We start from the raw sequence: 56,185 nt of genomic DNA on the forward strand, positions 1-56,185 counted from the left end.
CTGACAGTCCCAGTGCTTGGCAAAATAACGCTTCTTGCATTTGTGTTTCTCCTTTGGGATTGGATGTCAACACAATTTTCTAGCCCGTGGTGCGCCACCCGAAACGGAAGAGAGCCCCCTTTCTTTGCACTTGTGCTGGCCGGATACATCGCCGCGTGCCACCGCATGTTGCCGCTGGAGGCGATAGCGGGCATGAACGGCTTTGTACTCTTCTTCGTCCTGCATGCTGTACCGGTTTGGTGCCAGCACGCCGCTGGCGCAGTTGCTGGACGGTAGCGCGTTTTTCACCTACCTGCTGTGCGGGCTGGTTATCGTGGCGGGCACGGTGGGGTTCAGCCGCACGTGTGCTTCGGCTGGAACGACGCGGCGTTTGGGGCCATTGTGGTGGAAGTGGTGGTGACGACATCGCTGAGCATTGCGCTTTCGCAGCTGGACACGGCGGGCATGCACGGCATGGGGCATGCGGCGCGGTGCTGGCGCGCTCGCACATGCTGGTGGGGGGGCACGGCGGCCATGCGCTGCGGCGTGCCGCTGGACCCGTTTGCCTTGCAGGTGCAGGTGCTGGTGGCAGCCCTGCCCAGCGCCAGCAACGTGACGCTGCTGGCCGAGCGCTTCGGGGCCGACAACGGGCGTATCGCCCGCACCATTCTGGTGACCACGGCGGCGGCGTTTGTGACGTTTGTGACGTTTGTGACGTTTTCGGCGGCGGTGCAGCGGCGGGTGTAGCCCGGTCCATGTTCAGAGACTTTTAAGGCTTTCGGGCTTATTTAGCCTGCACACAAAGCTACTATAAATGTAGCACTTACGCCAGCCAGCAACGCGCCCAGGCTACGGCTTAGATCTGCGCTTCTCAGGACAGCACGCAGTTGCGCCCGGCTTGTTTGGCGCGGTACAAGGCCTTGTCGGCACAGGCGATCAGCGCGCCACTGTCGGCCCCGTGCAGCGGGTAGACCGCAATGCCTGCAGAAAACGTCACGTGCAAGCTGGCGTCGCCGAACGGGATGGGGGTTGCAGCAAACTCCAGCCGCCACGCGTCCACCTTCTGCCGCGCCTGGTCAAGCGACATTTTGGGCAGCACGATGAGGAATTCCTCGCCACCAAAGCGGCAAATCGTGTCGCTCTGGCGCGCACCTTTGCACAGCAAGGCCGACAGAGTTTTCAGCACCTGGTCACCCGCCATGTGTCCATAGGTGTCGTTGATGCGCTTGAAGCTGTCCAGGTCCAGCAGCGCCAGCGCCAGCGCATGGCCTTCGCGCATGGCGCGGGACAGGTCACGGACCAGGGTTTCGTCCAGGTAGCGGCGGTTGAACAGGCCGGTGAGCGGGTCGCGGATAGCTTGCTCTTGCAGCAGGGCTTGCAAGGTGGAAATCTTGGCCAACTGTGCTTCCAGCAGGCGTTGGTGCTTGTCGGTTTGCTGTAATGACCGCAGCAAGATGGCCCCCAGCAGCACCGACACCAGCAAAAAACTGCCCGCCATCACCACAGTGCGGTAGAGCTCCAGGTTCCAGCCCGCCAGGTAATCGCGCTGGGCCATAGTGACGATCACCACCATCGGGGCCTGTTGCAGCCGGTGAAATGTGGACATGCGCTCCAGCCCGTCCGCACTGGCCGTAGTGAAATAGGAGGCGGTGCGGGCCCCCGACTGGAATAACTGCCGAAACTCTTTGGACACGCTGCTGCTACCCAACTGTCCTGCTGGCTTATCGGCAATCGCGGGCACGCGCGTAACCAGGCCAATATCGTCATCGCGCAAGATCAGCGAGCCGTTGGGCCCCAGGTCAAACTGCGCCAGGAGCTGTGAAAAATGGCGGATCGCAATTGGAGCAGCCACCACACCGGCAAAACGGCCATCGGGGTAGTTGTAGCGCCGCGCAAATGAAATCACGTATTGCCGGGACACCCGCCCCACCAGCGGCTTGGAGATATGGAGCCCGGATTTTGTATGGTCGCGTAGCGCCACAAAATAGTCTCGGTCAGCCCAACTATTGCCTTCGGCCTTGTTCAGCCCCCGACCCAGCACCACCAAGCCATCGGCCTGTGCCACTCGCAGGGCTTCCACCTGGGGCAGACGGTGCTCCAGCCGGGCCAAAAAAACCTGCATGGCCGCTTCGTCAATCCCTTTGCCCGTAAGTTGCCGCTCTAGTTCATCGGCCACGGTGTGCAAGGCCAGATTCACCTTCTCGATGTCGCTGGACACTGCGTGGTCCAGTGCACTGGCGATGTTTTGGGTTTGGGCCTCGGCCCGCTGCTCGGCATTCTGGCGGCTGCGATAGAGCAAATGACCCGACTGCACCAGCACCAGCAGGTTGGCACACACCAACCCCACCACCAGTACCAAGCGGAACCGCCGGGACGATGCTATGGGGTTGCTGAGGGGGGTAAGGCCCGGGTCTTGGGAAGGAATCGACAGGGCCATATCTTTTCGCAGGTTCTCCCCACGGTCGTGGGTATCGATTGCTGCCGATCTTAGTCTTATCCGGAAATTACGTTACAAATTTTCACGAACCGGGGGAGGCAAAAAATCAAAACTTTTAGGGCCCCAGCGCTGTCAGCCCTTACGGCTGAAGTACTGGATAAGTAGCCCCTACAGGCGGCATGGCGACAGGCTTCAGAGCGTGCGGCGCAGGGCTTCGAAGAACAGTGTGGACTGCCCCCGCACCTGGTGCTGCACGAGGTCAGCGAAGGTCTGGGCCTGCACGATGCCACCGTGACCCTGGTGCGCCAGCGCCTGCTGCTGAGCCCGGAGATCGAGGCGGTGTACTCCATCGGCGGGGCCAATGCTGCCATTCTGGAGGCATTTGCGCAGGCCCAGCGCCGCTGCCGGGTGTTCATTGCCCACGACCTGGTGCACGATATGCGCCAGGCCTGCATGCAGGTCATGGCAGCCCAGGGCGCGGCACCGGGGCTGCCGCTGCGGCTCTCTGCCGTCCAGGTGGTTACGCCCTGCAATCTGCCAGAGGCCAACCCCTTAACATTTTTAGGTTGATACATCGAAAGAGAGGCCCCGTCGTTCAACCAGAACGAGGGCCCACCAAAAACACCGCAGAGCGGGCTCCGCCAAGCGGCTGGTGTTGCCCCCCGGAAAAGGGGGTTGGTGGAAAGCGCTTGCGCTGTAACCCGGGGGTTAGCCTAGCCCTGCAAAGATATTTTGCACATCGTCATTCGCGTCGATGGCGGCCAGAAAGGCTTCGACCTCTTCCAGCTGCTCGGCGCTCAGGCTGGTGGGGTCTACCGGGTTCTTGGCCTTGTAGCCCAGCTTGGCCGACAGCACGGTGAAGCCCTGTGCGGGCAGTGCCCGGCTGACCAGATCCAGGTCGGCGGGGTCGGTCAGGAAGGTGGTGCTGCCGTCTTCCTCGCCAGGCTCGAAGTCTTGCGCACCGGCTTCGATGGCGGCCAGCTCGGCATCCGATCCCTTGGCGGCGGGTTCGGCTTCGATCATGCCCACATGGTCAAAGTCCCAGGCTACCGAGCCGGAGGTGCCCAGCTGGCCCTTGCGGAACAGCACGCGCATTTCAGGGGCGGTGCGGTTGACGTTGTCGGTCAGGCATTCGACCATCAGCGGCACGCGGTGCGGGGCATAGCCTTCGTAGATGACATGCTCGAAGTTGATGGCTTCGCCGGTCAGGCCTGCGCCTTTTTTGATGGCGCGGTCTAGCGTGTCCTTGGGCATAGACACCTTGCGGGCCTGCTCGACCAGCAGCCGCAAGCGGGCGTTGGCGGCCGGGTCGGCACCGCTGCGCGCGGCGATCATGATGTCTTTGGACAATTTGCCAAATACGCGGCCCCTGGCATTGGCTGCCAGTTCCTTGCCTTTTGCTTTCCACTGCGCGCCCATGGTGCGAATCCTTGCTGTTGTAGCGCTGCGTGCGCTGGGTTGTATACGGGGTGCTGGTTATACACCCAACCGCAGGGCATTTTGCTAAAGATACGAATGTTTTAGGCCTCTAGCGCACATTCCACATGCGCTAGCAGCTACTAATTACATAGCAACACAACAATGCAGCAAGCACTAGTCGGCTTTGATATTCGCCACCTTGATGACCTTGCCGTACTTGGCAAACTCGGTCTGGGTAAACGTGCCCAGCTCTTGGGCTGAGCCGTAGGCGGGCTTCACGGCCAGGGCCTTGAGCTTGCTGTCCACCTCGGGCATCGCCATCACCCGGCCCAGGTCGGCGCTGAGGCGGGCCACGATGTCGGCCGGAGTTTTGGCGGGCACGTACAGCGCGTACCAGCCCTGCACCTCGAAGCCGGGGTAGCCCGCCTCGGCAAAGGTCGGCACATTGGGCAGCTCGGGCAAACGGGAGGGAGACGAGACGGCGATGGCGCGGATCTTGTCGCCCTTGATCATCGGCATGGCACCGGTGGTGGTGTCAAAAATCACCGACAGCCGCCCGCCGATCAAGTCCATCGTGTGGGCATTGCCGCCCTTGTAAGGCACATGCGTCATGGTGGCCCCTGCAGCCTGGGTAAACAGCTCGCCCGCCAGGTGCAACGGCGAACCATTGCCGGCCGAGCCGTACATCACGTCGCCAGGGCGCTTTTTGGCATCGTCCACCAGCGACTTCAGGCTGGTGTAGGGCGACTCCTTGTTCACCGTGGCCACGATGGGGGCCACGCCGATCAAGCCGATGGGGGCGAAGTCTTTCAACGCGTCGTAACCGGGGTTGGCGATCAGGTGCGGGCTGACGGCGTTGCTGGCCAGCGACCCCAACAGGATGGTGTAGCCGTCGGGTGCGGCCTTGGCTGCAAGCGCCGCGCCGATGGTGGTGCCCGCACCGGGGCGGTTGTCCACCACCACCGGCTGGCCCAGCGTGTCGGCCAGCTTTTGGCCGATCAGGCGGCCCACGGCATCGTTGGCACCGCCAGCGGGGTACGGCACGATCAGCGTCACCGGCTTGTGGGGGTAGGCCTGGGCTTGCGCCAGAACGGGCAGGCAGGCGGCTGCGGCCAGGGCCACGGCGGTGAGCACGGTGCGGCGGGAAGGGATGGTGGTTGCGAACATGGGCGGTGTCTCCGGTGTGTTGTTGGATGTGTTGGGTGTGTTGCCTGTTGCAAACAGCCATCTTGCAACATGCTTCAAATTCTTTCACAATCTACCAAATACAATCAAGATAAATTTCTACAATTCGCCTATTCATTGGTGAATACCCTAGCAAAATCTACCATGACCAACCCGCAAGCCCTCGCCATCGTCACCATGTTGCCCAGCCAGCGGCGCGACCGCATCGTTGACTTTCTGCGCCGCCACGGTGCGGTGACCTTGCAGCAGCTGGCCCAGGCGATGGACGCGTCGGTGTCCACCCTGCGCCGCGACCTGGACGCATTGGAGGCCGACGGCGTGCTCGACCGCACCCACGGCGGCGCGCTGTTGCGCCAGCAGCACTACAGCACTTTCGAGCCCGACCCGGTGGCCGCCGCCGAGCTGTCGCCGCGTGAAAAGCGTGCCATTGGCTACGCTGCCGCCGCCGAGCTGCAGCCCGGCCAGAGCGTGATCTTTGACAGCGGCAGCACCGTGATCGAAGCCGCCCGCGCGGTGCTGGAGCGGCACATCCCGCTGGTGGCCGTGACCAACGACCTGGCCATCGCCCAGTTGCTGGGCAGCAGCCCGCAAATCCGCGTGCACGTGCTGGGCGGCATGCTGCGCAGCGGCAGCAACACGCTGATGGGCGACGAGGTGCTGAGCGGTGCCCGCCAGATCCGCGCCGATGTGCTGCTGATGGGCGCGCATGCCATCACCGACGGCGTGCTGTCCGAGACCGACCCCGAAGTCGCCGCCGTCAAGCGCGCGCTGATGCAGGCCGCCCACACCAAGCGCCTGCTGGTGGACGCGTCCAAGTTCCGCCCCCGCGCCTTCATGACCATCTGCACGCTGGCAGAGTTCGACGCGGTGATTACCGACAGCGGCGTGCCTCCTGTCGCGCTTGACGCACTGATCCAAGCCGGATTGCAGGTAACGCAGGTGTCGGTGGCATGAGCCTGTGGCGCATCTTGGCCGATGACCTGACCGGTGCGCTGGACTCCGCCGCCGCGTTTACCGGCGCGCAGGAGGTGCCGGTGTTTCTGCAAGCGCCAGATTCCCCCTCGTCCGCACCCCCCATCCAGGCCTGGGCCACGGGCACGCGTGATGCACCCGCCGCCGCACTGCCCGGCCTGCTGCAAGCCTGCCTGCCCTGGTTCACCGCGCCGGGCACACTGGCGTTTAAAAAGGTCGATAGCCTGCTGCGCGGCAACAGCTTTGCAGAAGTCGCCTGGCTGCTGCGCTACGGCGGCTTTGACGGCGTGGTGTTCGCCCCGGCCTACCCGGCGCAAGGGCGGCTAACGCAGGGCGGCCAGCACCGCGTGGGCAGCGAGACCATCGACCTGCGGGCGGCGTTTGCCGCCGTGGGCCTTACGGTACGCAGCGGTGACGCGCCCGACGCACAGGGCGGCGTACTGGTACCGGATGTGCTGTGCGATGCCGACCTGGACCGGCTGGCCAGCCACCCAGCCCCGCGCTGGCTGTGGTGCGGCAGCGCCGGGTTGGCCGGGGCGCTGGCGCGGCAGGGGCAGCACGCGCCGACACGCAGCGCATCACCTACACCCGGCCTGACCCACACCATCACCGCCAGCCGCCACCCGGTGGTGCGCGGGCAAATCGGGGCCATCGCCCTGCACGACCTATCCCACCCCCAGCCCCTGCCCGCTTCTGAGGCCCAGGCGCAACTGCAACAGCGCGCCCAGGCGCTGGTACGCACCCTGCGCCGCCCCGACAACCTGGTGGTGGTCGGCGGCGATACCTTGCTGGCCCTGTGCCAGGCGGCGGGCGTGCACAGCCTGCGGGCCTGCGCCAGCCCCCGCAGCGGCTGGGGCCGGGCGACTTTGCTGGGCGGGCCGTGGCACGGCGTGGCCTGTTATTCCCGCTCCGGGGCGTTTGGCGCGCCGGACGATTTATCCGCCTTACTGGCAACCCTCACACACAAGGAAACCGCCTTATGAGCAAACCCATTCGCCTCGCCCTGACCATGGGCGACCCGGCGGGCATTGGCCCCGAGATCATCGTCAAGGCCGCCCACCAGATGCGCCCGTGGGTGGAGCAAGGCCGCATCGCGCTCACCGTGTTGGGCTGCGCTGCCTCGCTGGCCCGCGCCACCCAGCTTTTGGGCCTGGATGCCGCGCCGCTGCCCATCGTGAATATGGTGGACGTGGGCCCGGTCGATGGCCCCATGCCGCTGGGCCAGGTGTCTGCCGCCGCAGGTAAATGGTCGTACCTGGCGGTGGAGCGGGCGGTGCAGATGACGCAGGCGGGGCAGATCGACGCCATCGTCACCGCGCCGCTGTGCAAAGAGGCGCTGCACCTGGCGGGCTACCCGTTTGAGGGCCACACCGAGATGCTGGCGCACCTGACCGGCATGCGCGACGGCGTGATGATGCTGGCCCACGGCGGCATGCGCGTAAGCCACGTGTCCACCCACTGCCCGCTGTCGGAAGTACCCAAGCGCCTGACCCCGGTGCGCCTGCGCCGCGTGCTGGACGTGACGCTGGACGCGCTGCGCGCCCTGGGCATTCCCCAGCCGCGCATTGCGGTAGCGGGGCTGAACCCGCACGCCGGTGAAGGCGGCATTCTGGGCAAGGAAGACGGCGAGATCATCGCCCCCATCGTGGCCGAATACGCCGCCGCAGGCCAGTTGGTGACCGGGCCGTGGGCGGGCGACACGGTGTTCATCAAGCTGCGCGCGGGCCAGTTCGACGCGGTGGTGGCCATGTTCCACGACCAGGGCCACATCCCGGTGAAGCTGCTGGGCTTTTCCATCGACCCCGCCACCGGCGCGTGGAACGCGGTGAGTGGCGTGAACATCACCCTGGGCCTGCCGATTCTGCGCACCTCGGTAGACCACGGCACGGCCTTCGACATCGCAGGCAAGGGCATCGCCAGCGCCGACAGCATGGTCGATGCCACCGAATACGCCATGACCCTGGTTGAGGGTCTACGCAAAACCGCACTACAAAAACTGGAGACATTGGCATGAGCGACTTTTCAAAATCCTTGCAATTCGCGGGCCGCAGCGTGCTGGTGACTGGCGGCGGCTCCGGCATTGGCGCGGCGGTGGCGCTGGCCTTTGGCTCGTTGGGCGCGCAGGTGGCGGTGCACTACTCCCGCAACCAGGACGGCGCCGAATCGGTGGCCGCCGCCATCCGCGCCGCCGGGGGCACGGCCATCACGCTGGGTGGCGACTTGCAAGACCGCACCGTGGCCCAGCCGCTGATAGCCCAAACCGTGGCCGCATTCGGCGGGCTGGATGTGTTGATCAACAACGCAGGCGACATGTTTGGCCGCCGCCCGCTAGAGCTGGCCACCGACGACGATTACGACCGCGTGATGGGCCTGAACGTGCACGCCGCCTTCGCCATCTGCCGTGCCGCCGCACCCGTGATGCGTGCGGCGGGCCGGGGCAGCATGATTACCACCACCTCCATTGCGGCCCGCACCGGCGGCAGCGAAGGCGTGGGCTTGTACGGTGCGGCCAAAGCCTTTGTGAGCACCATGACCCGCGTGTTCGCCCGCGAAATGGCCCCGCATGGCGTGCGCGTCAACGGCGTGGCCCCGGGCGTGATCCTGACCGACTTCCACACCCGCAACTCCAGCCCCGAGCAGCTGGAAGCCGCACGCAAATCCATCCCCATGGGCCGCACCGGCACCCCGGCAGACTGCGTGGGGGCCTACCTATTTCTGGCCGACGAAACACTATCCGGTTACATCACCGGCCAGATCATCGAAGTCAACGGCGGGCAATTGATGCCCTGACCAACTGCCAAATAATAAAGAGACAACTATGCACACCCTCCCCCCCAACACCTTCAAACAAGCCCTGGCCTCGGGCCGCCCGCTCATCGGCCTGTGGTGCAACTTTGCCTTTCTACCCACGGTGGAATGCCTGGCGCACGCCGGGTTCGACTGGCTAATGCTTGACATGGAGCACACCCAAAGCAACCTGGATACCGTCAGCACCCAACTGCTGGCCCTGCGCGGCAGCCCCAGCGCAGCGGTAGTGCGGGTGCCATCGAACGACATCGCTTTCATCAAACGCCTGCTGGACGCGGGCACCACCAACCTGATGGTGCCCAACATCCGCAGCGCCGCCGAGGCCGCAGAGGCCGTGTCCTACACCCGCTTCGCCCCCGAGGGCCTGCGTGGCGTGGCGGGCAGCACGCGCGGCGGCGGCTACACCCGCTGCACCGACTACATGGCCCGCGCCAACGACGAGATCGCCGTGATCCTGCAAATCGAATCCCGCGAGGCGCTCGACGACCTGGAGGCCATCTGCCGCGTGCCCGGCGTAGACGCGGTGTTCATCGGCCCGTCCGACCTGGCGGCCAGCCTGGGCTACCGGGGCCAGAGCGGCCACCCCGTGGTGCAGGCCGCGATAGCCAAGGCCATAGCCATTGGCGTGGCCGCTGGCAAGCCCGTGGGCATATTGACAGTGGACGGCAAGGGCGAGCCCTACCTGGCCCAGGGCGCCACCATGGTCGGCGTGGGCACGGATATGCATTTGCTGATTGCCGGGGCGGATGCGCTGGCGGCACGCTTCAAACAGTAGCGAGGGGGGCTGCTGGACAGCGCAGAATGCAGACCTCTGTCACCCACCCCAGCCTGTCTATGTTTGCCTTCCTGAAAAAGTTCCAACGCGCACCGCTTCCGCCCAGCAGCACACTCACAGCCGTGCCCAGCCAACGCATGGGCCTGGAAGAGCGCAAGACCTACCGCAAAGAGCTGCTCTACCAGTCGATCCGTGAGACTTTTTTGTCGATGGAGGTGCTCTCGCACACATACCGGTTCAAAGTGATGCCGGTGGACGAACGGCACCATCGGTTTATTGCGATGGTGGATGTGGCGAAGTCTTTTGTGGCGGGGGCGCAGGCCCGAACCAAGAGCTTTTCGGCCATAGAGCAGAACATGCGCACCGCCGCCTACCGGCGCTACGGGGTGGTGATCGACGGCATCTACTGGCGCGTCAACGAAAACGAGGAAGCGTTTGAACGCCGCGCCCGGGCCAGCGACCCGGCCCGCAGCGGCAGCTTCGAGCAGACCGATCAGCGCACACCTGTGGCAACCGCAGCCGGTATTGCAGCACCCGCCGCCAGCCTGTCACGGCAACGCTACCAGCCCGTGTCTGCCGACGAGCGCGCCGCGTTCATGGCGGCCCTGGAGCACGGCAAGGCCCCGCCGCTGGTGCGCGTGGGCGAGCAGGAATACCTGTCGGACCTGATGCCGCTGGAGGGCGGAGGCATGACGGGCGGTACCCAGTACGGCAAGTTGTAAAAATAATGGCCCAAAAAAAGGCGGCTTCTTGTGCAAGAAGCCGCCTTTTTTAATTAAGCATGAAATAAGCCTCTAGCGCTTATTCCACCTGCGCAAGAAGCTATATTTTACATAGCAACTCGCGCCCTACACATTACACACCCACCGCAGCCAGAGCCGCATTGAAAGTGGCGCTGGGGCGCATGATGGCCTCGGTCTTGGCGGCATCGGGCAGGTAGTAGCCGCCGATGTCGGCAGGCTGGCCTTGCACGGCCTTGAGTTCGGCGACGATTTGTGCTTCGCCTGCGGCCAGGGCTTTGGCCAGGGGGGCGAAGTGGGCTTGCAGTGCGGCGTCTTCGGTCTGGGCGGCCAGGGCCTGGGCCCAGTACATGGCCAAGTAGAAGTGGCTGCCACGGTTGTCCAACTCACCGGTACGGCTGGACGGGCCTTTGTTGGTGTCCAGCAGTTGGCCGGTGGCGGCATCCAGGGTTTTGGCCAGCAACTTGGCTTTGGCGTTGCCGGTTTTTAGCCCCAAATCTTCCAGCGACACGGCCAGGGCCAGGAACTCGCCCAGCGAATCCCAGCGCAGGTGGTTTTCTTCCACCAGCTGTTGCACGTGCTTGGGCGCGGAGCCACCGGCACCGGTTTCGTACATACCGCCACCGGCCATCAACGGCACGATGGACAGCATCTTGGCGCTGGTGCCGAGTTCCATGATAGGGAACAGGTCGGTCAGGTAGTCGCGCAGGATGTTGCCGGTGACGCTGATGGTGTCCAGGCCACGGATGACGCGCTCCAACGTGAAGCGCATGGCGCGCACCTGCGACATGATCTGGATGTCCAGGCCGCTGGTGTCGTGCTCGTGCAGGTACATCTTGACCTTGGTGATCAATTGCGCTTCATGCGGGCGGTAGGCATCCAGCCAGAACACGGTGGGCATACCGGAGTTACGGGCGCGGGTGACGGCCAGCTTGACCCAGTCGCGGATGGCGGCATCCTTGACCTGGCACATGCGCCAGATGTCGCCCGCTTCGACGTTTTGCGTCAGCAGCACTTCACCGGTGGCGATGTCCACGATGTTGGCCACGCCGTCTTCGGCAATCTCAAAAGTTTTGTCGTGCGAGCCGTATTCTTCGGCCTGCTGGGCCATCAGGCCGACGTTGGGCACCGTGCCCATCGTCCGGGGATCGAACGCGCCGTGCCATTTGCAGAAGTTGATGATTTCTTGGTAGATGCGGGCGAAGGTGGACTCGGGCATCACGGCCTTCACGTCCTTCAGGCGGCCGTCGGCGCCCCACATCTTGCCGCCGCTGCGGATCATGGCGGGCATGGAGGCATCCACGATCACGTCGTTGGGCGAGTGGAAGTTGGTGATGCCTTTGGCCGAATCGACCATCGCCAGCTCGGGGCGGTGGGCGTGGCAGGCGTGCAGGTCTTTCAGCACTTCTTCGCGCTTGGCCGTGGGCAGCGTGGCGACTTTCTCGTACAGATTGGCCATGCCGTTGTTGACGTTGACACCCAACTCTTCAAACAACGCACCGTGCTTGGCAAAGGCTTCGCGGTAAAAAATCTTCACACAGTGGCCAAAGACGATGGGGTGCGAGACCTTCATCATGGTGGCCTTGACGTGCAGCGAGAACATCACGCCGGTCTTGTGCGCGTCTTCGATTTCTTTCTCGTAGAACTCGACCAGCGCCTTCTTGCTCATGAACATGCTGTCGATGACTTCGCGGTCCAGCAGCGACACCTTGGGCTTGAGGACGACGGTCTTGCCGCTGGTGGTGAGCAGTTCCATGCGCACGTCGCGGGCGCGGTCCAGCGTGAGGGACTTTTCGCCGTGGTAGAAGTCGCCGTGGTGCATATGCGAGACGTGGCTGCGCGATGCCTGGCTCCACTCGGCCATGCTGTGCGGGTTCTTGCGGGCGTATTCCTTCACCGCCTTGGGGGCGCGGCGGTCCGAGTTGCCTTCGCGCAGCACGGGGTTGACGGCGCTGCCGGTGCACTTGCTGTAGCGGGTGCGAATGGACTTTTCTTCGTCGGTCTTCGGATCTTCAGGGAAGTCGGGGATGGCGTAGCCCTTGCCTTGCAATTCCTTGATACAGGCTTGCAACTGGCCCACCGAGGCGCTGATGTTGGGCAGCTTGATGATGTTGGTGTCGGGCAGCAGGGTCAGGCGGCCCAGTTCGACCAGGGTAGCGGGCACTTTCTGTGCGTCGCTCAAGAATTCAGGGAATTCGGCCAGCACGCGGGCGGCCACCGAGATGTCGGCACTGGCCACATCGATACCGGCTTGGCTGGTGAAGGTCTTGATGATGGGCAGCAAGGAGTGGGTCGCCAGCATGGGCGCTTCGTCCGTGAGCGTGTAGATGATTTTGGATTTTCCGGCAGCCATGGATGAACCTCTCAGGGATTGAACAAATGGGTGAACAAATGGGGGGGCGCGGCGAAGCGCTCTCTTATCGCGTCCTTGCGAGTCTACTTTATGCGTCGCGCAGACGACTCTATGCACACCACCGCACAATATAGAGGAAATTGGCACTTTCCGCATGTACCACCTGCACTAGCAGCTATAACTTAAATAGCACATCGCCCCGCCCGCCCGGACGGAAATGCTCAGCGAATCAGCTGCAACAGGGCCGCCTTCAACGCATGGTCTTGCAAGGGTTTGTGCAGCAAGGGCAAGCCGGAGGCCTGGATGGCCTGGATTTTGTCGCGGCCGGTGTCGCCGGTGATCAGCAAGGCGGGGATGTCGCTATTGAACTCATTGCGCAGCGCGGCAATGGCATCTACACCGGTTTCATCGCCACGCAGGCGGTGGTCGCAAACGATGGCATCGGGCACGCGGGCACACGCCCCCAGCAGGGCCACCATCTCGGCACCCGATGCGGCGGTCACCACGGTGCAGCCCCACTGCTCCAGCAGCAAGCGCGTGGCGTTGAGGATCAGGGCTTCATCGTCAATCACCGCAATAAAGCGTTTGGCCAGCGTTGTAGGGGTGCCCACCACCGCCAGCGGCGCGGGCATGGGGCGCGTGTCGCTGGCCAAGGCACAGGGCAGCTCCACCGAAAAAACGCTGCCACGGCCCAGTTGGGAGCGCAAGGCCAGCGGTGCGTTCAGCAGCAGGGCCAAGCGCTGCACGATGGCCAGCCCCAGGCCCAGGCCTTGGGAGCGGTCGCGCTCGGGGTTGCCCACCTGGTGGAATTCGTCAAACACGGCGCGTTGCTGGTCGGGCGCGATGCCGGGGCCGGTATCCCACACGGACAGCCGCACGCCCGACGCGGTGCGGCGGCAGCCCACCAGAATCTTGCCGCGCTGGGTGTAGCGCACCGCATTGCTGACCAGGTTGCGCAGGATGCGCTCCAGCAACTCGGGGTCGCTGTAGACGGTGGCCGTGCACGGGGCCATGCGCAGCACCAGGCCCTTGGCCTGCGCCTGGGGGGCGAATTCGAGGTGGATTTTTTCCAGCAAAACGGCGATGGGAAAGGCGCTGTATTCGGGCTGCATCACGTGCGCATCCAGCCGCGAGATATCCAGCAATGCGCGGAACATTTCGTCCATCGTTTGCGCACACAACTGCACGCTGGCCATCACCGGGCGCGCCGTGGCAGGCAAGTCGCAGCCGGCCAATGCGCCCAGGTACAAGTTCAAGGCGTGCATGGGCTGGCGCAAGTCATGGCTGGCAGCGGCCAGAAAGCGCGACTTGGCCAGGGTGGCGGTTTCGGCAATCTCTTTGAGCGAAGTCAGTTCTTGCGACTTTTCAGACAGGTGGGCCAGCAGGCGGTTGAAGGCGGCGGTGAGGTCGCCCACCTCGTCCTGGTAGACGATGGGCAGCTCGGCCAGCGGAATTTCGCCCCGGCTCATACGGTCGGCATAGCGGGCAGAACGGGTCAACGGGTACAGCAAAAAATACAAGGCCGTGCCCGACAGCAGAAAGTAAATCGCCAGTTGCAGCGGCAGCGTGTCCACGGTGCGGGCCAATATCCGCCGGATCGGCGCGTACGCCTCGTGGGTGGGGACATAGGCGACAACCGACCAGCCCACACTGGGCACCGGTGCGAGCGCGGCAAACTGCTCGGTACGGGGGCCGCCGCCCGGCGGAGCATGGAGCCACATCCCGGCACCAAGATGGCCGTTGGCGGCATGGTCCATCAGCGCATCCGCACCGGGCGGGGCCAGGGCGTGCAGGGTATGGGCTGCATCACCCGCCGTCAGCACCTGCCGCGCCTGCGGAAACACCAGCGCATAGCCGCCCTGCTGGGCGTTTTTATAGTTCTCCAGCGGCTCGAACAGGCCCATCTCTTTCAGCCTGGCCACCCCCCGCAGCACGGCCTGCACCCGCCCATCGGGGCCATGCAGCGGCACGCTGATAGACACAGCAGCGTCATCGCCCACCCGGCCTATGTGCACCCGCGTGTCGGCACCGGGCTGCGCGCTCTGAAAAGCTGGGGCAGCGGGCGGATAGTGCGCCAGCGCCTGCCCGTTGGCGGCCTCCACCCACAGACCGGCGAACGGCCACGGCGTTAACGCCAGCCGCGCATGCAGCCAGGCGCTCAGGGGTTCCGGCTGCTCCAGCAAGGCCCGGGGCAGGCTGCTTGCCACGCGCTGCAACGCGTCCTGGCGCAGCTGGATTTTTTGTGCAATGGCCTGCGCGGCATGCCGGGCCAGGGCCTGCTGCTGCGCCACGGCGCTGGCCTGGGTTTCGATGCGCAGGTATTTTTCGATCAAATAACTGCGCGATGCGGTGCCAACGAATAGCACCACCAGACCAATTAAAAACACCCGCGTCACCAGGCTGTGCATCGCGCGGCGCAACCACGGAGGGCGCACGGTCATTTATGCATCGCCCACACTGCCCGGCGTAGCGGGTTCGGCGGACTCGGCACACAGCCCAAGGCGGCGCGCAGCCAGCACAGCCTGGGTGCGGTTGACCACGTCCAGCAGGCGGAACACGGCCGACACATGGACTTTGACGGTGATCTCGGCCAAGCCCATGCGCAAGGCAATTTCCTTGTTGGAATGGCCCTGCGACAGCAGCACCAGCGTGTCGTGCTGGCGGGGCGTGAGCTTTAACGGGCCCACACCCGCTATCGGCACCTTGCCGTGCGCGGTGATCCATTCCGGCAAATCCAGCGCCCCGGCCAACGCCCGCCGCGCCGCATCGGCCATGGTGTCGGTGGACACCGCCTTGGACATAAAAATCTTCGCCCCCGCACGCAGCGCCGCCGTGGCCTCTTGCCGGTCTTCAGAGGCCGACACCACGATCAAGGGCACGCCGGGGCAGACCCGCTGGTAGGCATGGATCGCCTCCATCCCGCTCAGGCCGGGCAAGCCCAGGTCCAGCAAGATGACGCCCAGATCGGGCATATCGGCAGCCCGGCGCAAGCCCTCTTCGGCCGAGCCCACCGCCACCGTGCCCGCCTCGCCCACGATGGCATGCATCAAATGCACCAGTGCCCCTCGGTAGAGCGGGTGGTCTTCAACAATAAGGGCGGTCTGGGGCATGTATGGAAAGGAAATTAAGCAGCGCAGGTAGTTTGACAGCACGCCGGCCCGGTGCGCAGGGCGTGGATGCAGCGGGCCAGCCGGTCAACGGCCCGGTGGTGGGTCAGCCGTCCTTTGGCCCCCGCCTCCATGCTGGCCAACATGGAGGCGTTATCGCCCACGTGGGTAATGAGCACCATGTCGGTCGCCGGATGGTGCGCGGCGGTGTGGCGGATGACATCAAAGGCCTGTTTCGGCGAACGCGTCAGGTCCAGCACCAACACGTCGGGGGCCTGCCGGGCCATCAACTGGATGGCGGCAGCCCCCAGCGACACGGCGGCGGCCAGCACCAGCTGGTCGTCTTGCGCCACGGCATCGGCCATGCGCAGTAAAAACTCCGCATCGTGCTCAATCAGCAGCAGGCAGGTGGTTTTGGAATGGTTTTTGCGCAGGATCATCAACGCCTCCGGGTTGCACGCCTACGCAGGTGCGCAGATGCAGCCCAAAGATAGCCATTGCGCACGGGGCGCACCACATACGGACGTATAGGCCCGCACCGCCCTTCTACAATCGCGCCCCTCTGATTGCCCCCCTCCTCTCAAAATGAACATCACCGTTAACGACGACTTGCTGGCCTATATCGACCCGCTCACCCCCGACGAGCACGCCGCGCTGGAGCGCAGCATTCTGGCCGAGGGCTGCCGCGATGCGCTGGTGCTGTGGGGCGATGTGCTGGTAGACGGGCACAACCGCTACGGCATCTGCCAAAAGCACGGACTGCCGTTTAGCACCATGCAGAACGCCAGCTTCCAGTCGCTGGCCGATGTACATCTGTGGATGATTGACCAGCATTTGGGGCGGCGCAGCGTGTCGGACTTCCAGCGCGGCGTGCTGGCCCTGCGCAAAAAAGACATCCTGGCCGGACGCGAAAAGCCCATCCAAACCGAAGCCCCGGCCACCGCCACCGCGCCATGGGAAGAGTCGGCTACACCCGCGCCAGCCGCCCCCAAAGCCGGGCCGGTGCTGACCCGCGAGGCATTGGCCAAGTCGGCCCGCATCAGCAACAGCACCTTCACGCAGATTGAAAAAATCCAGCAATCGGCCGCGCCCGAACTGGTGGCGGCGGTAAAAGCCGGCACCATCTCCATCAGCACCGCCGCCACCGTGGCCACCCTGCCCGCCGAGGCACAAATGGCCGCCGCCGCCGGGGGCAAGAAAGAGCTGCAACAGGCCGCCCGCCAGGTGCGCGCCGCCAAGGCGGTGGAGCGCACCGAGCCCGATTCGCCCGAAGGCATCATCGCCCGACTAAAGCAAACCGTGGCCGAGCTAACGGCCGCAAACGCCGCGCTGCGAGCGCAATTGGCCGAACTAATGGCCTAAAAATATGTTCAGGATGTTGTGGGGACGGTCTTAACCGCCCGCAAAGCCTGGCTCAGCTGATCGGCCAACTCGGCCCAGTCGGAATCGTGCGCCAAGGCCTCGCGCAAGAACGTGGCCTGCGCGGGCGACCAAAAGGACGCGTCCGGCAGTTCGATATTGCCCGGCAAGGGCGCGTTCATCGCTAAAAAATGGGCAATACCCTGCGCGTCGGAGGGCAGGCCCAACTGGTCAAACAAGGCGTGGAACGGGTGGGAGGCGTGGATATGCATGGGGTCGCTTTCGGTAGATGGGCAGTGGCACACTCTACCGGCATACTGCGCGCCCGGCTGTAGGCATAGATGCCTTTGCGCCGTAAAAGGGCGCAGCCGCCGCCGGGGGCGGTTCAACCCATCAATACGTTTTGTACGGCAAGAACTTGCCCGACAGCACCACCCGCACCCGGTCACCCTTGGGGTCGGGCTGGCGCTCGATGTCCATGCTGAAATCAATGGCGCTCATGATGCCGTCGCCGAATTCTTCGTGGATCAGCTCCTTGATGGTGCTGCCGTAGACGCTGACGATTTCGTACCAGCGGTAGATCAACGGGTCGGTGGGCACGGGGGTAGGGAGTGAGCCTTTGTAAGGCACCACCTGCAGCCATTTTTGTTCGTCGCTGGTCAGGCCGAAGATCTTGCCGATGGCCTTGGCCTGCGCGGGGTCACAGGTCATCTGGCCCAGGCAGGCGGCCGTTGTCCATTCTTTAGACTGGCCAACCTTCTTGGCCACGTCGGCCCACTGGATACCTTTGGCCACTTTGACGGTGATGATTTTTTCGGTGATCTCAAGGCGGTTCATAAATACTCCTGGGCCGGTGGATGAAAAGGGATAGCACCCACCGCAGGCAATATTTGCGCCAGCGGCCTGTTCACCGCAAGAGAATTTTCTATAAATCCATAGCACTCACATAGCTTTGGTACCCCTGGCCGACCACATCGGGCCATGCGCAGACAAAACGCAAGGCGATGCGGCTGCCAGTAGACGCCACCAATGCCGTGCCACGAAGGCTGGATCTTGGCGATCCATTCGCTGACTTTGTCCATCACCGCCTGCCGCGCTGGTGCATCCAGGTCGAACTGCACATCCCGCAATGCCATCGCCACGGAGGGCCACTTTGAACTGCCGCCAAAAAATTCTTGGCCGGAATTGTGTAGATACCCATGCCTGCAAAGGGGGGCGAAAAGCGCTTGCGCTATAGCCTGGGGGTGTGCCACTACCCCCGTGGATGGTGCGCAGCGTGCAGGTCGTGCAGGCGCTGGCGGGCCACGTGGGTGTAGATGGTAGTGGTAGAAATATCGGCATGCCCCAGCAGCATTTGCACCGCCCGCAGGTCGGCCCCGTGGTTCAGTAAATGGGTGGCAAAGGCGTGGCGCAGGGTGTGCGGCGACAAGGGGGTGTGGATGTCTGCCGCCAGCGCGTATTTGCGCACCAGCACCCAGAACATTACCCGCGACATGGCACGCCCGGCTTTGTCGCCGCGCGAGGTGACGAACAAATCGTCGGTCTGCTTGCCTGCCAGGATGTCGGGGCGGGCCTCGGCCAGGTAGCGCTCCAGCCAGACGCGGGCAACCTGGCCAAACGGCACCAGCCGCTCCTTGCTGCCCTTGCCGCTGATCCGCAGCACGCCGTCGTTCAGGCTGAGCTGGAAGGTTTTGAGTAGCACCAGCTCGCTGACCCGCAGGCCGCTGGCATACATCAGCTCCAGCATGGCGCGGTCGCGCAGGCCCAAAGGGGTATCGGCATCGGGCGCGCCCAGCAGAGCATCGACCTGCGCCTCACTCAGAATTTTGATGTCACGCGGCTTTTGGTGGGCCGGTTGCAGCTTGAGAGTGGGGTCGGCCAGCACCGCCCCCTCGCGCAGCGCCCAGCGGAAGTAGCGCTTGAAGACGGTCAAGCGCCGGTTCGCCGAGGTGGCCTTGGTCTGGCTGTGCCGGGCGGCAAAGTAGGCCGAGATGTCGCCCTCTTGCGCCGCATCCAGCGCCACAGGTTGCTCTGCCAGCCAGACGCAGAACAGGCTCAGGTCACGCCGGTAGGCCGCCAGGGTGTTGGGGGACAGGCCGTGTTCAAGCCACAGGGCATCTATGAAGGCATCAATACGGTCTGCGCCCATGCCCCGGTTACTCCAGCGTCAGCTTGGAGTCGGTCACCACTTTTTTGTACACCGCGAATTCGGCCTTGATCTCGTCGGCAAACTGCTCAGGCGTGTTGGCCACGATGATGGAGCCGGTGTCTTCGATGCGCTTGCGCACGGCGGGGTCTTCCAACGCCTTGCGGACACCGGCGTTGATCTTGTCCACCACCTCACGCGGCAAGCCTTTGGGGCCATAGATGCCGTAGAAGGCCAGGCGGTTCACCGGCTCCAGGCCCACCTCTTTGAAGGTCGGCACATTGGGCAAAATCGCCAGCCGCTGCGGCGCGGCCACCACGATGGGCACCAGACGACCGGCCTGGATGAAGGGCAAGGCCGAGGGCAGGTTGTCCAGCATCATCTGCACCTGGCCGGCCACCGTGTCGTTCAGCGCCGGGCCCGCACCCCGGTAGGGAATGTGGGTCACAAAGGTGCTGGTTTTGCTTTTGAACAGCTCCATTTGCAGGTGCTGGATGGTGCCGGTGCCCGACGACGCGAACGAGTATTTGCCTTGTGACTTCTTCAGCTCGGCAATGAAACTTTTGTAGTCCTTGGCCGGAAAGCCGGACGTCACCACAATGATGTTGGGCGTGGCGGCGATGTTGATGATGGGGGTGAAGTCGGTCAGCGGGTTGTACGGCGTTTTGGGGTTGATGGCCGGATTGGCCGCCACCGTGGACACCGTGGCAATGCCCAGCGAATAGCCGTCGGGCGTGGCCTTGGCGGTCTCATTGGCGCCAATGATGCCGCCACCACCGGCCTTGTTTTCCACAATCACCGTCTGCCCCAGCGCCCGGCCCAGCGGGTCGGCAATGGTGCGGGCAATGATGTCGGTGGTGCCACCGGGCGCAAACGGCACTTGCAGCTTGATGATCTTGTTCGGGTAGGTCTGGGCCTGGGCCACACTGGCGGCGGCCAGCAGGCTGAGGGTGATAAAAGTGCTACGGGTCATATGTCTCCTCTAGGGGAAAAAAGGGGGATCAGGCTGTTATTCTCAATTGCATGAACTATGCCCAGCTATTGTTTCCTGATTTCTCATTGATTTTGTGCGGTTACCTCGTATGCCGCTACACCGGGTTAAACCGCACTGTGTGGGAGCAGGTGGAGAGTCTGACCTATTATTTTCTGCTGCCGGTGCTGCTGTTCCAATCGATTGTGAAGAACCCGCTGGACCTGTTTGCCGCCTCCAGCCTGATTTTTGCCGGGCTGGCCTTGAGCCTGTGCGCCATTGCCCTGGCCTACGCCCTGCCCTACCTGCCCTGGCTGCGCACCCACATCAACCTGCGCGAGCACGCGGCCAACGCGCAAATCGCCTTCCGCTTCAACTCCTTCATTGCCCTGGCCCTGGCCGAGCGGTTGGCCGGGCCGCAAGGGCCACAGCTGATTGCGGTGCTGATTGGGGTGTGCGTGCCGCTGATGAACGTGGCGGCGGTGTGGCCGATGGCGCGGCATTCGCAAGCCGGGTTTGGCGCGGCGCTGCTGCGCAACCCGCTGATTCTGGCCATCCTGGCCGGGCTGGCGGCCAACCTGCTGGGCTTTGAGATGCCGCGCTGGCTGGAACCCACTAGCAGCCGCATCGGGGCTGCCGCCATCACCCTGGGCCTGCTGGCAGCGGGCGCGGGCATGCAGTTTGGCCCTCTGGCCCGGGCCAAGGTACTGGCGGTGTCGGTGCTGGGGATTCGGCACTTTGTGCTGCCGCTGATTGCGCTGGGCCTGGGCTGGGCGATGGGCCTGAGCCCCATCCACGCCACCGTGCTGCTGGCGTTTTCGGCCCTGCCTACCGCCTCCAGCGCCTACGTGCTGGCGGCCAAGATGGGCTACAACGGCGCGCTCACGGCCAGCTTGGTGAGCATGTCCACCCTGCTGGCCATGCTGAGTTTGCCGTTTGCACTGGGCGTGCTACGGTAAATATAGCTGCCTGCGCATATTCTATAAGCGCTAGCGGGCTATTTGGCATCTAAATAACGCAACAACTCCGCCAGCGGCATGGGCTTGGCAAAGTAATAGCCTTGGCCGTAGCGCACGCCCAGGTCGCGCAATTGGGTGTACTGGGCTTCTTTTTCGATGCCTTCGGCGATGACCTCGCTGCCCACGGCACGGGCGATGGCCACGATCTCGGGGATCAGGCTGGAGCGCAGGGACGCATCGTCCATTTCGTGCACAAAGGAGCGGTCGATTTTGAGGAAGTCGGGGGCCATTTTCTTGACCATGCCGAGGTTGGAATAGCCGGTGCCGAAGTCGTCGATGGAGATGAAGTAGCCGTCGGCTTGCAGGCGTTTGAGCTCGGGCACGATCTCGGGGGCAAAGTTGTATTCGGTGACCTCCAGCTCGATTTTCCAGTCGCTGTGGCCGATGGCATCCAAGCAGGCGCGCAGATGCGGCTCAATGGCATCGCGTTGCAGGTTCTGGGGAAAAAAATTCAGCGCCACTTTGAAGTCGGCTCTGCCGCGCAAGGCCGGGCCCAGCTCGCGCAGCGCATGGGCACTCACCGCCGCATCAAAGGCCCAGGCCAAATTATTCTTTAACAGCGCCGGAATAAACAGGTCGGGGTAGACCAGCTGCTTGCCATCTTGCAGGCGGGCCAGCACTTCGCAACCGATAGGGCGGCCGCTGGCCAGGTCAATGATCGGCTGGTAGTGGCACACCACATGCGCGGGTTTGCACAAGAAACGGATGCGGTGCTCTACCGAACAAAAGTAGCGGCAGCGCTGGGTGACCGCGTCGGTCATGAAAAACCCCAGCAACACGCACAGCACGATGCTGCCCCATAACACCACGCGGGAACCCAGATACAGATCCTGGGGCAGCAGCACCGATTGCAGCGTGATCGCATTGCCCGACACGGGCGTGGTCAGCACAAATACCCACGGCTCCGGGCCCCAAAAATGCCACGCGGCAGGTGGCGACGCGCCCAGCACACCAAACCGCCGCCCTTCGTATGCGGCCACCCGCTGCGCCCCGCTCCCGACCCAAATAGCATCGGCATGCGCGGCCAATGCTTCGTGGCTCGCATTCAGCCCCACCACCACATTGAAGCGGCCGCGCTCCACCACCGTAGCGCGCAGCCGCTGCCCGGCCAACAGCAAAGGGGTTTGTATATAGATGCGCCCTATCGGCACATCAATCCCACCGGCGGCCGAGGCAAAGGGCTTGGGCAGCAGCCCCGTAATGCTGGTGCAAAACAACTGCTGGTCTGCGTTGAGCATGCCGATATCGCGCACATACCGGTAGCTAAACAGAAAAAAGCGCAGCTGCTCCAGGTTGGCGGGCGTACAGACCGGCTCGAAAGACTGGTTGAGCTGGTCCAGCAAGCCGCCCACATCTTCTTGCACCGCGTGGATGCTGCGCACAATCTGTGTGTGGCCTTGCTCCAGGGCTTGCAGCTGGCACTGGAACGACACCAGCAGCAAGGCCAGGGCCACCAGCAAGGCCATGCTGTAGCCACACACAATCCCCACCATGCGGGGATAGCGCCCCAACCAACGGGTGGCAGCGGCCAGAGAACGGTACCAATAGTGTGCAATGTGGCGCATGCTGGGGCGACCGAAAGTCAGGCCACAGCAGGCAAGCAGCATGCTTTAAACACATCACATCCCATCCCGATGACACCCATATTGCATGTACCGCTGTATGAAAATAAATGAGGCCCACCTATGCAGGCACCGTAAGTTTTTCAATGATAGGGGGGATTTAGTTTCACTCTCTTACAAATTGAGTGAAATTTATGTGCCCCCACTTCACGCGCTGTGCTGGAGTGCCCAGGCCACGTGCTCGCGCACCAGCACGCTGGGGTCGTCCGCCCGCTGCTGTAAGGCTTGGCGGATGTCCGCATCGTCCCCGGCCCGCAGCGCATTTCCGGATTTCAGCGCATTCCCCATCGCCACCGCCACATTGCGCAGCCAGCGTTCATGGCCGATGCGGCGGATCGGGCCGCCCTCGGTGTAGCGCAAAAATTCGTCCTCGGTCCAGCCGAAAAGCGTGTCCAGTTGCTGGCCGCTCAGGCCCCGGCGCTCGTCAAAGTCGGGCAAGGCGCTGCGCTGGGCGAACTTATTCCAGGGGCAGGCCAGCTGGCAGTCGTCGCAGCCGTAAATCCGGTTGCCGATCAGCGGGCGGAATTCCAGCGGGATCGGCCCGGCGTGCTCAATGGTCAGGTAAGAGATGCAGCGCCGCGCATCCAGCCGCTGCGGGGCCACGATGGCCTGGGTCGGGCACACATCGATACAGGCGCGGCAACTGCCACAGTGGCCGGTGGTCTCAGGCGTGGGAGGCAAGGCCCGGTCCATATAGATTTCGCCCAGAAAAAACATCGACCCGGCCTCGCGGTTCAGCACCAGGGTGTGCTTGCCGCGCCAGCCCTGGCCGCTGCGCTGGGCCAGCTCGGCCTCTAGTACCGGGGCCGAGTCGGTGAACACGCGGTAGCCCAGCGGCCCCAGCTCGGCGGCGATGCGGTCGCTTAAGCGTTGCAGCCGCGCGCGCAGCACCTTGTGGTAGTCCCGCCCCCGGGCGTAGACCGACACAATGCCCTCGCCGGGACGCTTCAGCCGGTCAAATTCCAGTGCCTGCCAGCCAGTAGGCGTGCTGCGCGGCAGATAATCCATGCGCGCGGTGATCACGCTCACGGTGCCCGGCACCAGCTCCGCCGGGCGGGCCCGTTTCAGGCCGTGGCTTTGCATATAGGCCATGCTGCCGTGGAACCCCTGGGCCAGCCAGGCAGTCAGACCCGCCTCGGCGGAGGTTAAATCTACCGGGGCCACGCCGATTTGGGAAAATCCCAGCTCCCGCGCCCATTCCTGTATCCGAGACACCTGTTGGAGATTTTCAAACTGAGCACTGTTCACATCCATCTGCCGATTGTAGAAACCCGCCCGATGCAACTTATTTTGCCTACCGAGGCCGCCACCGAGGCGTTTGCGCAATCGCTGTCCGCACAGGCCGACATAGCCCACGCCTTCATCACCCTGCACGGCGACCTGGGTGCTGGCAAAACCACGCTGGTGCGGCACTTGCTGCGCGCCCTGGGCGTGCAGGGCCGCATCAAAAGCCCCACCTACGCCGTGGTCGAACCCTATGAGCTGCCTGCGCTGAATATCTGGCACTTCGACTTCTACCGCTTCAGCGACCCGCGCGAGTGGGAAGACGCGGGCTTTCGCGACATCTTTGCCAGCCCCGGCCTGAAACTAGCCGAATGGCCGCAAAACGCCGGCGCCCTGCTGCCCACGCCCGACCTTGCTATCCATATTGACACCATGCTCGACGACTCCCGTACCGCCACCCTCACCGCCGCCACCGCCACCGGCCAACGCCTGCTGCACGGGGCCGCCGCATGAAGCGCCGCAGCGTTTTGCAAAGCGGCGCGGTGGTGCTGCTGCTGGGCATCAACGAACTGGCACGCGGGGCCAGCATCGTCGCCGTGCGGGTCTGGCCTGCACCCGAATACTCGCGGGTCACGATTGAGTCCGACACCGCGCTGAGCGTCAAACACAGCTTCATCACCAGCCCGCCGCGCCTGGCAGTGGACATCGAAGGCATCGACCTGAACCCCGCCCTGCGCGAGCTGGTGGGCCGGGTGCAGGCCGACGACCCCAACATCGCCGGCATCCGCGTGGGCCAGAACACGCCCGGCGTGGTGCGCCTGGTGGTAGACCTGAAACGCGCCGCCCGGCCCCAGGTGTTCACCCTGAACCCGGTGGCCGCCTACCAGCACCGGCTGGTGTTTGACCTGTACCCTGCGCAAGAGGTAGACCCGCTGGAGGCCCTGATAGCCGAGCGCCTGACCGCTCCCGCGCCAACCCCGGCAGACACGCACGACCCGCTGGCCGAGCTGATTGCCAAGCAAGACAGCAAACCCGCCCCCAAGCCCGCCAGCCAGCCCCCCGCACACACCGTAGCCCCCCAATATATTGCTATTATAAAAATAGCATCTTCCGCAGGTAATACAAGCGCTAGCGGCACAAATGATGTAAAAAATACAAGCCAGCGTACCGACCGCCTGATCGTCATCGCCCTGGACCCCGGCCACGGCGGCGAAGACCCCGGCGCCATCGGCCCCAATGGCACGCGCGAAAAAGACATCGTGCTGATGGTGGCCCACCTGCTGCGCGAGCGCATCAACGCCAGCAGCGTCAACGGCAGCCCGATGCGGGCTTTTTTAACCCGCGATGCCGACTTCTTTGTGCCGCTGCAAGTGCGGGTGCAAAAAGCCCGGCGGGTGCAGGCGGATTTGTTCGTCAGCATCCACGCCGACGCGTTTTTGACACCCTCCGCACGCGGTGCCAGCGTGTTTGCCCTGAGCCAGGGCGGTGCCTCCAGCAGCGCCGCCCGTTGGATGGCCAACAAAGAAAACAAGGCCGATCTGATAGGCGGCATCAACGTGCAGGCCAAAGATGCGCAGGTACAAAAAGCCCTGCTCGACATGAGCACCACCGCCCAGATCAACGACAGCCTGAAACTCGGCAGCGCCGTGCTAGGCGAGGTGGGCCGGGTCGGCAAGCTGCACAAACCCCATGTCGAACAGGCCGGCTTTGCGGTGCTCAAGGCCCCCGACATCCCCAGTGTGCTGATCGAAACCGCCTTCATCAGCAACCCCGAAGAAGAGGCCAAACTGAACAGCCCCGCCTACCGCGAGCAGCTGGCCGATGCCATCCTGCGCGGCATCCGCAGCTACTTCGCCAAGAACCCGCCGCTGGCGCGGAACCGCGAAATCTAGGCGCTCACCACCCGGTCGCGCCCTTGGGCTTTGGCGGCATACAGGGCCAGGTCGGCGCGGTCGATGGTTGGTTCGATCGCGTCGCCCGCCTGGTACTGGGTCACGCCGATCGACACGGTGACGCGAATCTCGACCTCGCCCGCGCCCACAGCTACCACCATCTGCGCCACCTGGACGCGCACCCGCTCCAGGCAGGCCAGGGCCAGCACAAAGTCGGTGTCGGTGAGCAAAATCAAAAATTCCTCGCCGCCCCAGCGGGCCAGCCGGTCGGTGGTGCGGATACTGGCCTGCACCGACTGCGCAAACTTCTGCAAGCAGCGGTCCCCCGCCTGGTGGCCGTAGGTGTCGTTGACACTCTTGAAGTTGTCGATATCCAGCAAGGCCACCATGAGCGACGCACCGGTGCGGTTGGCCCGCTGAATTTCCTGCTGCAAATGCTCCAGCATGCAGCGGCGGTTGGCGGTGCCGGTCAGTTCATCGCGGGTGGCGATGCGCTGGATTTTGGCCAGTGCCTCGGTGAGCTGGGCCTTTTGCCGGCGCATGTGGTCGCGGATTTTTCCCAGCCGCCAGGTCAGTATCGTGGTACCGGCCACCACAATAAACACCATGAACAGGTAGCTCACAAACAGCACCGGTGGCTCGTCGGTGTTGGGGTTTTCCAGCACATACACCACGGCCCCACTGAACAGTGCCAACGCATACACCGCCACGCTCAGCACCTGGCGGATAGACAGGCCAAAGATACCGAACATCAAAATCACCGCCAGCAGCGGTAGCGTCACGCCCCGGCCGTGCTCGGCCAGCACAAATGCGGCTGCGTCGCAGGCAATGGCATACAGCATTTGCGGCAACGCCAGCGACGGATCAGGCCAGCGCTGCGACACCCCGCTGCGGATCAACACCCAAAACACCACCAGCCCGGTGCCGCAAAACACGCTCCAAACCGCCGCATAACCGGCATCGGCCTCACCAAACAGCACCAGCAAATGCATCACGCCCATACAGGCCAGCATCAACACCGAAGCCAGCCCCACCTGGCTGGTGCGGATACGCATATGCTTCTCACGGCCTAACAGCACATCACGCAGGCCATTTAGCCAAAATTTATAATTTTTTAAGTCTTGCATGCACGTCCTGCGTACCACCCAAAATCAGATGGTCAAAAATGTTACTGCGAACACCGGAATAAGCAACCCGCCAAGCCCCATCCAAACCCCCACATGAAAAGCCCGGGTTCGTGATGTATTTATCATTTTGGTGGGCTTACCCGCTTAACCATGCGGCAGATTCGCAAAGGTTGCGTGCAGTTGTTACAATAAATAACCATTTTACCAACAAATAAACACCCAAAGCCGTGTATAGCCATGCAGCACCATACGCCCAAAGCTTTCCACCGCCACACGCTCCTGATGGGCCGTATGGGCCTGATGGGCCTGCTCTGGCTCGCCGCACCGCACACCGCGCTGGCCGCCGATTTCCTATACACCGTGCAAATCGGCGACCACCCCTGGAATCTGGCCGAGCGCTATTTAAAAAACCCGTCAATGGCCCAGGCCCTGCGCCAGCGCAACCAGATTGCCGACGACCGCCGCATACCGCCTGGCACGCAGCTGCGCATTCCGCGTGAATGGCTGAAGCTGGAATCCACCCAGGTCACGCTGCTGGCGGTGGTGGGCAACACCACGCTGGCCCAAGGCAGCAGCCCGGCCCGCGCGGCGGTGGCAGGCGAGCTGCTGCTTGCCCCCGCCGTCCTGCGCACCGGGCCGGACGGCAGCGCCACCCTGCAATTTGCCGATGGCAGCCGCGTGCTGGTGCGCCGCGACAGCCAGCTCCAGCTGCAAACCAGCCAGAAAAGCCTGCTCGGCAGCGCCAGCATCGTGGCCTTGTCGCTGCTACAAGGCAGCGTGGAAAACCAGGTCACCCCGGTGGGTAACAGCGGTGGGCGGTTTGAAATCCGCACGCCTGCCGCCATCGCCGCTGTGCGTGGCACGCAGTACCGGGTGGTTACCGATGGCCAATCCATGCGCACCGAGGTGGTCACCGGGGCCGTGCAGGTGGCCAACGCCAGCGGCCAGGTCACCGCCCAGGCCGCGCAGGGCACGCTAGCCCAGAGCGGCAGCCGCCCGGCCGTGCCCACCCCGCTGCTGCCCGCCCCCCCACTGGACGGCCTGCCCGACACCATCGAGCGCCTGCCGATTGCCTGGCCTATTGCCCCCCTGGCCGGGGCCAGCCACTACCGCACCCAGCTGGCCCGCAGCGCCGAATTCAGCGCCATGCTGTCCGACGAGGTCAGCGACACCGCCCGCATGCGGGTGCGCGACATCGAAGACGGCAGGTACGCCCTGCGCGTGCGCGGCATCGACGCGCAAGGTTTGGAGGGCCTGTCGGCCGAGCGCACACTGGTCATCCACACCCAGCCCGAGCCGCCGCTGCTGATAGAGCCCGCGTTTGAGGCCGCCACCACCGCCCTCCGCCCCGCCCTGCGCTGGACCCAAAGCAATACCGATAGCAACACCCAGCTGGAATATCGCGTGCAGCTCAGCAGCCACGGCGCACCGGTGGACGAGCAGGTGGTCGGCACGGCCAGCGCCCAGCCCCCGCTGGACCTGCCGCCCGGCATCTACCAGTGGCGCGTGGCCGCCATCCACCCCGTCAAGGGCCAAGGCCCCTGGGGCGACACCCAGCCATTTCGCCGCGTATTGCCCGGCCCCGGTGTCGATATTCCCCAGCCGCAAGACGGCAACCTGACCCTGCGCTGGACCGCCCAGCCGCAAACCACCCGCTACCACATACAGGTGGCGCGCGACAACAGCTTCGCCAGCCCCTTGGCCGATACGCACACCGACAACGCCCAGGTCCAGCTGCACAACCTGCAACCCGGCACCCACCATGTGCGGGTACAGGCCACCGGCACCGACGGCTACACCGGCCCCTGGGGCAGCACCCAAAGCTTTGTGGTGCCCGAGCCCCCACCCAGCCACTGGCGCGCACTCCTGCTGCTGGTGATTCCTGTGCTGGCGATTCTCTAATCCTCTTGCCTGCGCCCTCCAACAGCCACATGACCCCATTGGCTCCATTGGCCCCGTTGTCCCCATCCCGCTGGGGCCCAATGGCACTGCGCGCGGCGTGGTGGCTGGCGGGTGTTGCCACGGCCTTGCTGCTGGCCTGGTTCAAGCCGTCGGCCGTGCAGCGACTCGACCTGCTGGCCTACGACCTGCTGCTGCCCCGCCATACCGCCAGCCCCCAAGCGCCGGTGGTGATCGCCATTGACGATGCCAGCCTGGCCGCACTGGGCCGCTGGCCCTGGCCACGCGAGGTGCATGCGCAGATGATCGACCGCTTGCGCGATGCCGGGGCCAGCGCCATCGGCATGGCGGTGCTGTTCTCGGAACCCGACACCCGCAACCCCGCCAGCGATGCCGCCCTGGCCGCCGCCATCGCCCGGCACGGCCACGTGGCACTGGCCGTGGCCCCAGCGCAGCTGGCAGATGGCCGCATCGCCGCCGCCCCGCTGCTGCCCAGCCTGGTGGCCGCCGCAGCGCTGCCCCACCTGGGCCAGGTCGATGTAGAAATGGATCTGGACGGCCAGTCCCGAGGCATCCACCTGATGGCCGGCAACGGCCAGGCCGACACGCCCGCACTGGCCCTGGCGGTGCTGCAACAAGCCGCCCCCAACCCGGTGTGGGAGCGGCTGCTTCCGGTGGGCACGCCCCCCCGCCCCGCCAGCACCTGGGTGCGCGACCACCCCGTACTGCTGCCCCGCATGCACGGCCTGCCCACACTGTCGTTTGCCACCGCCCTGCAATCGTCCCAGGCGCTGGAACAGGTGCGGGGCCGGGCCGTGTTCATCGGCATCACCGCCAGCGGGCTGGGCGGCGAACTGGCCACACCGCTGGCAGGCAACCACACCACGCTGCCGTCGGTGATGTTCCACGCCCAGGCGTTTGAGGCCCTGCGCAGCCAGGTCTGGATCGACCGCGCGCCGCCAGCGCTGGCGCTGCTGTTGGCGCTGCTGGCCGTCAGTAGTCTGGCGCTGGTGCCTCTGTGCACGGGTCGCCGCCTCTTGCTGGCGGGCGGCATCCTGGTACTGCCGCTGCTGGTCAGCGCCGGGCTGCTGCTCACCCTGCGCACCTGGCTGCCCCCCGCCAGCGCCATGCTGGCCCTGGCCGTGGCGCTGGGCTTTTGGCTAGCGGGCAAGCTGCGCACCATGAACCGCAAGCTGATGCGCAGCCGCCAGCACGCCCAGTCCACCTTGCAGGCGATTGACGATGCCGTCATCACCATCGACGCCCGGCTGCACACCATCCGCTTCGCCAACCCCACCGCCCAATTGCAAGCCCCCGGCCAAAAACTGCTGGGCCAACCGCTGCACAGCGCCTACCCGCTGACCGAGGACAGCATGGCCCACCTGGTGGCGGCGGTATTTGAATGTCTGGGCCGGGGCAGCCGGATGTATGTACGCGAACTCCTGCACCTGCCCACCGCCAACGGCCCACGCATGCTGCGGGCCACCGCCAGCCCCTTGCGCAGCCCCGAGGGCGGGCTCGACGGTGCCGTGCTGGTGCTGGTGGACGTCACCGAATCCGTGGCCGCCGCGCAGGCGCTGGACTTCGCCGCCAACCACGATGCCCTTACCGGCCTGCCCAACCGGGTGCTGCTGCACGAGCGCATCCAGCTGGCCCTGTCGCGGGTACAGCGGCGCGGCGGCAGCATGGCGCTGTTGTTTCTGGACCTGAACCGCTTCAAGCAAATCAACGACAGCCTGGGCCACAGCGCAGGCGACGAGGTGCTGCGCGTCGTGGCCCAGCGGCTGCGCGCCCTGTGCCGCGACACCGACACCGTGGCCCGCTGGGGCGGCGATGAATTTGTGCTGCTGCTGAAAGAAGTAGGCGGCCAAGACGGTGCCGCCATCGCTGCCGCCAAAGTGGTCGAAGCCCTGACCCAAGACATCGTGCTGGACGCGCGCTTTGGCAATATCACCCTGCCCAGCGCATGCAGCGTGGGCGTGGTGATTGCGCCGCAAGACGGCAGCCACCTGGACGACCTGCTGACCAAGGCCGACATGGCCATGTACCGCGCCAAAGCCCAGCCCCGGGCCTGCTTCCAGTTCTGGTCGGACGACATCAACACCCGCATCCATGAGCGGCTGGCGCTAGAGATGGACCTGCGCCTGGCCCTGCGGGATGGGCTGTTTGCGCTGCACTACCAGCCGCAATTTGCCCTGCACAACCAACGCATGGTCGGCATGGAAGCCCTGATGCGCTGGCAGCGCACACCCGAGCAGCTGGTCATGCCCGGCGGCTTTATTGAAGTCGCCGAAGAATGCGGCCTGATTGTGGACATGGGGGCCTGGGCCGTGCTGCATGCCGCCCGCCAAATCGCGCTGTGGCTGCGCGCCGGGCTACAGCCCGTGCCGATAGCCGTCAACGTCTCGGCCCGCCAGTGCCTGAACCGCGACCTGGTCCAGGTGGTGCGCCTGGCCCTGGCGGAAACCGGCATCCCGCCCCACCTGCTGCGCCTGGAGATTACGGAGACCACCGCCATGTCAGATGCCAACCAGGTGATCGGCCTGCTGCAAGACATCCGCGCCCTGGGCGTGCGGCTGGCGGTGGACGACTTCGGCACCGGCTACTCGTCGCTGGCCTACCTGAAGCGCTTCCCCATCGACGAGCTGAAAATCGACCGCTCCTTCGTCAGCGACATCGCCACCGACAAAGACGATGCGGCCATCGTCCGCGCCACCATCGCCCTGGCTCACGGCCTGGGCCTGCAAGTAGTGGCCGAAGGCGTAGAAACCGAGGCGCAAAGCCGCTTCCTGAGCGACCTGCACTGCGACACCGTACAAGGCTACCTGTTCGGCCGCCCGCAGCCGCTGCACATAGCCACCGGCTGGCTGTGAAATAGCTACTATATTGATAGCTTACTGTGCTTATGGAATATGCGCCATAAGCTGATTCAATACCCCAATATTCCACGCAAAAATACGCCGGAAACCGCAGCGCAATCGCGTCTACAAATTGCAGCGGCGAGCGGATGTTGCGCTGCATCTGCGCGCTGGCCTCGGCGCTGTCGCCGAATGGCGGATGCGGTTCATGCCGGTGCGCGCCAGCATCAGCGGGTTCCAGGCGTGGGGGTGACCGGCCAGCAGCAGTATCTGAAAGTGCAGGTCTTCGTCGGCTCGCAGGTGGCCTGCAAAGTTGCCCTGGTCAGAGGCTTCAACCTGCCGCGCCAGCACATCGGAGAGCTTTTTGCGCTCGGCCAGCGGGGCCTGGGTGGCCAGCGCGGTGGCGCGGCATTCGACCATCTCGCGCACAAAAATCGCATCGGTGATCCGCGCCCGGCTCAGGCGGTTGACGAAGGTGCCGCGCTGCGACAGCACCTCTAGCAGCCCGTCGCTCACCGGGGCGCGGCTCACGCCCAGCGCTTCGGACACTGCCAGCTCCGACAACGCCATAAAGGCTTTCTGACCAACGTGTCGCGCGGCACGGTGATGGACGAAGAAGCCCTGGTGCAGGCGCTAGAGAGCGGCGGCATCGCCGGTGGCGGGCTGGATGTGTTCGAAGACGAACCCCGCGTGCCCGCGCGCCTTCTGGCGCTGGACAACGTGGTGCTGCTGCCGCACCTGGCCAGCGCCACCCATGAAACCCGCCAGTCGATGGCCCACATGGTGGTGCAAAACCTGGACAGCTTCTACGCCACCGGCAAGGTCCACGTTGGGCCGTGAAGCATCACTATGCATTTAATAGCACCTAGCGCATATTGAATATGCGCTAGATGCCTATTTTGCATATAAAAATTACCCACCGGTCCTGCCCCGACAATACCGGCCATGCACACCCTTTCCCAACTCCGCTCTGGCCAATTGCAGGGCCTCCAGCGGCTCGACCTGTCGGCTGGCCTGGCCACCTTCCCCCGCGAAATCTTTGACCTGGCCGACACGCTGGAGGTGCTGAATCTCTCTGGCAACGCCCTCACCCACCTGCCCGACGACCTGCCCCGGCTGCACCGGCTGCGGGTGATTTTTTGTTCGGGCAACCCATTCACCGAACTGCCCGCCGTGCTGGGCCAGTGCACGCAGCTGGAGATGGTGGGCTTCAAGTCGTGCCAGATCGTGGAGGTGCCCGCCGCCGCTCTGCCGCCCCGGCTACGCTGGTTGATATTGACCGACAACCACATCACCACCCTGCCCGCCGAGATCGGCCAGTGCGGCCAGTTACAAAAGCTGATGCTGGCGGGCAACCAGTTGCAGCAGCTGCCGCCCACGCTGGCGCAGTGCCAGCAACTGGAGCTGCTGCGCATCTCGGCCAACCCGATCGCCGATGCGCCCACCCTGCCCGACTGTCTGCTGCACCTGCCCCGGCTGGCCTGGCTGGCACGGGCTGGTACGCCGCACACCAGTGCAGCGGCAAACGCTATTTCCTGGAGCGAATTGCAAGTGCAGCAGCGCTTGGGCGAAGGCGCGTCCGGCGTGATCCACCAAGCCCAGTGGCGTGGTGAGGCCGTGGCCGTCAAGCTATTCAAGGGCGCGGTGACCAGCGACGGCTGGCCGCAGAGCGAGCTGGCCGCCTGCCTGGCGCTGCCAGCCCATCTGCACCTGGTGCACACCATCGCCCCGCTGACCGACCACCCACAGGGCACGGCCGGGCTGGTGATGCCCTGCATCCCGCCCCACTTCACCACCCTGGCCGGGCCGCCCAGCCTGGAGAGCTGCACCCGCGACGTGTACCCGGCAGGCACCGTGTTTTCCATTGAGAAAGTGCTGCGCATCGCCATTGGCGTGGCCAGCGCCACCGCCCACCTGCACGCCAGCGGCCTGCTGCATGGCGACCTGTATGCGCACAACCTGCAATGTGACCCCGAGGGCCATTGCCTGCTGGGTGACATGGGCGCTGCCTCGTTCCTGCCTGCCGACACTGCACAGTCAACGGCCTTGCAGCAGATCGAGGCCCGGGCCTTTGGCTGCCTGCTGGAAGAATTGCTGGCGCTCTGCCCGGAGAACTCCCCAGAACTCACCACCCTGCGGAACGATTGCCTGCAAACCGCAGTCGCATCACGGTCCTTGTTTGCGCAGATCGTGCAGCGCCTAAGCCTCTTGAAAGACCTTGCCCATGCTCCATAGCACGCCCCTCATCACCACCATCGCCAGCGCACTCGGCCTGGCGCTGGTGTTTGGTTTTCTGGCCGTGCGGGTCAAGCTGCCCGCGCTGGTGGGCTACCTGCTGGCCGGGGTGTTGATTGGCCCGTTCACCCCCGGGTTTGTGGCCGATGCCCAGATCGCCGCCGAGCTGGCCGAAATCGGCGTGATGCTGCTGATGTTTGGCGTAGGCCTGCATTTTTCGATGGACGACCTGGTGGCCGTGCGCAAGATCGCCCTGCCCGGTGCGGTGCTGCAAATCGCCGTGGCCACGGCTATGGGCGCGGGCTTGGCCCACTTTTGGGGTTGGCCGCTGGGCGAGGCCCTGGTGTTCGGCCTGGCCCTGTCGGTGGCCAGCACCGTGGTGCTGCTGCGGGCGCTGGAGGCACGCGGCGCGCTGGACTCCATGAACGGCAAGATCGCGGTGGGCTGGCTGGTGGTGGAAGACCTGGCGATGGTGCTAGTGCTGGTGCTGCTGCCGCCGCTGGCGGGTGCGCTGGGCGGCCAATCGCCCGGTGGCGATGCGGGCGGCAACCTGTGGCTTACGCTGGGCCTCACGCTGCTCAAGGTGTCGGCCTTCGTCTGGCTAATGCTGGTGGTGGGCCGCCGCGTGTTTCCCAAGCTGCTGTGGCTGGTGGCCCGCACCGGCTCGCGCGAGCTGTTCACCCTGTGCGTAATTGCCGCTGCCGTCAGCATCGCCGTTGGCGCGGCCACGCTGTTCGGCGTGTCGTTTGCGCTGGGCGCCTTTTTTGCCGGCATGGTGATGCGCGAGAGCGAGTTCAGCCACCGCGCCGCCGAAGATTCACTGCCGCTGCGCGAAGCCTTTGCGGTGCTGTTTTTTGTGTCGGTGGGCATGCTGTTCGACCCGATGGTGCTAATTGATCAGCCGCTGCAAGTGCTGGCGGTGCTGGCCATCATCATCGTCGGCAAGTCCATCGCCGCCGCCGCGCTGGTGCTGGTCTTCAAGTACCCGCTGAACACCGCGCTGAATGTATCGGCCAGCCTGGGGCAGATTGGCGAGTTCTCGTTCATTCTGGCCGGGCTGGGGGCCAGCCTGGGCCTGCTGCGGCCCGAGGGGCAGAGCCTGATTTTGGCCGGGGCGCTGCTGTCTATCGCGGTAAATCCGCTGGTCTTCAAGGCGGTGGATGCGCTGGAGCCCTGGCTGGAATCCAAGCTCAAGCTCAAACTGCGCAACGACCCGCTGGCCGAGCTGCCAGTGGCCACCGACGAAAAGTACCTGTCCAAACAGGTGGTGTTGGTCGGCTATGGCCGGGTGGGCAAACGTATCGCCAGCACCCTGGCCGCGCAAGGCATCCCGTTTGTGGTGGTAGACCACAACCGCGAACGGGTAGAGCAGTTGCGCGCCAGCGGCTTTAGCGCCGTATCGGGCGATGCCGCCGAGGCCGGGGTGCTCATCCAGGCCCACATCGCCCGCGCCAGCATGCTGGTGGTCGCCACACCCGATGCCTTTAACCTGCGCCAAATGGTGGCCAACGCCCGCCTGCTGAACCCACCCATCGAGACCGTGGTGCGCACCCACAACGCAGAAGCAGCCGCGCTGCTGGCGCAAGAACAGATCGGCCAGGTGTTTCTGGGCGAAGACGCACTGGCCCACGCCATGGGGCAGCATGTGCTAGAGCGGTTTGGCAAGGGCTGAAGCGTGCTAGCCTCTTGCAAAAAAGTATAAAAATCAGCCTCTGGCGCTGATTAAACCTACGGCAGAAGCTACAAATTCAGTAGCACTGCATTCAAACGATGGCTGTCAGCTCCGATGCCAGCACCAGGCTGGAACCCGCACGCGGCCATTCCACCAGCACACCTTCGTGGGTTTGGGCCACTACATAGCCATCGGTGCGCTCGATGCTGCCACGGCGCACCAGATTGACACGCTCGCCGGGCGCGAACTTGGTGGACGCAGCGGTAAACAGGGATTGGATGAAATAAAGAGCTTGCATGGTGTTCAAAGGGTTCAGGCTTTTGGCCTGTCGGCATGACTTGCCGTGGTTTACGGGTAAACCCTAGTATCGCACGGCATCGGTGCAGCCCGTCTTAAACCGGTGCACATTAGCCAAAATTACCAGACATAAGTCACGGTTTTGGTGCATTCTTCGCGGCAAGCGCCGGAATAAAAAACAAGCAAATAGGCCTCAAGCGCATATAGAAACTGCGCAAGCAGCTACCAATTAAATAGCAATCACCACAGCTGTTCCAAGCACCCCGCCACCAGCCGCAGGCCGCGTGTGGCCATCGCTTTGGCCTCTAACTCGTCGTGGGTGACCAGCACAGTGGCCATGCCGGCATCGAAGATGCGCTGGCGGAATTCGGCTTGCAGGTCCAGCCGCAGGGCGGCATCCAGGGCCGAAAAGGGCTCGTCCAGCAGCAGCGCACGCGGCGCGGTGATGAGGGCCCGCGCCAGGGCCACGCGCTGCTGCTCGCCGCCCGACAGCGTCCAAACCCGGTGGCGGGCGTGGCTGGCCAGACCGAAGCGCTCCAGCAAGGCCTCGGCACGTTGGCGGGCCAGCGGTTTGGCGACGCGCTGCTCGACCAGGCCAAAAGCCACGTTGTCGCGCACGTCCAGGTGCGGGAACAGCGCAAAGTCCTGGAACATCAGCGCAAAACCACGCCGCTCGGGCGGCTGGCGGCTAATGTCTTGGCCGTCGAACCAGACGCTGCCCGCCTCGGCGGCCTCCAGCCCGGCGGCAATTTTCAGCAAAGTGCTTTTGCCGCTGCCCGAGGGGCCGAGCAAGGCGACGATTTCGCCCTCGGCCACTTGCAGGCTGAGTTGGTCGGCCAGCAGGCGCGGGCCGTAGTGTTTGGTGATGGATCGCAGTTCAAGCATGGGGAGGTTCCGCCCGGCGTGGGCCTTCGATCAACGCAAACGCGGCCAAGGCCAAGGCCATCAGCACACAGGCCAGCACCAATGCCGCGTCGCCATTAGCCGCACCCGGGCGGCCCAGGCGCTGGTAGACCAGGGTAGTGAGCGTGGCCCATTCGGGGCGGGATAAAAACAGGGTGACGGCAAATTCGCCCAAGGCCGTGGCCGCCGCAAAGGCCATGCCCCGGCGTAGTGCGGGCGCCACCATCGGCAGCGTGACGCGCCAGAACACGCGCCAGGGCGTGGCCCCCAGGCTGCGGGCGGCTTGGGGCAGGTGTTCGGGCAGGCTGTCCAGCGCGGCAGCCAGCGATTTGGCGACGAACGGGTAGGCCAGCACGGCATAGGCGCACAGCAGCAGCGGCAGGCTGGCGGTCCACTGCGGGTACAGCAGCAGCAGGCCAAAAGCCACGGTGATGGGCGACACCACAAACGGTAAAAACGCGGCCGTGCGCAGGGCCACCGAGCTTTGCGCGGCCAACGCATGCAGCACGCCCAGCACGGTGGCCAGCAGCAGTGCGGTGGCGGAAAAGCGCAAGGTGTTCCACAGCGCGGCCAGCGTCTCATCGTCGGCCAGCAGCGCCCAAGTGTCCCAGCCCGCATGGGCGGCGCGCCACACAATTGCCAGCAACGGCGCGGCGCAAAAGAAGGCCAGCACGGCCAGCGCCGCCGCCACGCCCAGCCAGTGCACAGGACGACTCGGGCGCTGGCGGGCGATGGGCTGCACGCGGGTGGGCGTAGCCAGGCGCTTTTCGATCAAGGCATAGCCAAAAGCCACTGCGCCGGTCAGCAGCAGCATCCACAGCGCCAGCAGGCTGGCCGGGGCCAGTTGCAGCTCGTGGGCCACCAGGGTGTAGATCTCTACCTCCACCGTGGCGTAACGCTGGCCGCCCAGCACCAGCGCCAGGCCAAACCCGGCAAAGCAGTACAAAAAGACCAGGCACAGGCTGGACGCGAGCCAAGGCAGGATCGCAGGCCACTCGACCCGCCAGAACGCCCGCCACGGCGTGGCGCCCAGGGTGCGTGCAGCGGCCACGCGCGGTGCGCTGACGTGCTCCAGCGCGTCCACCCCGGCACGCACCACCACACACAGGTTGAAAAACAAATTGCCATACAGCAGCAGCCAAGGCGTGTCTTGCAAATCCCAACCCAGCCAGCCACTGAACACCCCACGCGGCCCCCACAGCGCCAGCACGCCCAGCGCGGCCACCAGCGTGGGCACCACAAACGGCAGCATCAACAGGCGCAATACCAGGCTACGCCCGGCAAATTCCCAGCGCGCCAGCACCCAGGCCACGGGCAGGCCCAGCAACAGCGCGGCGATACACGTCGCCCCGGCTTGCAGCACCGACCACAGCACCCGCCAGCGCAGATACGGATCGGTCCACAGCGCCCACGGGGAGGTCGGAGCTTGCGTGGCCAGCTCGCCCCACCAGCCCTCGCCCGCCAGCCGCAGCACCGGGGCCACCAGCAGCACGGCCAGAGCCAGCAGTGGTAGCAGGGCCAACGCGGCGGATCGCCAGCGGGGCATTTATTTCAGGACGGTTTGGGTCCAGCGGGCGACCCAAGCCGTGCCCTTGTCGGCAATCGTCTCGGCGGGCAGGCTGTCAAACGTGGTGGGTTCCACGGCGTGCTTCATCACGTCGGCCAAGGGCGTGTGGGCTTCGATGGGGTACATCCACATGCTGGTTTGCAGCGCCTCTTGCACCGCACCGGAGCGCATGAAGGCAATGAACTTACCCGCAGCATCGCGCTGACCGCCGCCCGCCACCAGGGCCACACCTTCGACCTGGCGGAACACGCCGCCTTTGAGGAACAGGTTGCCAGTGGGCGACGCGTTGATTTTTTCTTTGCTATAGAAAACCTCGGCCGCCGGGCTGCTGGCGTAGCTGACCACCAGCGGGCGGCTGCCGCCGTTGCGGCTGAACTCGGTGTAGTAGGCCTCGGTCCAGCCCTTGACCACCTTTACGCCGTTGCCGCGCATGCGGGCCCACCAGTCAAAGGCTTTTTCTTCGCCCATGCCGGCAATGGTGGCCAGCAAAAACGCGTAGCCGGGGCTGGAGGTGGCGGGGTTGGGGACGACCAGCAGGTTGCGGTAGGCGGGCTGGGCCAGGTCGTCCAGGGTTTTGGGCAGGGCCAAGCCGCTCTTGGCGAAGGCGGCTTTGTCAAAGTTGAGGTTGACAAAGCCGTAGTCCACCGGCACCACGTTCGTGCCCACCGGGGCGATGGCCGAGCCTTGGGTGTAGGCCACCGGCTCCAGCACCTTATTGGCCTGAGCCTTGGCAACGGACGCGTTGTCCAGGCCAAACACCACATCGGCCACGGGCTTGGCGCGGGTGAGGATGAGCTTGTTCAGCATCTCGCCCGCGTCGCCCGCCTTGATCAGGCTGAGCTTGACACCGGCTTCGGACTCAAACCGGGCCAGCAGCGGCTTGGGCAGATCGAACGAGCTGTGCACCAGCACGCGCAGCTCTTTGTCGGCAGCCAGAGCGGGCAAGGCAGCCAGAACCGCCAGCGCGGCGGTGGCGAATGCAAAAGTACGGCGTGGCAGCATGGGCGGCTTTCAAACAATGGGGCAGTAGAGGGGATAGAGGCCGAAATTGTAGGGGCCGACGTGGTCCGTAAAGTTCTCCCTGCCAACACTGGATAAAGGTGTGGATAACTTTGATAAGTATTTGTATATGCAACTTAAGTGCTTGATTTACAAAGACAAAGCTTACACTGCCTAAAATTTAAGCACTAGGCGCTAGATGCTTTGCCAGCCATGCGGCTTTTCACCGCGCCTAGCACAATCACGATGCCGGGAATCAAAATCATGGCCCAGATGATTTTGTCCAGGTTCTGCTTGACCCACGGGAAGTTGCCAAAGAAGTAGCCGATGGTGATGATGCCCACCACCCACAGCACGCCGCCCAGCACGTCAAAAAACGTGAACTTGGCCCGGCCCATCATGGCCACCCCGGCCACAAACGGCGCAAAGGTGCGCAAAAACGGCATAAAGCGGGCGGCCACCAGCGTCACGCCGCCATAGCGCTCGTAAAACGCATGCGCCTGGTAGAAGGCTTTTTTATTGAACAGCCGGGAGTCTTCCCACTGGAACACCTTGGGGCCCAGCGTGCGGCCAATGGCGTAGTTGCACTGGTTGCCCAGGATGGCCGCTGCCAGCAGCAAGCCCACGGCCAGTGGATAGGACATCAGCCCCACGCCGCACATCGCGCCCACCACAAACAGCAGCGAATCGCCGGGCAGAAACGGCATCACCACCACGCCGGTCTCCACAAAGATGATCAAAAACAGCAGGGCATACACCCACATGCCGTAGTTGGCTACAAAGGCCTCCAGGTATTTATCTACGTGGAGAATGAAGTCGAGAAGTTGCATAAGAATGTCCATGGGCGCAATTATCGGGGTCGGCTGCTGTCATCATGTGACATTGCGCCACACACCACACAGATCCATGAGCCTCATTTGCCCCGCCTGTAAAACCGAAAACGCCAACGCTGCAACCGTTTGCAGCCACTGTGCTGCGGCCTTGTCGGCCCCCCAGCGTATGTCCTTGCTGGAACAAGCGATGGCCAGACCCGCCGCCCAGCCTGCACCACCCCCGCCACTGCAGCCAGTGGCCCCACCCGCTCCGGCCACCCCGGAACCCGCCCCCCCTCCGGCACCGGCACCAACACCCACAAAGTCTGCGTATGTGATGCCACCCCTTCCCGCCCAGCCGCCCGCCCGCCGCCGCAGCCGTGCGCCCTGGGTATTGGCCGCCGTGCTGCTGCTGGCCCTGTTGGCCGCGATGGCCATGACGGTCTATGAGCAAGTGCAAAACATCCGCCCCAGCTCCGCCACCCGCAGCTCTTGACACACAACCCACCCAGGCCCGCCATGACGCACCACACCCATCTGCTCATCATCGACCCGCAAAACGACTTTTGCGATGTGCCCGATGGTGCCCCCGCCCTGCCGGTGGCCGGTGCCCACGCCGATATGCAGCGCCTGGCGGCCTTCATCCGCGCCCATGCAACAAAGCTGACCGACATCACCCTGACCCTGGATTCGCACCACCGGCTGGACATTGCCCACCCCACCTTTTGGCAGCAGGCCGATGGCAGCGCGGTGCCGCCGTTTACCAGCATCACCGCCGCCGCCGTGCATGCGGGCCAGTACCTGCCACGCCAGCCCACGGCGCTGGGCCGCACGCTGGCCTATCTGGACGCCCTGGAGGCACGGGGCCGCTACACGCTGATGGTCTGGCCGGTGCACTGCGAAATCGGCACCTGGGGCCACAACATCCACGCCGACATCCACGCCGCCACCAACGCCTGGGAGGATTTGCACGGCGCCATCGCCACCAAGCTCACCAAAGGCAGCAACCCCTGGACCGAGCACTACAGCGCCGTCATGGCCGAAGTACCCGACCCGCATGACGAGGCCACCGGCCTGAACCACGCGCTGATGGCCGCCATGGACCAGGCCGACGTGCTGCTGATCGCCGGCGAAGCCAGCAGCCACTGCGTGCGCGCCACCACCGAGGACATCGTGGCGCATCTGGCCCGCCACAAACCCCAGCGCATCGTGCTGCTGACCAACTGCATGGGACCGGTGGCGGGTTTCCAGGCCCAGCACGACGCGTTCTTTAGCAGCATGCAAGCGCAAGGCTTGGAACTAGCCACCAGCACCCGCATTCAGCTATAGATATAGATATATTAAATACGAACGGTTATCATTTGATGGCCTGAATACGCAGAACTCCATTCACCGCAAAGGGCCCGGTGTCGCATCCAGCGGCCCCTGCACTATGGATGTTTTGCATGACCCCTTCTTTTGCGCCAAGCCGCACACCGCGCGCGCCGCACACCACCAGCCTTGCCCAATGGGAGCGCGTGGCCCAGCGCGGCATCCATGCCATCCAGACCGGGCAGCCCGAACTGGCGCTGTTCAGCTTTCAGCAGGCCCTGGCCATCGCCCAAGACCTGCTTCTGGACGACTGCCACGCGAACCCCAAACATAGCGACGACTGCCTAGCCGCACTGGTGGTCACCCAGCACAACCTGGCCGACCTGTACATCCAGGTCCACCTGCCCGCGCAAGCCGTACTGCACCTGTGCCAAGCCCACCGCACGGCACTGGAATGGGCCCACCACACCGCCTGGCGGCACAGCCGCGAAACCCACGCCGCCCTGCTGCTGTACCAGCGCACCTGGGGGCCACACCCCGCCATCACCGCGCTGCTCACGGCCAGCAGCCATCCCGTCGGCCGCTGGCACTGATTTTTTAACCCGGAGACTTCCCATGCCCCACACCCTGCCCGCCCTGCCCTACGCCTATGGCGCACTGGAGCCGCATATCGACACCCAGACCATGCAGATCCACCACACCAAGCACCACCAGGCCTACATCACCTACCTGAACGCCGCCATCGACGGCACGCCCTATGCCGACCTGCCGGTGGAAGCGCTGGTAGCCCGCATCGACATCCTGCCCGAAGCCCTGCGCCCGGTGGTACGCAACCACGGCGGCGGCCACGCCAACCACAGCCTGTTCTGGCGCGTGATGTCGCCCAGCGGCGGCGGCCAGCCCACGGGCGCGCTGGCCGAGGCCATCACCGCCGACCTGGGCGGATTTGAGGCCTTCAAAGAAGCCTTCACCAAGGCCGCCCTGACCCGCTTCGGCAGCGGCTGGGCCTGGCTCAGTGTGACCCCGCAAGGCACGCTGGTGGTAGAGAGCAGCGGCAACCAAGACAGCCCGCTGATGCACGGCAACACCCCCATCCTGGGGCTGGACGTGTGGGAACACGCCTACTACCTGCTCTACCAAAACCGCCGCCCCGACTACATCGCCGCCTTCTACAACGTGGTGGACTGGGCCGAAGTGGCCCAACGCTTCCAGGCCGCGCGCGCTTGATACCCGCCGTGGAGCCCTGCCATGAACACCCCCGAAACCATGTGGCGCAGCAACGGTAAAGACCCGCTGTTCTTGCTACGGCTGCTGCGCAAACTGCTCGGCATCGGCATTGCGCTGCTGGGTGCGGGCGTGCTGGCCAGCCACTTCTGGCACTACTGCCTGGCCCACCCGCTGGTGCTGAACGCGCTGATCGGCGGCTCCATCGCGGCGCTGGCCACCGCTTTGGGCACGCTGCCGGTGCTGTTTTCACAGCATTTGTCCGACCGCGCCCAAGACACTCTGTTTGGCTTTGGTGCCGGGGTGATGCTGGCGGCCTGCGCGTTCTCGCTCATCATCCCCGGCTTGGCCGCAGCCCGCGCCGCCGGTGCCGGGAGCTGGGCGGCAGGCAGCACCATCGGCGGGGCCATCCTGCTGGGCGGGGCCATGCTGCTGGCCATGGAAAAGCTGCTGCCCCACGAGCACTTCATCAAAGGCGTGGAAGGCCGCCCCTCGCACGTGCTGCGCCGCACCTGGCTGTTTGTGTTTGCCATCACCCTGCACAACCTGCCCGAGGGCCTGGCGATTGGCGTGGGCTTTGCGGCCACCGACCCGCTGCGCGCCACCGCGCTGGCCACCGGCATCGCCATCCAGGACGTGCCCGAGGGCCTGGTGGTCGCCGTGGCACTGCTGGCCGCCGGGTACACACGCGGCTTTGCGGTGCTGCTGGGCATGCTGTCGGGTCTGGTGGAGCCGCTGGGCGCGGTACTGGGCGCGGTTGCCATCAGCCAGTCGGCCAGCCTGCTGCCCTGGGGCCTGGGCTTTGCCGCCGGGGCCATGCTGTTCGTCATCAGCCACGAAATCATCCCCGAGTCGCACCGCAAAGGCCATGAAGCCTGGGCCACCGGCGGGTTGATGCTGGGCTTTGTGCTGATGATGGTGCTGGACACCGCCTTGGCGTAAATGCACCCTGCCTTCCTCCCTCCCCGCCGGGGGAGGGCCGGGGTGGGGGCCTGCCTTATTTATATGTTTTAGGCCTCTAGCGCATATACCACCTTCGCAAGTAGCTATTTAATTCATAGCAAACCACCTACCGCCACGCAACCTAAAATCACCGGGTGAACGCCCCCATCCCTACCCCTCCCCGCCCTGAGCCCCCTCCTCGCCGCGCCATCCGCGAGCTGCCCGATGAACTCATCAGCCAAATCGCCGCTGGCGAAGTGGTCGAGCGCCCCGCCTCGGTGGTGCGCGAGCTGGTCGATAACGCGCTGGATGCCGGGGCCACGCAGGTCACCCTGCGCCTGCTGGCCGGGGGCGTGCGGCTGATTGCGGTGGAAGACGACGGCGGCGGCATCCCGATGGAAGAGCTGCCCATCGCCCTCAAACGCCACGCCACCAGCAAAATCCGCGACCTGCGCGAGCTGGAATCGGTGGGCACGATGGGCTTTCGGGGTGAGGCGCTGGCTGCTATCAACTCCATAGCTGACATGGCAATATCTTCTAGGGCTAGCGGCCAAGCCAGCGCCTTTTTGCTGGATGGCCGCAGCGGCGAACTCAAGCCCGTGGCCCGCAGCACCGGCACCACGGTGGAGGTGAAAGAGCTGTTCTTCAGCACCCCGGCGCGGCGCAAATTTCTCAAGACCGATGCCACCGAACTGGCCCACTGCATCGAGGCCGTGCGACGCCACGCCCTGGCCCGGCCCGACGTGGGCTTTGCCATCTGGCACGAGGGCAAGCTGGTCGAACAATGGCGTGCCTGCCCTGCCCCCAACAACATCGACGCCATCAGCGAACGCCTGCGCGACGTGCTGGGCGACGACTTCAAAGACAAATCGGTGGCGGTGGACTACCTGAGCAGCATGCGCGATGACGGTGGCCAAGCGGTGCGCGTGTGGGGCCGGGTGGGCATACCCGACGCCGCCCGCGCCCGGCCCGACCAGCAATTTGCCTACGTGAACGGCCGCTTTGTGCGCGACAAGGTCATCACCCACGCCGCCCGCAGCGCCTACGAAGACGTGCTGCACGGCCAGCGCCAGCCGATCTACGCGCTGTATGTAGAAATCGACCCGACGCGGGTGGACGTAAACGTGCACCCCACCAAGATCGAAGTGCGCTTTCGCGACAGCCGCGAAGTGCACCAGGCCGTGCGCCGCGCGGTGGACGCCGCCCTGGCGGCTCCGCGTGCGGCAGCGGCACTGGCAGCCCCGGCATCGACTGCACCTGCGTCCGAAATATTTAAAGAAAATAGGCCGCTAGCGCATATGCTACCTGCGCAAGCAGCTATGCAATTTATAGCGCCCATCAGCACACACCGCGTGTCGGACATGGAGGCGCTGTGGCCGATCCAGCCCGCAGCCGCCGTGCGCCCAGCAGAACCCGCGCCCGCGCAGCCCTTGCCCGCCACCGAAGTCTGGCCCCTGGGCCGCGCCATCGCCCAGCTGCAAGGCATCTACATCCTGGCCGAAAACGCGCAGGGCCTGGTGATTGTGGACATGCACGCCGCCCACGAACGCATCGTCTACGAGCGGCTAAAAACCCAAATGGTGGATACCCGCATCACCAGCCAGCCACTGCTGATCCCGGTGACCTTTGCCGCCACGCCGCAAGAGGTGGCCACCGCCGAAGCCCACTTCGACACCCTGGCCACGCTGGGCCTGGAGATCACCCCGTTCTCGCCCAAAACCCTGGCCGTGCGGGCCGTGCCGACCACCCTGGTACAAGGCAACGCCACCGAGCTGGCCCGCAGCGTGCTGGCCGAACTGGCCCAGCACGAAGCCAGCACCGTGATCCAGCGCGCCCAGAACGAACTGCTGGGCACGATGGCCTGCCACGGCGCGGTGCGGGCGAACCGCCGTTTGACGATGGAGGAAATGAACGCCCTGCTGCGCCAGATGGAAACCACCGACCGCTCCGACCAGTGCAACCACGGGCGGCCCACCTGGCGGCAGATCAGCATCAAGGAGCTGGACGCCTTGTTCATGCGCGGGCGTTAAAAAGCCCTTGCGGCAACGCCCCCTGCAACTGTAAATACCCGGATGCAGGCGGGCAATTTATGTCGGATTTTTTTACATTCAATTTGTAAGAAGTCTGTAACACATTGATTTAAAAAGAGTCCGCCCCTTGGCACGCTTTCTGCTTTTTACAAATTGTTGCAATAATTATTGCAGCAAGTTCACTACCAAAGTGACTTCCATCCATCGCAGGAAAAAATGATCAAGTCCATCCGTTCCATCGCCATGACCCTGGCACTCGTGTCTGGCTTTTGCGCACAAGCCACGCCCGTCACCTACAACTTCTCGGAAACGGTTACAGGCACCGGCGGCGTTATCACGGGCACGTTTACCGGCGAAGCCAATGGCAACCTCATCACCAACCTGAGCAATGTGTCCGTCAGCTACAACGGCACCGCGTTTCTCGGCACGCTGTTTACGGCGGCATTTAGCAACAACAACATCGGCTGGTATGACGGTGCCGTAGCTTCATTTGACGGCACAGAAAATAACTTTCTGTTCATCAACTCCGACATCTTGAATGGTGACTACAGCTATACCGACTACATCTATTCCATCGCAGGCCACCTCAGCGTCGTAGCTTCTGAAAATCAAGGCATTAGCACTCAATTTATCGCCAGCGACTGGTCGGTCACCGCCGCCAACGCCGTACCCGAGCCAGAAAGCCTGGCCTTGGTGGGCTTAGGCTTGGTGGGCATGTGGGTGGTACGCCGCAAAAATCGCATCCAGGCATAAAGCCCCACACCCTAAAAACAACCGCCTTCGGGCGGTTTTTTTATTTCCAAAAACATTGATAGACAATCTGTCCATGAAACGATTGCTACTCTTGGCCGCACTCACCGGCAACCTCGCCCAGGCCGACACCGTGGCCTGCCATGTCAGCTACGGCGGGGAAACCGAGGTCATTAGCGCCCAGCCCACCGCCACGCCTTACACCGTAGCGCCGGTGTCCATCGGCTCGTACTTTATGTTCCGCCTGGTGGTTGAGCGCAACCACGCCATCAAGCTCTACACCTACGCCGACCGCGAGCCGCCGCAAGGCGCGGTGCTGCTGCACCAGGCCGACTACCTGTATCCACCCACTCCATCCTCTGGAAATGGCCGCTACGGCTTCACCGGGCTGCAACGCGTGTATGAGCCCATCCGCGACGGCGAACTCTATTACTGGTGTGGCTGGACAAAATGATGAAAAACACCCTGCTGACCGCGCTGCTGTGCCTACCTTTGCTGGCCCACAGCGCCCCCCCGTCCATAGAAATTATCTTTGGCGGCGACGTGATGCTGGACGACGGCCCGGGCCGCCTGATCGCGGCGGGCGGCGACCCGTTGGCCCCGATTGCAGAAATTTTAAAAAGTGCCGACGTGGCCATTGGCAACCTGGAAACCTCCATCGCCCGCCCCACCTCCGGCACGCCGCTGGACAACAAGATCTACACCTTCCGCGCTGCGCCCAACACCGTCAACGTATTGAAAGGCCGCTTCCACGCGATGTCGGTGGCCAACAACCACAGCGGCGACTTTGGCCGCGAGGCCTTCATGGAAACGCTAGGCCACCTGCGCACGGCGGGCATTGCGGCCTTTGGCGGCGGTGCCAACCTCACCGAGGCGCACAAGCCGTACTGGATTGAAAAAAACGGCATCCGCATCGCCGTGCTGGGCTACGACGAATTCAAGCCCCGCTCCTTCGAGGCCGGGGCCACCTGGCCCGGCGTGGCCTGGAGCGAAGACAGCCACGTGGTGGCCGATATCCGCGCCGCCCGCGCCGCCGGAGCCGATGTGGTGATTCCGTTCATGCACTGGGGTTGGGAGAACGAGCCAGGGCCCAACCAGCGGCAACGCGACCTGGCCAAACTGATGGTGCAAGCCGGGGCCGATGCCGTGGTGGGCGGCCACCCACACGTTACCCAGGGGGCCGACCTGGTGCTAGGCAAGCCGGTCATCTGGAGCCTGGGCAACCTGGTGTTTGACGGTTTTGAGTCACCTCCGGCCAAGCTGGGCTGGCTGCTGCGCATGACGGTGGACAAACGCGGCATCCGCAGCTGGAGCACAGTGGCGGTGCGCATGGACGCCGATGGCACCCCCACGCCCGACCCCGCCACCCGCACGCCCTGCGGCGCACGCGGCAAGGCACTGCGCCATGCCTGCTGAACGCCTGCCCCGCTGCATCGCCCTGGCGGGCCCCACGGCATCTGGCAAAACCGCAGCTGCCCTGGCCATTGCACAACGCTGGCCGGTGGAAATCATCAGCGTCGATTCGGCCCTGGTCTACCGGGGCATGGACATCGGCACCGCCAAACCCAGCGCCGCCGAGCTGGACCAGGCGCCGCACCACCTGATCAACATCCGCGACCCGTTGCAAGCCTACAGCGCCGCCGAATTTGTGGCGGATGCCGAGCGCCTGCTGCATGAGATCACCGCCCGGGGCCACCTGCCGCTGCTGGTGGGCGGCACCATGCTGTACTTCAAGGCGCTGTTTGACGGCATCGACCCCATGCCGGGTGCCGACACGGCCCTGCGCGCCGCCATCGAGGCCGAGGCCGCTGTGGCTGGTTGGCCCGCCATGCATGCCCAGCTGGCCCTGGTAGACCCGCCCACCGCCGCCCGCCTGCAACCGATGGACACCCAGCGCATCCAGCGTGCGCTAGAGGTGTACCGCGCCTCCGGCCAGCCCTTGTCCAGCTTCCATGCTACAAAAGACATAGCTGCTAGCGCACACAGAATAAGCGCTACCACCCTTATTTCCTTAGAACCCTTTGAGCGCGCTTGGCTGCACGCGCGCATCGCCCTGCGCTTTGACCAGATGCTGGCCGGGGGTTTTATGGACGAAATGCTGGCCCTGCGCGCCCGTGGCGACCTGTACCCCGACCTGCCCAGCATGCGCTGCGTAGGCTACCGCCAAGCCTGGGAGGCATTGGACGGCACGCTGCCCATGCTGGAGCTGCGCGACCGGGGCATCTTCGCCACACGCCAGCTGGCCAAGCGCCAGGTGACCTGGCTGCGCAGCATGCCGCAGCGCCATATCGTGGCCTGTGATTCGCCGGATGCGCTGCAACAGGTGCTGGCGCGGGTAGAGGCATCCCTATGAGCCTGCGCATTGAGAACCTAAGCAAACGCTACGGCGACAGCAGCGTGTTTTCCAACGTCTCGCTGCACGTGCAGCCCGGTGAATTCGTCGCCATCATCGGTGAATCCGGCGTGGGCAAATCCACCCTGCTCAACTGCATGGCCGGGCTGGACAGCTGGGACAGCGGCACGGTCCACATCGGCGGCGTAGATTTAGGCAGCCTCAGCGACGACCAGCGCGCCCTGCTGCGGCGCAAACACGTGGGCTTTGTGTTCCAGGCCTTCCACGTTTTGCCGCACCTGGACGTGGCGCAAAACGTGGCCCTGCCGCTGATGCTGCTGGGGCAGCCCGACGATGCGCGGGTACAAAGCCTGTTGGCCGACGTGGGCTTGGCGGGTTTGGGCCAACGCCTGCCCCAGCAGCTCAGCGGTGGCCAGCTCCAGCGCGTGGCCATCGCCCGCGCCCTGGTGCACCGCCCAGCCCTGCTGCTGGCGGATGAGCCCACCGGCAACCTCGACCCCACCACAGCAGCCAAGGTGATGGATGCCCTGCTGGCCCAAACCCGGGCCCAAGGCGCGGCCCTGGTGCTGGTCACGCATTCGCAAGCCGCAGCCGCCCGGGCGGACCGGGTGGTACAGCTGCGGGTGGATGGAATATTTACATAAAACAGGCCGCTAGCGCATATAGAAACTGCGCATGCAGCTATACATACAATAGCAAAAAAACTTACCATCTCACCATCAGCCAGAACGCACACCGTCCAGAAACACCGCAGAACTGGCTTTGCCAGGCTGCTGGTGTTGCCCCCTGCAAGGGGGGTGGCGAAAAGCGCTTGCGCTGTAGCCTGGGGGTGCGCTAGTAGTCAGTAGGTGGTTTCGGCGTTCAGGCTCTGCCGCGCAGGCAGGTAAATGCGGAAGATGGCACCGCCCTCGGTGGCGTTGTCGGCCCGGATGCTGCCGCCGTGGGCATCGATGATCTTCTTGCAGATGGCCAGGCCCAGGCCGGTGCCGCCCGAACCATCTTTGCGAATGCTGGACTGCACGAAGGCTTCGAAGATTTTTTCCAGCTCGGCCACCGGTATGCCCGTGCCCTGGTCGCGCACACTGATGCAGATGCGCCGGTCTTCGGTGATGTGGCCTTGCACCCGGAGTTCGCCGCCCATCGGCGACACCTTGATGGCATTGGCCGCGATATTGCGCACCACCTGCTGGAAGCGCACCGGGTCCACCTTGGCGATCAGCGGCTGCTTACCCAGTTGGTAGACCAGCTGGATGTGCTTGGCATCCAGCAGCGGGCTCAGTTCGTGCAGCACGCCCTGCACCAGCCCGCGCAGGTCGGCCCGCTCCAGGGTGATGGCACCGACCGAGCTTTCGATCTTGGCCACGTCCAGCAAATCGTTTACCAGCGCCAGCATGCGCCCGCCCGAGGCATTGATGTCGGTGAACATGGCATGCAGCTTGGGGTGCTCGCTGCCGCGCAGCATGCCCAGCTCGGAAAACCCCAGAATGGATTGCAGCGGCGTGCGCAGCTCGTGGCTGATGTTGGCAATGAACTCGGACTTGGCCCGCGACGATTCCTCGGCGGCGGTACGGGCATCGTCCTTGGCGCGCTCGGCTGCGCGGAATTCGCTCACGTCCATCATGCTGCTGAGCAGGCTGGCGCCCAATTCCCCCCCCGACAGCAGCACCTTGGTCACCATTACATCGCGGCGCGAACCATCGCAGTGTGTGAGCTTGAGCTCGTAGCGCAGCGTGCCGCCGGTGCGCCACAGCTGGGCATCGTTTTTGCCGTGCTGCTCGGCATCGGCCTCATCCATGCAGGCCACGGCACGCCGACCAATCACCTGGTCGCGCTGCAATCCCATGAAGCTCTCCCAGGCGCGGTTGACGCTGGTGTATTGCCCCCGTGCGTTGATGGTGGCCACCGGCATGGGGCTGATTTCCAGCAGTGAGGCCGCAAACGCCAGTTGGTGCTGCAAGGCCTGCTTGGCGATGTGGCGGTCCGTCACGTCCACCGCACTGCACGCAAAGCCAACAATCTGGCCATGGGCTTGCAGCGGCACCACCGTGATGTCAAAGCGGTGCAATACGCCATCTACCGCGCGCAAATGCGCGGTAGATGTCCGCACCCCGGCACCCTTCTGGTGCGTAAACAACAGGGTTACGGCTGCATGGTCGTTGGGTTCTACAAATTGCGCCAGCGTATGGCCAATGGCCTGGTCCACGCTTTGCCCACGCAGCACTTCCCAGAGTTCGTTGACAAAAGTCATCGTGCCGTGGGCATCGGTGCGAAAAATCAGCTCTTGCACGCTTTTAAGTAACACGCGCAGCTCGCGCTCTCGGCGCTCCAGGTCGGTTCGGGCCGCGGTAAGCGTTGCATTTGCGGCTTCCCGCGCCAGCAAGCTGCGCCGTACCGAATAGGTGACAAACACAATAAACACCACCAGGCATGCCGCAGCTGCTGCAAACCAGCAGATCGACAGAAACCAGCTGCGCACACTATTGGCATAGGGCTGCTCTACCAAAACCACCAGCGGCCGGGATTTGGCCAACCGGAACGCCACCACCTGGCTGGCTGGCGCAACGCCAGCACCTACATAGCTGGCATGTTCAATCTGGGGTAAATAAAAGCTAAACGCCAGATGCTGTGCCAGATCGCTGCCAGGCGGCAGAGCCCCTGGGCCGCTGCTGGCCAGCACGCCCCCCTGGTAGCCCAGCAGATAGGCGGCATTTTTATCGTCATTCAGGGTGAGTAGCTGAAAGTTGGCAAAGAAGTCAGGGTTGATCAAGGCCACCAGAGTGAGGCTTTGCCCTGCTGTGGAGTTGAATGCCCGAATAAATGGAATGGAGCCCACGCTTGCTTTCGGGGACGTGGATGTGGGTTTGCCTGTTAGCGAAACCAAATTCCGCCCCAACATAAAACCACCCAGCATCTCTTGACCAGGGGCTGGCAGTTGGCCCATTCGCCCAAGGGTAATACGCACACCAACCCCGTTGGCCGACGAACTGGAGAGCACCAGGCCCGAGGCATCCAGCAAGCTGATTTCCCGCACAAATGGCAGGGCCTGTAGTGCCTGCGAGAGCATGGCATCCGAGCGAACGTAGCCGCCCAACACATTCCCCCGGGCCAGGTCGGTAGACAGGTATTTCAAGGCAACCGACAAACTTTCAACCGAGCGGGTGGCGTGGTCGGCCAGCACCCGGGCCTGTAGCTCGCCACGCTGGCGGTCATCCGCCAGGCGGGCTTGGTATTCTTGCCAGCCCAGCAGGCACAAGGCGCCCAGGGTTGCTAACGTCAACAGAATGCCGACGGCCAAGGTCAGCCTGCTGGTAATTGGTTTTTTCAGCACGGTGGGTAAAGAAGAGTTAGGCACGGTTCAGGGCGTCCACATACAGGTTAATCGCGGCGCACGATGGCCGACAAACCATGCTGCTTGGCCGCTGCGTCCAGCCGCCCATCGCGCTGGATGTGCTCCACAAAGGCATCCACCTTGCCCCACCATGCGTCATCGCCTTGTTTGACTGCATAACCATAGGGCAGCATGCTGAATGGCTTCGGGGGCGACACCAGGCGGGCCCAGTCGGCGTTGTCCAGCAGGCGGCGGCTGTAGGGGTAGTCGGTCATGAAGACGTCAATTCGGCCCGCCTCCAGCTCGCGCTCGCGGGTGGTGGGCGGCCCTACCACCACCAGCTGCGCCTGCTTGAGCTGGGCCCGCATGATGGGCTCCATGAAGGTGCCCGCCTGCACCCCCACCAGGACCCCCGGCTGGTCAATATCGGCCCACTGCCGCACTACCCGGTTGCTCTTGGTGGTCATGCCGTAAATATCACTTTGCAGATAGGGGCGCGAAAACCGCAGCTGCTGCATGCGCTGGGCCAGCATGCCCACGGCGAACATCGCCACATCACAGCGCTCGGCGTTCAGGTCGTCCACCAGGGTCACAAAAGACGAATCGACGTACTGCAACTTCAGCTTCAAATCGCGGGCCAGCTCGGCCGACAGGCTAATGTCGATGCCTTCGAGCTGCTGGGTATTGGGGTTGCGGTGGCTGACACCGTAGTAGTCGGGCCAGATACAGACCCGCAGCGTGCCACTAGACTGCACCCGGTCTGCAATTTTGCCGGCCCAGGCAAAGCCCACAAGCCCGCTGCATGCCAATGCGGCCAAGATCGGACGAGCGGCTTTGGCGATGGTGTTAATTATTTGCATCCCAAAATTTCTTTTTATCGGGTTGATGGGTTCAATCGGTTTCAGCCAGGTCGTTGAAGGTGGGACGGGTCAGGTTGACATGGTCGCGCACAGCAAACAGCTTGTCCGCGTTGGCCAAAACCACGTCCACCAGATACGGATCAAACGCAAGCCCCTTTTGTGCGGCCAACATCTGCAAAGCGGTGGCGTCGTCAAATGCCGGGCGGTAGCAGCGGTCCATCGTCAACGCATCTAAAAAATCCACCACCGCCACAATCCGGCCCGACAAGGGAATGCCATCCCCGCCCAGCGCATGGGGGTAGCCCGTACCGTCCCAGCGCTCATGGTGCGACAAGGCCACCTCCGCCGCCGTGCGAAACAACGGAATGCGCGAACGCCCCAACAACTCGGCCCCCATGACGGGGTGCTTGTTCATCACGATGCGCTCCTCGGGAGACAGCCCACCCGGCTTCTTGAGCACCTCGTCGGGAATGCCGATCTTGCCGATGTCGTGCATGGGCGCGGCCTTGCGCAGCATGCGTGCCGCCGCCTTGTTTTGCCCACTCAACAAAGCCAACGCCTCTGCCAGGAACCCGATGCGGATGATGTGCACGCCGGTGTCATCGTCCTTGAGCTCGGCCGCCATGGCGAGGCGGAACAAGGCATCGTGGTGGGCCCGGGCCACCTCCTCCAGTGCCTCGTTACGCTCCCGGTACATGCGGCCAAAGTCTTCCACCAGACGCTCCATCTGCTGGCTCGCAGCGTCTGAAAAACTATTGCTGTTCTCAGACATCAGCGGCTGGCCGTCATCTATCAGAACCGGGTTCATAGCACCTCCAACCATTGGTGTTCGATGGTTTCCATCAACTGCAAAGGACTAAAGGGCTTGACCAAATACGCATCAGAACCGGCAAGCAAACCCGCCTCAAAGTCTTCGCTGCGGCCCCGCGCGGTTAGCAAAAGAATGCGGGGTGGGTTGGGCTGTGCCTTTAAAAAACGGCACACCTCCAAGCCATTGATGCCCCCCGGCATCATCACATCTAGCAAGACCAAGTCCGGCTGCATCTCTTGCGCCATGCGTATGCCTTGCTCACCGTCCACGGCTTCAAATATGGCGTAATTTTCAAACTCCAGCGTCATGCGGATGAGGCGGCGGATATCGGCATGGTCTTCCACAATCAGAATTTTTTTCATGGTGGCCTTGGATAAAAATGATAAATAATTTAATATATTAATCATACACCCGTACTTAAATGAAAAAAATGATTTATTTAACGAAATTTGATGTATTCGCTAAAATACAGCCATGACACCTGACATCCCTCTCCAAGCGCTCACTGCCGAAGACCACTGCACGACTATCGAGGCCGCCCACATACTTGGGCTGGCGGTGCGCTCAGTGCAACTCATGGTGGACCGGGGTGAACTGCAAGCCTGGAAAACCCCCGGTGGCCACCGCCGCATCGCACGCCAATCGGTAGAACGCTGGCGCAGCGGCGACCGCCAGGCACCCGCCCCCAGCGCGCCAACCGGCACCACCCAAGGAGAGTCGCCCCACATTCGCGCCTCCGGCCCGGTCAAGCTGCTGCTGATAGAAGACTCCATGCACTTCCAAAACCTGGTCTCGCTGCTGGTGCGGCGGCAGTTTCCGGCAGTCGAGCTGCTGACCGCCAACGACGGCATCGCCGGGCTCATCATGGCCGGACAGTACCAGCCCGATGTGCTGATGGTTGACCTGCTGCTGCCGGGCATTGACGGCGCCACCCTGCTGGCGGGCCTGCGCGCGCACCCGCTGTTCGGCAGGCTCCAGGTCATGGTGATCACCTCGCTCACCCCCGAAGAACTGACCCCCTACGCATTTGCCCTCGACGGCGTACCGGTGGTACATAAACCCAGCCTGGTCGCCGACCTGCCCCCGCTGCTGGCGCAATGCATGCAGCGCCTGAGCGCATAGCCGCCCGCAGATGGCGCTCCCGCGTGTACTGCTGGTCGAAGACGACGCCATGCTGCGCCGCTTCGTGCGCATGGCACTCGAAGAGCTGCCCCTGGAACTGCTGGAATGCGACAGCGTGGCAGCCGCACTGCACCAACTGGCGGCCACCCCGGTGCAACTCATCCTCACCGACCTGATGCTGCCCGGAGCCTCGGGCCTGGAGCTGCTGCAGCAGTTACAACAATCGCCCCTGCTGCGGGGCCAGGCCAAAGTGGTGGTGCTCAGCGCCGGCCTCACCCCAGAGGCCCGGCAGCAACTGGCCCCCCTGAACGCGTGGCGGCTGCTGGACAAGCCGGTGTCTATCAGCCTGCTCACGCAGTGCGTGGAAGATGCCTTGGCCACAGACCCACCCGCCACAGCGCCCCACGCACCCGCAGACCCCGCCCTTGCCAGCGCCATCGACCAGTACTTTGCCGGGGATGCCGAGCTGTTCGGGCTCTACCGGGCCAGCTGCCTGCTGCAACTGCCGCACGATATCGCCACCGGCAACCAGGCCTGCCACAGCGGCGACATGCCCGCCCTGCGCCGGGTGGCGCACAGCCTGAAAACCGTGTTGCTGACCCTGGGCGCGCCGCAACTGTCGGCCCAGGCCCATGCCCTGGAGCAGGCGTGCAGCAGCCCCCCAATCACCTCGGCCGCAGACGACTGGGCGGCCTTCAGCCAGGCGCTGGCGCAGTGGATAGATTTACAGAAAATAGGGCTCTAGCGCATATAAAAACTGCGCTAGAAGCTATCATTTAAGCAGCAAATCTATGCACATCTTTATCCCCTCTACTGTGCGCGCCCTGCTGCGCACCTACTCCTGGCAAGAACTCAAACACCACCCCTGGCGCAACGCGGCCGCCGTGGTGGCCGTCATGCTGGGGGTAGCGCTGGCGTTTTCGGTGCAGCTCATCAACGCCTCGGCGCTGAGTGAATTCTCCAGCGCCGTCAGCGCCGTGGGCGGCCAGCCGGACCTGGAGCTGCGGGCCACGCAGGGGCGGTTTGACGAGGCGATTTTTGAACGCGTGGCCAACCACCCCGACGTGGCGGTGGCCAG

General features: G+C 64.2%; 54 protein-coding genes and 2 pseudogenes (1 of these 56 cut by a window edge). 31 read left to right on the plus strand and 25 right to left on the minus strand.

All coding sequences use genetic code 11. The features are described from left to right. Window positions 1–63 precede the first annotated feature (63 nt). Window positions 64–726, plus strand: a pseudogene (locus tag AC0969_RS17020) (hypothetical protein). Between the two features lie 124 nt (window positions 727–850). On the opposite strand, the gene AC0969_RS17025 reads toward AC0969_RS17020, so the two are convergent. Next, complete coding sequence (locus tag AC0969_RS17025; protein ID WP_479625347.1) at window positions 851–2,416, minus strand: sensor domain-containing diguanylate cyclase; 1,566 nt, start codon at window positions 2,414–2,416, stop codon at window positions 851–853. Between the two features lie 246 nt (window positions 2,417–2,662). Between AC0969_RS17025 and AC0969_RS17030 the strand changes: the two genes are divergently transcribed. Next, on the plus strand, window positions 2,663–2,986 hold the full coding sequence (locus tag AC0969_RS17030) for a hypothetical protein (protein WP_479625348.1): 324 nt from the start codon (window positions 2,663–2,665) through the stop codon (window positions 2,984–2,986). 138 nt (window positions 2,987–3,124) lie between these two features. Here the strand turns inward: AC0969_RS17030 and AC0969_RS17035 are convergent, their stop codons facing one another. Continuing rightward, on the minus strand, window positions 3,125–3,835 hold the full coding sequence (locus tag AC0969_RS17035) for a YebC/PmpR family DNA-binding transcriptional regulator (protein WP_479625349.1): 711 nt from the start codon (window positions 3,833–3,835) through the stop codon (window positions 3,125–3,127). Between the two features lie 174 nt (window positions 3,836–4,009). Further along, the gene (locus tag AC0969_RS17040) at window positions 4,010–5,002 is read right to left on the minus strand and encodes a Bug family tripartite tricarboxylate transporter substrate binding protein (RefSeq protein WP_479625350.1); all 993 of its coding nucleotides are present in this window, start codon (window positions 5,000–5,002) and stop codon (window positions 4,010–4,012) included. 162 nt (window positions 5,003–5,164) lie between these two features. Between AC0969_RS17040 and AC0969_RS17045 the strand changes: the two genes are divergently transcribed. Genes AC0969_RS17045 through AC0969_RS17070 form a run of 6 tightly spaced genes read left to right on the plus strand, consistent with a single transcriptional unit; the run spans window position 5,165 to window position 10,297 of the window. Then, the gene (locus AC0969_RS17045) at window positions 5,165–5,974 is read left to right on the plus strand and encodes a DeoR/GlpR family DNA-binding transcription regulator (RefSeq protein WP_479625351.1); all 810 of its coding nucleotides are present in this window, start codon (window positions 5,165–5,167) and stop codon (window positions 5,972–5,974) included. Continuing rightward, window positions 5,971–6,975: a four-carbon acid sugar kinase family protein gene (locus tag AC0969_RS17050; protein WP_479625352.1), complete on the plus strand. Its 1,005-nt coding sequence runs from the start codon at window positions 5,971–5,973 to the stop codon at window positions 6,973–6,975. Before AC0969_RS17045 ends, AC0969_RS17050 begins: the two co-directional genes overlap by 4 nt. Next, window positions 6,972–8,006, plus strand: a complete 1,035-nt coding sequence (gene pdxA, locus AC0969_RS17055) for a 4-hydroxythreonine-4-phosphate dehydrogenase PdxA (protein ID WP_479625353.1) — start codon at window positions 6,972–6,974, stop codon at window positions 8,004–8,006. Before AC0969_RS17050 ends, pdxA begins: the two co-directional genes overlap by 4 nt. Then, complete coding sequence (locus AC0969_RS17060; RefSeq protein ID WP_479625354.1) at window positions 8,003–8,782, plus strand: SDR family NAD(P)-dependent oxidoreductase; 780 nt, start codon at window positions 8,003–8,005, stop codon at window positions 8,780–8,782. Before pdxA ends, AC0969_RS17060 begins: the two co-directional genes overlap by 4 nt. Window positions 8,783–8,810: 28 nt before the next feature. Then, entirely contained in the window at window positions 8,811–9,575 is a 765-nt protein-coding gene (locus tag AC0969_RS17065; RefSeq protein WP_479625355.1) for an HpcH/HpaI aldolase family protein, read from the plus strand. Between the two features lie 26 nt (window positions 9,576–9,601). Beyond that, entirely contained in the window at window positions 9,602–10,297 is a 696-nt protein-coding gene (locus tag AC0969_RS17070) for a hypothetical protein (protein WP_479625356.1), read from the plus strand. 133 nt (window positions 10,298–10,430) lie between these two features. Here AC0969_RS17070 and AC0969_RS17075 read toward each other — a convergent pair whose 3' ends face one another. From AC0969_RS17075 to AC0969_RS17090, 4 genes are all read right to left on the minus strand, one after another. After that, window positions 10,431–12,668: an NADP-dependent isocitrate dehydrogenase gene (locus AC0969_RS17075; RefSeq protein WP_479625357.1), complete on the minus strand. Its 2,238-nt coding sequence runs from the start codon at window positions 12,666–12,668 to the stop codon at window positions 10,431–10,433. Window positions 12,669–12,889: 221 nt separating this feature from the next. Further along, window positions 12,890–15,109, minus strand: a complete 2,220-nt coding sequence (locus tag AC0969_RS17080) for a hybrid sensor histidine kinase/response regulator (protein ID WP_479625358.1) — start codon at window positions 15,107–15,109, stop codon at window positions 12,890–12,892. Next, window positions 15,110–15,778, minus strand: a complete 669-nt coding sequence (locus AC0969_RS17085) for a response regulator (protein WP_479625359.1) — start codon at window positions 15,776–15,778, stop codon at window positions 15,110–15,112. A gap of 14 nt (window positions 15,779–15,792) precedes the next feature. Further along, window positions 15,793–16,215, minus strand: a complete 423-nt coding sequence (locus tag AC0969_RS17090; protein ID WP_479625360.1) for a response regulator — start codon at window positions 16,213–16,215, stop codon at window positions 15,793–15,795. 145 nt (window positions 16,216–16,360) lie between these two features. Here AC0969_RS17090 and AC0969_RS17095 point away from each other — a divergent pair, with 145 nt between their 5' ends. Next, window positions 16,361–17,137, plus strand: a complete 777-nt coding sequence (locus AC0969_RS17095) for a ParB N-terminal domain-containing protein (RefSeq protein ID WP_479625361.1) — start codon at window positions 16,361–16,363, stop codon at window positions 17,135–17,137. Window positions 17,138–17,145: 8 nt separating this feature from the next. Here AC0969_RS17095 and AC0969_RS17100 read toward each other — a convergent pair whose 3' ends face one another. From AC0969_RS17100 to AC0969_RS17120, 5 genes are all read right to left on the minus strand, one after another. Next, entirely contained in the window at window positions 17,146–17,406 is a 261-nt protein-coding gene (locus AC0969_RS17100) for a DUF2789 family protein (RefSeq protein ID WP_479625362.1), read from the minus strand. A gap of 121 nt (window positions 17,407–17,527) precedes the next feature. Continuing rightward, window positions 17,528–17,971: a cyanase gene (cynS, locus tag AC0969_RS17105; RefSeq protein ID WP_479625363.1), complete on the minus strand. Its 444-nt coding sequence runs from the start codon at window positions 17,969–17,971 to the stop codon at window positions 17,528–17,530. Beyond that, a complete protein-coding gene (locus AC0969_RS17110; RefSeq protein WP_479625364.1) occupies window positions 17,968–18,276 on the minus strand; it encodes a hypothetical protein in 309 nt (102 codons plus the stop codon). Before AC0969_RS17110 ends, cynS begins: the two co-directional genes overlap by 4 nt. Window positions 18,277–18,386: 110 nt before the next feature. Beyond that, a complete protein-coding gene (gene xerD / locus AC0969_RS17115; protein WP_479625365.1) occupies window positions 18,387–19,283 on the minus strand; it encodes a site-specific tyrosine recombinase XerD in 897 nt (298 codons plus the stop codon). Window positions 19,284–19,290: 7 nt separating this feature from the next. Next, on the minus strand, window positions 19,291–20,253 hold the full coding sequence (locus AC0969_RS17120) for a tripartite tricarboxylate transporter substrate binding protein BugE (RefSeq protein WP_479625366.1): 963 nt from the start codon (window positions 20,251–20,253) through the stop codon (window positions 19,291–19,293). A 50-nt stretch (window positions 20,254–20,303) separates the two neighbouring features. Between AC0969_RS17120 and AC0969_RS17125 the strand changes: the two genes are divergently transcribed. Further along, a complete protein-coding gene (locus AC0969_RS17125; protein ID WP_479625367.1) occupies window positions 20,304–21,209 on the plus strand; it encodes an AEC family transporter in 906 nt (301 codons plus the stop codon). A gap of 38 nt (window positions 21,210–21,247) precedes the next feature. On the opposite strand, the gene AC0969_RS17130 is transcribed toward AC0969_RS17125, so the two are convergent. Both AC0969_RS17130 and queG read right to left on the minus strand, forming a co-directional pair. Then, window positions 21,248–22,834: an EAL domain-containing protein gene (locus AC0969_RS17130; RefSeq protein ID WP_479625368.1), complete on the minus strand. Its 1,587-nt coding sequence runs from the start codon at window positions 22,832–22,834 to the stop codon at window positions 21,248–21,250. Between the two features lie 204 nt (window positions 22,835–23,038). Then, a complete protein-coding gene (queG, locus tag AC0969_RS17135) occupies window positions 23,039–24,097 on the minus strand; it encodes a tRNA epoxyqueuosine(34) reductase QueG (RefSeq protein WP_479625401.1) in 1,059 nt (352 codons plus the stop codon). A gap of 72 nt (window positions 24,098–24,169) precedes the next feature. Here queG and tsaE point away from each other — a divergent pair, with 72 nt between their 5' ends. Further along, window positions 24,170–24,628 carry a tRNA (adenosine(37)-N6)-threonylcarbamoyltransferase complex ATPase subunit type 1 TsaE gene (tsaE, locus tag AC0969_RS17140; protein ID WP_479625369.1) on the plus strand — a complete coding sequence of 153 codons (459 nt, stop codon included), beginning with the start codon at window positions 24,170–24,172 and terminating at the stop codon, window positions 24,626–24,628. Continuing rightward, entirely contained in the window at window positions 24,625–26,007 is a 1,383-nt protein-coding gene (locus tag AC0969_RS17145) for an N-acetylmuramoyl-L-alanine amidase (protein WP_479625370.1), read from the plus strand. Before tsaE ends, AC0969_RS17145 begins: the two co-directional genes overlap by 4 nt. Here the strand turns inward: AC0969_RS17145 and AC0969_RS17150 are convergent. Next, a complete protein-coding gene (locus AC0969_RS17150; protein ID WP_479625371.1) occupies window positions 26,004–27,062 on the minus strand; it encodes a GGDEF domain-containing protein in 1,059 nt (352 codons plus the stop codon). The genes AC0969_RS17145 and AC0969_RS17150 overlap by 4 nt on opposite strands. A gap of 309 nt (window positions 27,063–27,371) precedes the next feature. On the opposite strand from AC0969_RS17150, the gene AC0969_RS17155 reads away from it, so the two are divergent. Continuing rightward, a complete protein-coding gene (locus tag AC0969_RS17155; RefSeq protein ID WP_479625372.1) occupies window positions 27,372–29,036 on the plus strand; it encodes a FecR family protein in 1,665 nt (554 codons plus the stop codon). Window positions 29,037–29,116: 80 nt separating this feature from the next. Further along, on the plus strand, window positions 29,117–31,906 hold the full coding sequence (locus tag AC0969_RS17160; RefSeq protein ID WP_479625373.1) for an EAL domain-containing protein: 2,790 nt from the start codon (window positions 29,117–29,119) through the stop codon (window positions 31,904–31,906). Window positions 31,907–32,017: 111 nt separating this feature from the next. Here the strand turns inward: AC0969_RS17160 and AC0969_RS17165 are convergent, their stop codons facing one another. Beyond that, complete coding sequence (locus AC0969_RS17165; RefSeq protein WP_479625374.1) at window positions 32,018–32,461, minus strand: GntR family transcriptional regulator; 444 nt, start codon at window positions 32,459–32,461, stop codon at window positions 32,018–32,020. Between AC0969_RS17165 and AC0969_RS17170 the strand changes: the two are divergent. From AC0969_RS17170 to AC0969_RS17180, 3 genes and pseudogenes are all read left to right on the plus strand, one after another. Next, window positions 32,462–32,731, plus strand: a pseudogene (locus tag AC0969_RS17170) (NAD(P)-dependent oxidoreductase); the annotation flags it as partial. A 105-nt stretch (window positions 32,732–32,836) separates the two neighbouring features. Beyond that, window positions 32,837–34,126, plus strand: coding sequence for a leucine-rich repeat-containing protein kinase family protein (locus AC0969_RS17175; RefSeq protein ID WP_479625375.1), 1,290 nt, complete (start codon window positions 32,837–32,839; stop codon window positions 34,124–34,126). Further along, complete coding sequence (locus tag AC0969_RS17180) at window positions 34,116–35,798, plus strand: cation:proton antiporter domain-containing protein (RefSeq protein WP_479625376.1); 1,683 nt, start codon at window positions 34,116–34,118, stop codon at window positions 35,796–35,798. Before AC0969_RS17175 ends, AC0969_RS17180 begins: the two co-directional genes overlap by 11 nt. 91 nt (window positions 35,799–35,889) lie before the next feature. Here the strand turns inward: AC0969_RS17180 and AC0969_RS17185 are convergent, their stop codons facing one another. The 5 genes from AC0969_RS17185 to AC0969_RS17205 all read right to left on the minus strand — a co-directional run bounded on the left by AC0969_RS17185 (window position 35,890) and on the right by AC0969_RS17205 (window position 40,406). Continuing rightward, a complete protein-coding gene (locus tag AC0969_RS17185) occupies window positions 35,890–36,096 on the minus strand; it encodes a hypothetical protein (protein ID WP_479625377.1) in 207 nt (68 codons plus the stop codon). A gap of 239 nt (window positions 36,097–36,335) precedes the next feature. Continuing rightward, window positions 36,336–36,980, minus strand: a complete 645-nt coding sequence (locus AC0969_RS17190) for an ABC transporter ATP-binding protein (RefSeq protein ID WP_479625378.1) — start codon at window positions 36,978–36,980, stop codon at window positions 36,336–36,338. Further along, window positions 36,973–38,544 carry an ABC transporter permease gene (locus AC0969_RS17195; RefSeq protein WP_479625379.1) on the minus strand — a complete coding sequence of 524 codons (1,572 nt, stop codon included), beginning with the start codon at window positions 38,542–38,544 and terminating at the stop codon, window positions 36,973–36,975. Before AC0969_RS17195 ends, AC0969_RS17190 begins: the two co-directional genes overlap by 8 nt. Next, the gene (locus AC0969_RS17200) at window positions 38,545–39,567 is read right to left on the minus strand and encodes a thiamine ABC transporter substrate-binding protein (protein ID WP_479625380.1); all 1,023 of its coding nucleotides are present in this window, start codon (window positions 39,565–39,567) and stop codon (window positions 38,545–38,547) included. A 185-nt stretch (window positions 39,568–39,752) separates the two neighbouring features. After that, complete coding sequence (locus tag AC0969_RS17205) at window positions 39,753–40,406, minus strand: VTT domain-containing protein (protein ID WP_479625381.1); 654 nt, start codon at window positions 40,404–40,406, stop codon at window positions 39,753–39,755. A 64-nt stretch (window positions 40,407–40,470) separates the two neighbouring features. Between AC0969_RS17205 and AC0969_RS17210 the strand changes: the two genes are divergently transcribed. From AC0969_RS17210 to AC0969_RS17260, 11 genes are all read left to right on the plus strand, one after another. Continuing rightward, window positions 40,471–40,872 carry a hypothetical protein gene (locus tag AC0969_RS17210; protein WP_479625382.1) on the plus strand — a complete coding sequence of 134 codons (402 nt, stop codon included), beginning with the start codon at window positions 40,471–40,473 and terminating at the stop codon, window positions 40,870–40,872. A 23-nt stretch (window positions 40,873–40,895) separates the two neighbouring features. After that, a complete protein-coding gene (locus AC0969_RS17215; protein ID WP_479625383.1) occupies window positions 40,896–41,705 on the plus strand; it encodes a cysteine hydrolase family protein in 810 nt (269 codons plus the stop codon). A gap of 116 nt (window positions 41,706–41,821) precedes the next feature. Then, window positions 41,822–42,280 (plus strand): hypothetical protein, encoded by a 459-nt coding sequence (locus tag AC0969_RS17220; protein WP_479625384.1) that lies wholly within the window; start codon window positions 41,822–41,824, stop codon window positions 42,278–42,280. A 22-nt stretch (window positions 42,281–42,302) separates the two neighbouring features. Further along, complete coding sequence (locus AC0969_RS17225) at window positions 42,303–42,914, plus strand: superoxide dismutase (protein WP_479625385.1); 612 nt, start codon at window positions 42,303–42,305, stop codon at window positions 42,912–42,914. Window positions 42,915–42,953: 39 nt separating this feature from the next. Next, window positions 42,954–43,853 carry a ZIP family metal transporter gene (locus AC0969_RS17230; RefSeq protein ID WP_479625402.1) on the plus strand — a complete coding sequence of 300 codons (900 nt, stop codon included), beginning with the start codon at window positions 42,954–42,956 and terminating at the stop codon, window positions 43,851–43,853. Window positions 43,854–44,008: 155 nt separating this feature from the next. Continuing rightward, entirely contained in the window at window positions 44,009–45,883 is a 1,875-nt protein-coding gene (gene mutL / locus AC0969_RS17235; RefSeq protein WP_479625386.1) for a DNA mismatch repair endonuclease MutL, read from the plus strand. Window positions 45,884–46,099: 216 nt separating this feature from the next. Beyond that, on the plus strand, window positions 46,100–46,636 hold the full coding sequence (locus AC0969_RS17240; RefSeq protein ID WP_479625387.1) for a PEP-CTERM sorting domain-containing protein: 537 nt from the start codon (window positions 46,100–46,102) through the stop codon (window positions 46,634–46,636). Between the two features lie 73 nt (window positions 46,637–46,709). After that, window positions 46,710–47,087, plus strand: coding sequence for a hypothetical protein (locus AC0969_RS17245; protein ID WP_479625388.1), 378 nt, complete (start codon window positions 46,710–46,712; stop codon window positions 47,085–47,087). Continuing rightward, a complete protein-coding gene (locus AC0969_RS17250) occupies window positions 47,087–48,049 on the plus strand; it encodes a CapA family protein (RefSeq protein ID WP_479625389.1) in 963 nt (320 codons plus the stop codon). The genes AC0969_RS17245 and AC0969_RS17250 overlap by 1 nt, the downstream gene beginning before the upstream one ends. Further along, complete coding sequence (gene miaA, locus AC0969_RS17255; RefSeq protein WP_479625390.1) at window positions 48,039–48,986, plus strand: tRNA (adenosine(37)-N6)-dimethylallyltransferase MiaA; 948 nt, start codon at window positions 48,039–48,041, stop codon at window positions 48,984–48,986. The genes AC0969_RS17250 and miaA overlap by 11 nt, the downstream gene beginning before the upstream one ends. Then, complete coding sequence (locus AC0969_RS17260; RefSeq protein WP_479625391.1) at window positions 48,983–49,630, plus strand: ABC transporter ATP-binding protein; 648 nt, start codon at window positions 48,983–48,985, stop codon at window positions 49,628–49,630. Before miaA ends, AC0969_RS17260 begins: the two co-directional genes overlap by 4 nt. 197 nt (window positions 49,631–49,827) lie before the next feature. Here AC0969_RS17260 and AC0969_RS17265 read toward each other — a convergent pair whose 3' ends face one another. The 4 genes from AC0969_RS17265 to AC0969_RS17280 are packed head-to-tail and all read right to left on the minus strand — an operon-like array spanning window position 49,828 to window position 54,347. Next, window positions 49,828–52,314, minus strand: a complete 2,487-nt coding sequence (locus AC0969_RS17265) for an ATP-binding protein (protein WP_479625392.1) — start codon at window positions 52,312–52,314, stop codon at window positions 49,828–49,830. 47 nt (window positions 52,315–52,361) lie between these two features. Next, window positions 52,362–53,174, minus strand: coding sequence for an ABC transporter substrate-binding protein (locus AC0969_RS17270; protein ID WP_479625393.1), 813 nt, complete (start codon window positions 53,172–53,174; stop codon window positions 52,362–52,364). A gap of 31 nt (window positions 53,175–53,205) precedes the next feature. Further along, window positions 53,206–53,982, minus strand: coding sequence for an HD-GYP domain-containing protein (locus tag AC0969_RS17275; RefSeq protein ID WP_479625394.1), 777 nt, complete (start codon window positions 53,980–53,982; stop codon window positions 53,206–53,208). Then, window positions 53,979–54,347, minus strand: a complete 369-nt coding sequence (locus AC0969_RS17280) for a response regulator transcription factor (RefSeq protein WP_479625395.1) — start codon at window positions 54,345–54,347, stop codon at window positions 53,979–53,981. Before AC0969_RS17280 ends, AC0969_RS17275 begins: the two co-directional genes overlap by 4 nt. A 112-nt stretch (window positions 54,348–54,459) precedes the next feature. Here AC0969_RS17280 and AC0969_RS17285 point away from each other — a divergent pair, with 112 nt between their 5' ends. The 3 genes in view from AC0969_RS17285 to AC0969_RS17295 are tightly spaced (at most 46 nt apart) and all read left to right on the plus strand, a layout consistent with a single transcriptional unit that may run on beyond the window. After that, entirely contained in the window at window positions 54,460–55,107 is a 648-nt protein-coding gene (locus AC0969_RS17285) for a response regulator (RefSeq protein ID WP_479625396.1), read from the plus strand. A 10-nt stretch (window positions 55,108–55,117) separates the two neighbouring features. Further along, window positions 55,118–55,852 (plus strand): Hpt domain-containing protein, encoded by a 735-nt coding sequence (locus AC0969_RS17290; protein ID WP_479625397.1) that lies wholly within the window; start codon window positions 55,118–55,120, stop codon window positions 55,850–55,852. Between the two features lie 46 nt (window positions 55,853–55,898). After that, window positions 55,899–56,185, plus strand: partial view of an ABC transporter permease gene (locus AC0969_RS17295; RefSeq protein WP_479625398.1) — the beginning only. Its footprint extends 2,245 nt past the window's final position; only the first 287 of its 2,532 coding nucleotides appear in the window; it begins with the start codon at window positions 55,899–55,901; the stop codon falls past the right edge of the window.

This window comes from Rhodoferax sp. LB1P47 (genome assembly GCF_056521445.1).

What these genes read in the sequence shown, in the direction of transcription:
- AC0969_RS17025 (WP_479625347.1), bottom strand. Translation starts at nt 2,416, where the DNA reads ATGGCCCTGTCGATTCCTTCCCAAGACCCGGGCCTTACCCCCCTCAGC.
- AC0969_RS17035 (WP_479625349.1), bottom strand. Translation starts at nt 3,835, where the DNA reads ATGGGCGCGCAGTGGAAAGCAAAAGGCAAGGAACTGGCAGCCAATGCC.
- AC0969_RS17040 (WP_479625350.1), bottom strand. Translation starts at nt 5,002, where the DNA reads ATGTTCGCAACCACCATCCCTTCCCGCCGCACCGTGCTCACCGCCGTG.
- AC0969_RS17045 (WP_479625351.1), top strand. Translation starts at nt 5,165, where the DNA reads ATGACCAACCCGCAAGCCCTCGCCATCGTCACCATGTTGCCCAGCCAG.
- AC0969_RS17050 (WP_479625352.1), top strand. Translation starts at nt 5,971, where the DNA reads ATGAGCCTGTGGCGCATCTTGGCCGATGACCTGACCGGTGCGCTGGAC.
- pdxA (WP_479625353.1), top strand. Translation starts at nt 6,972, where the DNA reads ATGAGCAAACCCATTCGCCTCGCCCTGACCATGGGCGACCCGGCGGGC.
- AC0969_RS17060 (WP_479625354.1), top strand. Translation starts at nt 8,003, where the DNA reads ATGAGCGACTTTTCAAAATCCTTGCAATTCGCGGGCCGCAGCGTGCTG.
- AC0969_RS17065 (WP_479625355.1), top strand. Translation starts at nt 8,811, where the DNA reads ATGCACACCCTCCCCCCCAACACCTTCAAACAAGCCCTGGCCTCGGGC.
- AC0969_RS17070 (WP_479625356.1), top strand. Translation starts at nt 9,602, where the DNA reads ATGCAGACCTCTGTCACCCACCCCAGCCTGTCTATGTTTGCCTTCCTG.
- AC0969_RS17075 (WP_479625357.1), bottom strand. Translation starts at nt 12,668, where the DNA reads ATGGCTGCCGGAAAATCCAAAATCATCTACACGCTCACGGACGAAGCG.
- AC0969_RS17080 (WP_479625358.1), bottom strand. Translation starts at nt 15,109, where the DNA reads ATGACCGTGCGCCCTCCGTGGTTGCGCCGCGCGATGCACAGCCTGGTG.
- AC0969_RS17085 (WP_479625359.1), bottom strand. Translation starts at nt 15,778, where the DNA reads ATGCCCCAGACCGCCCTTATTGTTGAAGACCACCCGCTCTACCGAGGG.
- AC0969_RS17090 (WP_479625360.1), bottom strand. Translation starts at nt 16,215, where the DNA reads ATGATCCTGCGCAAAAACCATTCCAAAACCACCTGCCTGCTGCTGATT.
- AC0969_RS17095 (WP_479625361.1), top strand. Translation starts at nt 16,361, where the DNA reads ATGAACATCACCGTTAACGACGACTTGCTGGCCTATATCGACCCGCTC.
- AC0969_RS17100 (WP_479625362.1), bottom strand. Translation starts at nt 17,406, where the DNA reads ATGCATATCCACGCCTCCCACCCGTTCCACGCCTTGTTTGACCAGTTG.
- cynS (WP_479625363.1), bottom strand. Translation starts at nt 17,971, where the DNA reads ATGAACCGCCTTGAGATCACCGAAAAAATCATCACCGTCAAAGTGGCC.
- xerD (WP_479625365.1), bottom strand. Translation starts at nt 19,283, where the DNA reads ATGGGCGCAGACCGTATTGATGCCTTCATAGATGCCCTGTGGCTTGAA.
- AC0969_RS17120 (WP_479625366.1), bottom strand. Translation starts at nt 20,253, where the DNA reads ATGACCCGTAGCACTTTTATCACCCTCAGCCTGCTGGCCGCCGCCAGT.
- AC0969_RS17125 (WP_479625367.1), top strand. Translation starts at nt 20,304, where the DNA reads ATGAACTATGCCCAGCTATTGTTTCCTGATTTCTCATTGATTTTGTGC.
- AC0969_RS17130 (WP_479625368.1), bottom strand. Translation starts at nt 22,834, where the DNA reads ATGCGCCACATTGCACACTATTGGTACCGTTCTCTGGCCGCTGCCACC.
- tsaE (WP_479625369.1), top strand. Translation starts at nt 24,170, where the DNA reads ATGCAACTTATTTTGCCTACCGAGGCCGCCACCGAGGCGTTTGCGCAA.
- AC0969_RS17145 (WP_479625370.1), top strand. Translation starts at nt 24,625, where the DNA reads ATGAAGCGCCGCAGCGTTTTGCAAAGCGGCGCGGTGGTGCTGCTGCTG.
- AC0969_RS17150 (WP_479625371.1), bottom strand. Translation starts at nt 27,062, where the DNA reads ATGCGTATCCGCACCAGCCAGGTGGGGCTGGCTTCGGTGTTGATGCTG.
- AC0969_RS17155 (WP_479625372.1), top strand. Translation starts at nt 27,372, where the DNA reads ATGCAGCACCATACGCCCAAAGCTTTCCACCGCCACACGCTCCTGATG.
- AC0969_RS17160 (WP_479625373.1), top strand. Translation starts at nt 29,117, where the DNA reads ATGGCACTGCGCGCGGCGTGGTGGCTGGCGGGTGTTGCCACGGCCTTG.
- AC0969_RS17165 (WP_479625374.1), bottom strand. Translation starts at nt 32,461, where the DNA reads ATGGCGTTGTCGGAGCTGGCAGTGTCCGAAGCGCTGGGCGTGAGCCGC.
- AC0969_RS17175 (WP_479625375.1), top strand. Translation starts at nt 32,837, where the DNA reads ATGCACACCCTTTCCCAACTCCGCTCTGGCCAATTGCAGGGCCTCCAG.
- AC0969_RS17180 (WP_479625376.1), top strand. Translation starts at nt 34,116, where the DNA reads ATGCTCCATAGCACGCCCCTCATCACCACCATCGCCAGCGCACTCGGC.
- AC0969_RS17185 (WP_479625377.1), bottom strand. Translation starts at nt 36,096, where the DNA reads ATGCAAGCTCTTTATTTCATCCAATCCCTGTTTACCGCTGCGTCCACC.
- AC0969_RS17190 (WP_479625378.1), bottom strand. Translation starts at nt 36,980, where the DNA reads ATGCTTGAACTGCGATCCATCACCAAACACTACGGCCCGCGCCTGCTG.
- AC0969_RS17195 (WP_479625379.1), bottom strand. Translation starts at nt 38,544, where the DNA reads ATGCCCCGCTGGCGATCCGCCGCGTTGGCCCTGCTACCACTGCTGGCT.
- AC0969_RS17200 (WP_479625380.1), bottom strand. Translation starts at nt 39,567, where the DNA reads ATGCTGCCACGCCGTACTTTTGCATTCGCCACCGCCGCGCTGGCGGTT.
- AC0969_RS17205 (WP_479625381.1), bottom strand. Translation starts at nt 40,406, where the DNA reads ATGGACATTCTTATGCAACTTCTCGACTTCATTCTCCACGTAGATAAA.
- AC0969_RS17210 (WP_479625382.1), top strand. Translation starts at nt 40,471, where the DNA reads ATGAGCCTCATTTGCCCCGCCTGTAAAACCGAAAACGCCAACGCTGCA.
- AC0969_RS17215 (WP_479625383.1), top strand. Translation starts at nt 40,896, where the DNA reads ATGACGCACCACACCCATCTGCTCATCATCGACCCGCAAAACGACTTT.
- AC0969_RS17220 (WP_479625384.1), top strand. Translation starts at nt 41,822, where the DNA reads ATGACCCCTTCTTTTGCGCCAAGCCGCACACCGCGCGCGCCGCACACC.
- AC0969_RS17225 (WP_479625385.1), top strand. Translation starts at nt 42,303, where the DNA reads ATGCCCCACACCCTGCCCGCCCTGCCCTACGCCTATGGCGCACTGGAG.
- AC0969_RS17230 (WP_479625402.1), top strand. Translation starts at nt 42,954, where the DNA reads ATGTGGCGCAGCAACGGTAAAGACCCGCTGTTCTTGCTACGGCTGCTG.
- AC0969_RS17240 (WP_479625387.1), top strand. Translation starts at nt 46,100, where the DNA reads ATGATCAAGTCCATCCGTTCCATCGCCATGACCCTGGCACTCGTGTCT.
- AC0969_RS17245 (WP_479625388.1), top strand. Translation starts at nt 46,710, where the DNA reads ATGAAACGATTGCTACTCTTGGCCGCACTCACCGGCAACCTCGCCCAG.
- AC0969_RS17250 (WP_479625389.1), top strand. Translation starts at nt 47,087, where the DNA reads ATGAAAAACACCCTGCTGACCGCGCTGCTGTGCCTACCTTTGCTGGCC.
- miaA (WP_479625390.1), top strand. Translation starts at nt 48,039, where the DNA reads ATGCCTGCTGAACGCCTGCCCCGCTGCATCGCCCTGGCGGGCCCCACG.
- AC0969_RS17260 (WP_479625391.1), top strand. Translation starts at nt 48,983, where the DNA reads ATGAGCCTGCGCATTGAGAACCTAAGCAAACGCTACGGCGACAGCAGC.
- AC0969_RS17270 (WP_479625393.1), bottom strand. Translation starts at nt 53,174, where the DNA reads ATGCAAATAATTAACACCATCGCCAAAGCCGCTCGTCCGATCTTGGCC.
- AC0969_RS17275 (WP_479625394.1), bottom strand. Translation starts at nt 53,982, where the DNA reads ATGAACCCGGTTCTGATAGATGACGGCCAGCCGCTGATGTCTGAGAAC.
- AC0969_RS17280 (WP_479625395.1), bottom strand. Translation starts at nt 54,347, where the DNA reads ATGAAAAAAATTCTGATTGTGGAAGACCATGCCGATATCCGCCGCCTC.
- AC0969_RS17285 (WP_479625396.1), top strand. Translation starts at nt 54,460, where the DNA reads ATGACACCTGACATCCCTCTCCAAGCGCTCACTGCCGAAGACCACTGC.
- AC0969_RS17290 (WP_479625397.1), top strand. Translation starts at nt 55,118, where the DNA reads ATGGCGCTCCCGCGTGTACTGCTGGTCGAAGACGACGCCATGCTGCGC.